Annotated in this window: 41 protein-coding genes, 1 other RNA gene and 4 pseudogenes (1 of these 46 running past the window's edge); 30 read left to right on the forward strand and 16 right to left on the reverse strand. The window is 63.6% G+C overall.

The window, feature by feature from the left end; genetic code table 11:
- The 6 genes from LL964_RS04660 to LL964_RS04685 all read left to right on the forward strand — a co-directional run.
- A protein-coding gene (locus tag LL964_RS04660; protein WP_104585939.1) for a DNA methyltransferase crosses the window boundary here: on the forward strand, nucleotides 1-2,194 show its 3' portion. The gene continues 308 nt to the left of window position 1, outside the view; the window shows 2,194 of its 2,502 coding nt (coding positions 309-2,502); its start codon lies off the left edge, out of view; its stop codon occupies nucleotides 2,192-2,194.
- On the forward strand, nucleotides 2,187-3,404 hold the full coding sequence (locus tag LL964_RS04665; protein WP_146092323.1) for a hypothetical protein: 1,218 nt from the start codon (nucleotides 2,187-2,189) through the stop codon (nucleotides 3,402-3,404). The genes LL964_RS04660 and LL964_RS04665 overlap by 8 nt, the downstream gene beginning before the upstream one ends.
- Nucleotides 3,401-3,862 (forward strand): hypothetical protein, encoded by a 462-nt coding sequence (locus LL964_RS04670; protein WP_146092322.1) that lies wholly within the window; start codon nucleotides 3,401-3,403, stop codon nucleotides 3,860-3,862. The genes LL964_RS04665 and LL964_RS04670 overlap by 4 nt, the downstream gene beginning before the upstream one ends.
- A 181-nt stretch (nucleotides 3,863-4,043) precedes the next feature.
- Entirely contained in the window at nucleotides 4,044-4,742 is a 699-nt protein-coding gene (locus LL964_RS04675; protein WP_104585937.1) for a transposase, read from the forward strand.
- Nucleotides 4,743-5,029: 287 nt separating this feature from the next.
- Nucleotides 5,030-5,509, forward strand: coding sequence for a hypothetical protein (locus LL964_RS04680; protein ID WP_228329381.1), 480 nt, complete (start codon nucleotides 5,030-5,032; stop codon nucleotides 5,507-5,509).
- Between the two features lie 9 nt (nucleotides 5,510-5,518).
- Nucleotides 5,519-6,457: an XVIPCD domain-containing protein gene (locus LL964_RS04685; protein ID WP_104585935.1), complete on the forward strand. Its 939-nt coding sequence runs from the start codon at nucleotides 5,519-5,521 to the stop codon at nucleotides 6,455-6,457.
- Nucleotides 6,458-7,829: 1,372 nt separating this feature from the next.
- Here LL964_RS04685 and LL964_RS04690 read toward each other — a convergent pair.
- Nucleotides 7,830-8,528, reverse strand: coding sequence for a hypothetical protein (locus LL964_RS04690; protein ID WP_104585931.1), 699 nt, complete (start codon nucleotides 8,526-8,528; stop codon nucleotides 7,830-7,832).
- Nucleotides 8,529-9,172: 644 nt separating this feature from the next.
- Between LL964_RS04690 and LL964_RS04695 the strand changes: the two genes are divergently transcribed.
- The 7 genes and pseudogenes from LL964_RS04695 to LL964_RS04715 all read left to right on the forward strand — a co-directional run bounded on the left by LL964_RS04695 (nucleotide 9,173) and on the right by LL964_RS04715 (nucleotide 14,104).
- On the forward strand, nucleotides 9,173-9,589 hold the full coding sequence (locus LL964_RS04695) for a SymE family type I addiction module toxin (protein ID WP_104585927.1): 417 nt from the start codon (nucleotides 9,173-9,175) through the stop codon (nucleotides 9,587-9,589).
- A pseudogene (locus LL964_RS20130) lies at nucleotides 9,586-9,768 on the forward strand (hypothetical protein); the annotation flags it as partial. The gene LL964_RS04695 and the pseudogene LL964_RS20130, both read left to right, overlap by 4 nt.
- Nucleotides 9,769-9,786: 18 nt before the next feature.
- Nucleotides 9,787-9,891, forward strand: a pseudogene (locus LL964_RS20135) (XVIPCD domain-containing protein); the annotation flags it as partial.
- A gap of 260 nt (nucleotides 9,892-10,151) precedes the next feature.
- Nucleotides 10,152-10,964, forward strand: a complete 813-nt coding sequence (locus tag LL964_RS04700; RefSeq protein ID WP_146092321.1) for a hypothetical protein — start codon at nucleotides 10,152-10,154, stop codon at nucleotides 10,962-10,964.
- Nucleotides 10,965-12,296: 1,332 nt separating this feature from the next.
- A pseudogene (locus LL964_RS20140) lies at nucleotides 12,297-12,689 on the forward strand (XVIPCD domain-containing protein); the annotation flags it as partial.
- 131 nt (nucleotides 12,690-12,820) lie between these two features.
- Entirely contained in the window at nucleotides 12,821-13,234 is a 414-nt protein-coding gene (locus LL964_RS04710; RefSeq protein ID WP_228329383.1) for a hypothetical protein, read from the forward strand.
- Between the two features lie 3 nt (nucleotides 13,235-13,237).
- Nucleotides 13,238-14,104, forward strand: a complete 867-nt coding sequence (locus LL964_RS04715; protein ID WP_104585913.1) for a DUF6973 domain-containing protein — start codon at nucleotides 13,238-13,240, stop codon at nucleotides 14,102-14,104.
- A 130-nt stretch (nucleotides 14,105-14,234) separates the two neighbouring features.
- Here the strand turns inward: LL964_RS04715 and LL964_RS04720 are convergent, their stop codons facing one another.
- Both LL964_RS04720 and LL964_RS04725 read right to left on the reverse strand, forming a co-directional pair.
- A complete protein-coding gene (locus tag LL964_RS04720; RefSeq protein ID WP_104585911.1) occupies nucleotides 14,235-16,364 on the reverse strand; it encodes an ankyrin repeat domain-containing protein in 2,130 nt (709 codons plus the stop codon).
- Between the two features lie 630 nt (nucleotides 16,365-16,994).
- Nucleotides 16,995-17,408 carry a GFA family protein gene (locus LL964_RS04725; RefSeq protein ID WP_104585909.1) on the reverse strand — a complete coding sequence of 138 codons (414 nt, stop codon included), beginning with the start codon at nucleotides 17,406-17,408 and terminating at the stop codon, nucleotides 16,995-16,997.
- 190 nt (nucleotides 17,409-17,598) lie between these two features.
- Here LL964_RS04725 and LL964_RS04730 point away from each other — a divergent pair, with 190 nt between their 5' ends.
- The gene (locus tag LL964_RS04730) at nucleotides 17,599-18,366 is read left to right on the forward strand and encodes a DJ-1/PfpI family protein (protein WP_167395220.1); all 768 of its coding nucleotides are present in this window, start codon (nucleotides 17,599-17,601) and stop codon (nucleotides 18,364-18,366) included.
- A 252-nt stretch (nucleotides 18,367-18,618) separates the two neighbouring features.
- Entirely contained in the window at nucleotides 18,619-19,539 is a 921-nt protein-coding gene (locus tag LL964_RS04735; protein WP_104585905.1) for a hypothetical protein, read from the forward strand.
- A gap of 263 nt (nucleotides 19,540-19,802) precedes the next feature.
- On the opposite strand, the gene LL964_RS04740 is transcribed toward LL964_RS04735, so the two are convergent.
- Nucleotides 19,803-21,299 carry a hypothetical protein gene (locus LL964_RS04740; RefSeq protein WP_104586467.1) on the reverse strand — a complete coding sequence of 499 codons (1,497 nt, stop codon included), beginning with the start codon at nucleotides 21,297-21,299 and terminating at the stop codon, nucleotides 19,803-19,805.
- A 349-nt stretch (nucleotides 21,300-21,648) separates the two neighbouring features.
- Between LL964_RS04740 and LL964_RS04745 the strand changes: the two genes are divergently transcribed.
- Nucleotides 21,649-21,963: a hypothetical protein gene (locus LL964_RS04745; protein WP_104586466.1), complete on the forward strand. Its 315-nt coding sequence runs from the start codon at nucleotides 21,649-21,651 to the stop codon at nucleotides 21,961-21,963.
- Between the two features lie 69 nt (nucleotides 21,964-22,032).
- Here the strand turns inward: LL964_RS04745 and LL964_RS04750 are convergent, their stop codons facing one another.
- Entirely contained in the window at nucleotides 22,033-23,004 is a 972-nt protein-coding gene (locus tag LL964_RS04750; protein ID WP_104585903.1) for a LysR family transcriptional regulator, read from the reverse strand.
- Nucleotides 23,005-23,212: 208 nt separating this feature from the next.
- Here LL964_RS04750 and LL964_RS04755 point away from each other — a divergent pair, with 208 nt between their 5' ends.
- Nucleotides 23,213-23,749: a 4-hydroxylaminobenzoate lyase gene (locus LL964_RS04755; protein WP_104585901.1), complete on the forward strand. Its 537-nt coding sequence runs from the start codon at nucleotides 23,213-23,215 to the stop codon at nucleotides 23,747-23,749.
- A 189-nt stretch (nucleotides 23,750-23,938) separates the two neighbouring features.
- Here the strand turns inward: LL964_RS04755 and LL964_RS04760 are convergent, their stop codons facing one another.
- Nucleotides 23,939-25,525, reverse strand: coding sequence for an SDR family NAD(P)-dependent oxidoreductase (locus tag LL964_RS04760; protein ID WP_104585899.1), 1,587 nt, complete (start codon nucleotides 25,523-25,525; stop codon nucleotides 23,939-23,941).
- Nucleotides 25,526-25,953: 428 nt separating this feature from the next.
- On the opposite strand from LL964_RS04760, the gene LL964_RS04765 reads away from it, so the two are divergent.
- The 3 genes from LL964_RS04765 to LL964_RS04775 all read left to right on the forward strand — a co-directional run bounded on the left by LL964_RS04765 (nucleotide 25,954) and on the right by LL964_RS04775 (nucleotide 28,376).
- Entirely contained in the window at nucleotides 25,954-26,745 is a 792-nt protein-coding gene (locus LL964_RS04765; RefSeq protein ID WP_104585897.1) for an SPFH domain-containing protein, read from the forward strand.
- Nucleotides 26,746-26,875: 130 nt separating this feature from the next.
- On the forward strand, nucleotides 26,876-27,862 hold the full coding sequence (locus LL964_RS04770) for a glutathione S-transferase family protein (RefSeq protein WP_104585895.1): 987 nt from the start codon (nucleotides 26,876-26,878) through the stop codon (nucleotides 27,860-27,862).
- A gap of 118 nt (nucleotides 27,863-27,980) precedes the next feature.
- A complete protein-coding gene (locus LL964_RS04775) occupies nucleotides 27,981-28,376 on the forward strand; it encodes a VOC family protein (RefSeq protein WP_104585893.1) in 396 nt (131 codons plus the stop codon).
- A 106-nt stretch (nucleotides 28,377-28,482) separates the two neighbouring features.
- Here the strand turns inward: LL964_RS04775 and LL964_RS04780 are convergent, their stop codons facing one another.
- From LL964_RS04780 to LL964_RS04795, 4 genes are all read right to left on the reverse strand, one after another.
- Nucleotides 28,483-28,944, reverse strand: coding sequence for a DUF4126 family protein (locus tag LL964_RS04780; protein ID WP_167395219.1), 462 nt, complete (start codon nucleotides 28,942-28,944; stop codon nucleotides 28,483-28,485).
- 282 nt (nucleotides 28,945-29,226) lie between these two features.
- Nucleotides 29,227-30,153 carry a CPBP family intramembrane glutamic endopeptidase gene (locus LL964_RS04785; RefSeq protein ID WP_104585890.1) on the reverse strand — a complete coding sequence of 309 codons (927 nt, stop codon included), beginning with the start codon at nucleotides 30,151-30,153 and terminating at the stop codon, nucleotides 29,227-29,229.
- 26 nt (nucleotides 30,154-30,179) lie between these two features.
- Nucleotides 30,180-30,668 carry a MarR family winged helix-turn-helix transcriptional regulator gene (locus tag LL964_RS04790; RefSeq protein WP_167395218.1) on the reverse strand — a complete coding sequence of 163 codons (489 nt, stop codon included), beginning with the start codon at nucleotides 30,666-30,668 and terminating at the stop codon, nucleotides 30,180-30,182.
- A 142-nt stretch (nucleotides 30,669-30,810) separates the two neighbouring features.
- The gene (locus LL964_RS04795; protein ID WP_104585888.1) at nucleotides 30,811-31,431 is read right to left on the reverse strand and encodes a YiiX/YebB-like N1pC/P60 family cysteine hydrolase; all 621 of its coding nucleotides are present in this window, start codon (nucleotides 31,429-31,431) and stop codon (nucleotides 30,811-30,813) included.
- Nucleotides 31,432-31,657: 226 nt separating this feature from the next.
- On the opposite strand from LL964_RS04795, the gene LL964_RS04800 reads away from it, so the two are divergent.
- Complete coding sequence (locus LL964_RS04800) at nucleotides 31,658-31,987, forward strand: DUF3817 domain-containing protein (RefSeq protein WP_167395217.1); 330 nt, start codon at nucleotides 31,658-31,660, stop codon at nucleotides 31,985-31,987.
- A 179-nt stretch (nucleotides 31,988-32,166) separates the two neighbouring features.
- Nucleotides 32,167-34,113, forward strand: a complete 1,947-nt coding sequence (locus tag LL964_RS04805) for an alpha/beta hydrolase family protein (RefSeq protein WP_104585886.1) — start codon at nucleotides 32,167-32,169, stop codon at nucleotides 34,111-34,113.
- A gap of 142 nt (nucleotides 34,114-34,255) precedes the next feature.
- Here the strand turns inward: LL964_RS04805 and LL964_RS04810 are convergent, their stop codons facing one another.
- Entirely contained in the window at nucleotides 34,256-36,580 is a 2,325-nt protein-coding gene (locus LL964_RS04810) for a S9 family peptidase (protein ID WP_104586464.1), read from the reverse strand.
- A gap of 228 nt (nucleotides 36,581-36,808) precedes the next feature.
- Entirely contained in the window at nucleotides 36,809-37,888 is a 1,080-nt protein-coding gene (locus tag LL964_RS04815) for a DUF1615 domain-containing protein (RefSeq protein WP_425478143.1), read from the reverse strand.
- Nucleotides 37,889-38,364: 476 nt separating this feature from the next.
- On the opposite strand from LL964_RS04815, the gene LL964_RS04820 reads away from it, so the two are divergent.
- Nucleotides 38,365-40,188 carry a GGDEF domain-containing protein gene (locus tag LL964_RS04820; protein ID WP_104586463.1) on the forward strand — a complete coding sequence of 608 codons (1,824 nt, stop codon included), beginning with the start codon at nucleotides 38,365-38,367 and terminating at the stop codon, nucleotides 40,186-40,188.
- Between the two features lie 133 nt (nucleotides 40,189-40,321).
- Here the strand turns inward: LL964_RS04820 and LL964_RS04825 are convergent, their stop codons facing one another.
- A complete protein-coding gene (locus LL964_RS04825) occupies nucleotides 40,322-41,212 on the reverse strand; it encodes a class I SAM-dependent methyltransferase (RefSeq protein ID WP_208621393.1) in 891 nt (296 codons plus the stop codon).
- 343 nt (nucleotides 41,213-41,555) lie between these two features.
- Here LL964_RS04825 and LL964_RS04830 point away from each other — a divergent pair, with 343 nt between their 5' ends.
- Both LL964_RS04830 and LL964_RS04835 read left to right on the forward strand, forming a co-directional pair.
- Nucleotides 41,556-42,431, forward strand: a complete 876-nt coding sequence (locus tag LL964_RS04830) for a DMT family transporter (RefSeq protein WP_167395216.1) — start codon at nucleotides 41,556-41,558, stop codon at nucleotides 42,429-42,431.
- A 251-nt stretch (nucleotides 42,432-42,682) separates the two neighbouring features.
- The gene (locus tag LL964_RS04835; RefSeq protein ID WP_104585883.1) at nucleotides 42,683-42,895 is read left to right on the forward strand and encodes a hypothetical protein; all 213 of its coding nucleotides are present in this window, start codon (nucleotides 42,683-42,685) and stop codon (nucleotides 42,893-42,895) included.
- A 124-nt stretch (nucleotides 42,896-43,019) separates the two neighbouring features.
- Here the strand turns inward: LL964_RS04835 and LL964_RS04840 are convergent, their stop codons facing one another.
- Entirely contained in the window at nucleotides 43,020-44,789 is a 1,770-nt protein-coding gene (locus LL964_RS04840) for an expansin EXLX1 family cellulose-binding protein (protein ID WP_104585882.1), read from the reverse strand.
- Nucleotides 44,790-45,312: 523 nt separating this feature from the next.
- Here LL964_RS04840 and cycA point away from each other — a divergent pair.
- Both cycA and LL964_RS04850 read left to right on the forward strand, forming a co-directional pair.
- Nucleotides 45,313-46,689 carry a D-serine/D-alanine/glycine transporter gene (cycA, locus tag LL964_RS04845; protein ID WP_104585879.1) on the forward strand — a complete coding sequence of 459 codons (1,377 nt, stop codon included), beginning with the start codon at nucleotides 45,313-45,315 and terminating at the stop codon, nucleotides 46,687-46,689.
- Between the two features lie 170 nt (nucleotides 46,690-46,859).
- Nucleotides 46,860-47,771, forward strand: a complete 912-nt coding sequence (locus tag LL964_RS04850) for a CorA family divalent cation transporter (RefSeq protein WP_104585877.1) — start codon at nucleotides 46,860-46,862, stop codon at nucleotides 47,769-47,771.
- A gap of 183 nt (nucleotides 47,772-47,954) precedes the next feature.
- Here the strand turns inward: LL964_RS04850 and LL964_RS04855 are convergent, their stop codons facing one another.
- The gene (locus LL964_RS04855) at nucleotides 47,955-48,650 is read right to left on the reverse strand and encodes an AIM24 family protein (protein ID WP_167395215.1); all 696 of its coding nucleotides are present in this window, start codon (nucleotides 48,648-48,650) and stop codon (nucleotides 47,955-47,957) included.
- A gap of 337 nt (nucleotides 48,651-48,987) precedes the next feature.
- Between LL964_RS04855 and LL964_RS04860 the strand changes: the two genes are divergently transcribed.
- Together LL964_RS04860 and LL964_RS04865 are read left to right on the forward strand one after the other, a co-directional pair.
- Nucleotides 48,988-49,878, forward strand: coding sequence for an arabinan endo-1,5-alpha-L-arabinosidase (locus tag LL964_RS04860; protein ID WP_104585874.1), 891 nt, complete (start codon nucleotides 48,988-48,990; stop codon nucleotides 49,876-49,878).
- Between the two features lie 61 nt (nucleotides 49,879-49,939).
- Nucleotides 49,940-50,015: non-coding RNA, sX9 sRNA (locus LL964_RS04865), on the forward strand.
- Nucleotides 50,016-50,105: 90 nt separating this feature from the next.
- Here the strand turns inward: LL964_RS04865 and treA are convergent.
- Nucleotides 50,106-51,773 carry an alpha,alpha-trehalase TreA gene (gene treA / locus LL964_RS04870; protein WP_104585873.1) on the reverse strand — a complete coding sequence of 556 codons (1,668 nt, stop codon included), beginning with the start codon at nucleotides 51,771-51,773 and terminating at the stop codon, nucleotides 50,106-50,108.
- Between the two features lie 588 nt (nucleotides 51,774-52,361).
- Between treA and LL964_RS04875 the strand changes: the two are divergent.
- A pseudogene (locus LL964_RS04875) lies at nucleotides 52,362-52,615 on the forward strand (hypothetical protein); the annotation flags it as partial.

The raw sequence follows: 52,615 nt of genomic DNA on the forward strand, positions 1-52,615 counted from the left end.
AATCATCGCTGCGGAGCAAATGGTGGCGCGTGTAGTTTCAGCTCGAATTCAAGGGGTGGATGGTCGGCTCATGATTCCAGATTTTCCACGTATTGACCATTGGTTTCAAAAAAATGTTCAGCGCGAGCTGTCATGGATATTCTCAGAGGTTAATAAAATCAAGAGTGACAATCTGAGGAATTTTCTCAGGAGCGTTGCCTCCAGTATTGTAACTTCAGTTTCCAATCAAGATTCCGAAACTAGGTATACAGCTGTCTGCAAATCTATCGAGGATGGGTTTGTTCTCCAGCGTTTTGAACGGAAGCTCAAAAAGTCGATAATGGTTGCCTCTGAATGGGCGTCCTTGGGTTTGCGGCCAGACCGAACACCCGATGTGATAAATTCTTCTATTGCTTCCCTTACAGATGCACAGGTGGCGGATAATTCAATTGACCTTATAGTTACTTCACCACCTTATCCAAATAGTTTTGATTATTATCTTTATCATAAGATGCGAATGGTTTGGCTTGGATTTAGTTTCTCCGATGCCCAGTCTGATGAAATTGGGTCAAGGTATGAGCACTCAAGTAAGCGAGCGCCGATTGACACCTTTGTTGCTCGTATGAAGCCGGTAATGGCTCAGCTTTCTCGTGTTCTCAAGCCATCGAAGTTGGCATACTTGTTTGTTGGAGATTCGGTCATTAACGGCTCCTTTGTAAATATGAGTGAGCTATATTCCGAGTTGGCAACGGAAGCAGGATTTAAATTCGTAGACGAGCGCTCGTATGGTTTAAATTTGGTTTCACGATCCTTCAAGGATACGCGAGACTCAGCCGGTTTTATTACTAAACAGAAGAAGATGCAGCGAGTGATTCTTCTCGAGTCAGTAAAATCTTCCCTAAGCAGAAATACGACGCGTCCAATGGCGACTCCTGCGCCGTCAGTTCCTGCGATCGAGCTTTCCAAAACTCCAAGAAATGGAGCCGTCGTGGCTCTTAGGACTGATGATTCAGATCGCCATGTGCACTCTCTGATTCCTTACCCGTCAAAGTTCATTCCGGAAATTCCTCGCTGGGCAATACAGGAGTATTCCAAGGCTGGTGACACTGTGCTGGATCCTTTCTCCGGATCCGGTACAACTGCTGTAGAGGCAATGCTGCTAAATCGCAATGCGGTATCGGTTGACATTTCGCCATGGGCATCCTTGCTAACCCGGGCGAAAACGACCATTTGTGATAAGAGTGATCTCCTCCGTGCATCAGAATATCTCCAGGCCGCGCTCAAGAACGGCAAGCTACCTGTTAAAAAATTCAATAGATTTGATCTTGACGAATTTTGGTTTAATCTAGATCATATTAACCATTTCTCTTCCATTAGGAGTCTGATTGAAAACGACGTTGATCCAGCGCTAAAAGATTTTTTCTTGGTGTCGCTAGCTTCGACGATAAGGGCTTTCAGCTATCAGGATCCTGCGCAAATTAAAGTCAAGCGAGATGCTAAAAAAGTTGCTGCGGGGACTATAAGTCCTGTGCAACTATTTCTTCGTCGACTTCCGCAGCATGTGGAACGCCTTGCGCGATTCAATGAGCTCTTATCTAGCCGCCCGTCCCACCGGTCCATAACTGAATCTGTCGGAGATTGGGCGAGTCGCGGGAATGGGGAGGAATACGACCTGGTCGTCACGTCCCCTCCCTATATCAATGCAATGAACTATGCAATGAGCTCGCGGTATGAGTTGATTCTCCTTGACTTGCTTGGAGGGGTGAAAATTAACGAGCACCAGAAGGGGTACTATGGTACCGAAAGAGTGTATGCAAAGGACTACAAAAAGGTGTGGTCCGTAGATGAAAGTTGGTCATCCTCCGCTGAATTGAATGAGATTATTAGGCGCGTCCATGCCGGGGAGCCAAAGAGGTCGTACATCGTCTATGACTTCTTTGTGAAGATGAGGTTTGCATTCCAGGGTATTTTGAATAATCTTCGCCCCGGTGGACACTTTGTGATAGTCACAGGGACCAATACGATTCGGCAAGTTCCGATCGACACGCATCGTCTTCTTACAGAGATCGCTGTGGACCTCGGTTGCGAACTTGTTAGCGAATTTCATTACGAAATTTTGCGTCAACGGCTAAAAATTACTCGTCATGTGACTGCTGCACTCATTCCGCATGATGGCGTTGCAATTCTGAAGTGGAATGGGAGGAATAATGGATAAGGTGAAAGTTAAACTGCTTCATCATAAAGAGGCTTCTTGGGCTCACTACTTCAAAAGGTATACCTCGATTGCGGCGCTTGAGACTGCAGGAATGATTGAGGTAGAGATAGCCAGTTTGCCTCAGCAAAATTCATCTCGTTCGTTTGCGTTCCTGCCAGAAAAGCTGCGTAGACTGCTGTTTTTCGCCAAGCCAGACTTGGTCGTTACGATTGATGATGGCCGTCGGCCAATTACACCAGTCTTTGCGCTTGACGTTACCGAGCATGTCGCAGCCAGAGATCACTGGATTCAGAGATTCCCTAATTTGGTTGGATGTGCCCAAGAAGGGGTACCGGGAGCGTTCGTGGCGCCACGGGATATGGCCGAGAGGGCGAACTTTAAAGGAAAAACGGATCCATTCTTCTTTTTTGCCTACGATCGCGTAATGGAAATTCACAGCACACCGATGTACATCGCGGAATGGCCATCTAAAAACGGCGCAGATCTTGATGGAGACCAATATTGGCCTGACTTGCCGCCCTCCACGGCAGCTGGTATGAAAAAGGTGTTCGAATTCTTCGATCTCGTACTTGATGCATCGATGAAGGGCGCCGATCTGCATGCTCTAAGTCGTGATCGACTTATAGTTGAGTTAAGGCAGGAGCTGAGGTCCAGCGCGTATGCGAAGGTTCCTCAAGTCAAGGATTTTAAGCGACTTTCAGAAAACATGCCCAATAACAAGTTGTTAACCGGAGTGGAGGTCACGGCGTGGCTCAAGGCCAAAGGCCTAGAATTGCCAAGCTCCGTGCCAGATAGGATTGCCAAGCGCTCTAGAAATCTCATTTTTACTCCCGTTCTGAAGGGGACGGCAGAGAAAAAGCGAGCTGCGTTACTTAGGCGAATTCAACTGAAAGGGGGGGATCCATACACTCAGCAGCCATTAGTGTTTGACTATCTGTTCTGCCGTCTGGGGCCGACAACAGTTGAGCGCGATGCAAATCTATTCATCGATTTGAGTGTCTTGAAATTCTCTGATTTTGCCTCTTATGTTTCAAGTACTTGGCAGGGATCGCCGCTTGGTAAAACTTCACTAGTCCAGATTGGCGATGACTTGCCAATCTATACCCTTCATTTACGGGAAGGTATATCGCAGGTGGTCAAGAATTTTGTTCGTTTGTACTCCTGGTCAGCAGATGTAATTATCTTCGAAGATGGAGTGATCTACTTTTGAGAGACGAAAGTGAGCTCGTTGCATTAGTGGCCGAAAAATTTAAATGCAATGGATGGATGGTTATTGTGGCTCGCCCATCTCAGAATCGTCTTTACTTTATTGAATCTTCCGGGCGGAGAAAAGCTCCAGACTTTGTTGCGTTCAAGTTTGGGCGGTTGTTCATAGCCGAAGCAAAGTGCCGATCTGCTGATCTATTTTCGATGGGGAAAGGGGCGATTTCTGATGTTTCATCACTGAGGGAGCTTGCTCTCGAAAGTGTCCGTCTTCCGTTCCTTGATAAGGTAGGTCTTCGTTTGAAGCATTTGGGAGCTTCCGGTATTGCTATTAAATCTGTTGAGCTTGGTTTGATCGCGGCATCTGAGCTGTCATCCGTACATGCAAATGCAAGTGCTGATTTTAATGTGATTGTGGCTAAGGATGAACACACGATTTGCGCTGACGCTCTGTTTATCTGGTAGTAGTAGTGAAGCCTAAAGGCTAGGCTAAAGGGGACGGAGGCCAAAAAAAGAAAAAAAGCAGAAAAAAGGGACGGAGGCAATTAAGCGAACCGGTCGTACAAGCCCGCGCGGCGATGTCTGATAGCGGGCCTGTGTCGCTGCCGCCAGGCTGAGATCTTCTTCTTGAGCAGGAGGCCCGGCCATGCCGCGTCAGCCGCGTCTGGAACTGCCCGGCGTTCCGATGCATGTTGTCCAGCGAGGCGTGAACCGGTGCGCGATCTTCTTGGACGATGAGGATCGGCACCACTATTGCCTGCTGTTACGCATGGCCTGCGAGCGCTTTGCTGTGCGGGTGCATGCATTTGTGCTGATGGACAACCATGTGCACCTACTGGTCTCGGCGGATAAGGCGGGCGCGGTGTCTTCGGCGATGCGGCTCAGCGGCCAATCGTATGTGCAGGCCTTCAACGTCAGGCACCGGCGCAGCGGAACACTGTGGCAGGGGCGGTTCAAGTCCTGCTTGGTGCAGACCGAACGATATGTGCTCACGGTACTGCGCTATATCGAACTCAATCCGGTGCGCGCCCGCATGGTGGCATTGCCAACCGAGTACCGCTGGTCAAGCGTGCACACGCATCTGGGGCGTGCGAAAAGCCAGCTCATCACGCCGCACGAGGTCTATCTGCATCTTGGCTGCGATGCAGCCGAGCGGGTGTCTGTCTACGCGCAGTGGCTGCATGCGGGCCTAGCCCAAGAGGACGAACAGTCGATCCGCCGTTATCTCATGCAGGAGCGCGCCTTGGGCGACCCGCGCTTCCAGGCGATGGTGGAGCGTGCATTGGGCAGGCCAACGAAGTGCTATCCGCGTGGCCGTCCTGCCGGGGTGACTCAGGTGGGTTAGTTGCCTTTGTCCATCAGGGAGCTCGCTGCAGCTAGGAGAGCTGTCAAAGACGGTGTATAAGCAAGCAGCGCCAGAGGTGGGCAGCTCGCTGGCCTTGCGTGAAGTGAAGGGCTATTACAGGTATGCATATGCAACGGTACGGACAACTACTGCTATGTGTTCTGGCGTGCTCAGGCATCCCGGTGCTGACAAGTTGTCAGCCACAGACAACCGGGACGCCCGACGTACCAACCCACATTGCGGCTAGTGGAGAAGTCCCCATCGTTCGACCACTGCAGTTGGCGACTATGGCCAGTCCCGTGGTAGTCGAATTCAACGTGGAGCCTCCTGGCAAGAGCGCGACTGGCACACTCTTCCTGGGTATCCGCGTTAGTGACGAAGATGCTCTGAAGTCAATTGAAGCTGCTCAAGCGCTCCGCAGATCTGACTTGCACGCTGAGCTTGTTCTGAAGCGGCTTGAACCAAACGGCGCAGTCAACATGCCATTGGCGCGTGTCGAATCGCAGGCAGGCGTCCCCGCCCGGACCATCGCTGTGAGTGCGGACGGGCGTGTTCCAGGCGTGTGGCTGGACGAGGTGGATGGCTCGTCACTTCAATCTGCGGGTATGGAATCCCCAGAGCGCCACTACACGCAACTTGCGTTCGCATGGGCGCAAGGAATTCAGCCTGGCAAGTATCAGCTGAGCATCAGGCTGCTTGGCCAGCCGCCGCAGTTGGCATCGATCGAATCCGAGTTGCTGGTCGCTTACCGGCACAAATCAAAGTAGGAACACCTCATGGACGATAAATACGCTGTCACTCTCTACGTTGCCGCTCCAGGGACACCGCTTCTTGACGGTGGAACATCAGCGGCAGGGCACATGTATTACACAGTCACGCACGGGAAGGAACAAACCAGCTTCGGGTTTGCGCCCATCGAGCACGGCGTGATGTCAGGACCTGGAAAGGTCTACAACGATGACGCCGATCAATACCAAAAGCCTTTCTATCAACGCACGATGGAGATCAGCAAGGATCAGTACGAAAAATTGATGGAGTTTGGTGCAAAGCCCGGCGAACACGGCTTCAATACGCAGTATCACGGCGCAATGAACAGTTGCATCGATTACACATGGGGCGCTGTCAATTACGCCGGTCTGCATCGTACCGACCTGAAGTTCATACAGGATAAGGACTTCGAGGGTGGCCTGAAACCGCTCAGCAACGTTGAGTACATCCGTAGTATCAAAGCCCCTGTTCCCGACAGCGAATTGAACACTGAGCAATACAACCCGATGCCGGAGCGGACACTCCTGCAGCGCGTGATCAGTGATGCGCAGTTGCCAAACAAGGATCGTGAGATGCTCAACACGATTCGGGAACAGGTTGCAGGCATCGATCAGCAACATGGCAGGGCCTACGATGCCACTAGCGAGAAGATTTCCGTTGGTTTGCTGGCAACCGCCAAGGAGAGCGGACTGAGTCGCGTAGACCACGTGGTTCTCGGAAATACTCCTAGTGATGGAGCAGGCCAGCGCCTATTTGTAGTGCAAGGCGAGTTGGATAACCCTGCTCATCTCAGAGCATCGATAAAGGCCGCAGAAGCAGCAAGAACACCTGTCGAGCAATCATTCGCAAAGGTCGAGCAAATCTCTAACACCCAACAAGAACGTGCGTTGGCAGCACAGCAGGAACCCGCACTTGAGCAAAGTCGGGCGCCGATGCAGATGGGTTGATCGCCGTTGGCTTGGCTGGGAACGGGAGCTGGTTGGTGAGGAAATGGATGGGTCAAGATGCTTAGCCGATAAGTGAGCTTGACGCCGGCGAATCAGCAGGTCCTTGCTTTGAGAATCAGGAGGAAGACGTCGTGGTTGCGCTGCTTCCATGAATAATTGCGAGTTGAGAGGCTGGACTATGGGGCGCGTTGTCAAGGCAGTGTTAGTTTTGGGGCTTTTGCTTGTGGCCGCGTCTACGGGTTGGGGTTCTTTATTCGCTACCAGCTGCTACAGTGACGGCTGCCTCGGTGTTCTGGTGCTGTGGGCGGCAGGGGTAATTTTCGCGCTGTTAATGGTGCTCGGGTTGATTACTCGCGGCTTGGTAATCCGTTGGAAAAGTGGCAAGTTCCCTCAACAAACATGGCAATTGTGTGGGATCGCATTGGCCTTATGGGGCGGGATCGTGGCTTTGGGATACTTCTTCGCCAACACGCGGTCCTAGGTCGGCAGGAGAATTACACATGACATGAGCGATCCCGCAGAAGCCTTTCTATCATCCGACCAAAACTAGTCGCAAATCACGGGGTCAGGTTAAACCTGACTCCGTTAGCGTCGGCTCAGCGGCCGATCCTATGTGCAGCCGTTCAATGCCAAACACCTACGCAGTGGAGCCATTCCAGGCGATGGTGGAATGTGTGTTGCGCAGACTAACGAAGTGCCACACGTCCGGCTCTGGCAGAAATCTTGAGGTGTTTGATTGCCTTTGTCCCCGTCAAGCTAAGCAGGCCGCCTCGGGCCATGGATATCCCGCTGATTAGGACGTCGAAATCTTCGACAAAAAAATACAGAGTGCGATCCAGGTTGCGATACAAAGGCGTAATTCTATTTTTAGCCATCGGCGTGCGCGCAATCGCGCGATAAAAAGAATGATCGTAAGCGCCGGCGGTAATGCAAGCGCGGTAAGGATAGTTACTAGTCCTAGCGAATCGAAGAGGTGTTCAGCATAGTCGTAGACATTGCAGACTAGTGAGCCACAATTGCCATATGCGAAGGGGATAAGCGACCTTAATATGGTCACCAGCCAGAATACTAGGCAGCCTAGCCAAGCGGTTCGGTACAGAATCCGTGTGGCGAGTTTCGTGCGCTCCCAGATTGTGCGGTGGCCGGCACGGGTATTAAGACTAATTTTTATTCTTACCTTATCTCAAATAGTTTTCTTATAATGTCTGGGTGAAGCGGCTCATCAAAGTTTCGATCGTTCTTGGTCGTTGTACTGTGTCGTTGTAAAGGTGAGATGAGTAGGGGCGCGTATCGGCATAGAATGCTGGCTTGTTACTGCAAGAAAAAATTCCTGCTTGGCGGCTATCTGCTTGTTGGGGCGTTATCTTGCCGATTAGCCCTCAGCCAACAATTGCTCGTACGACTGCACGCGTATACGTAAGCGAATGAGATGCCATGACATCGCAAAGGCAAACAGTAGCGTGAAGGCAAGCACGCCCTGGATAAGGGTGATCTTGCTCAATACCGTCCAGTCGCCCAAACGCCAGTCTTTCAACTGCAAATAGAGGGCAAGCAGGACAGGCATGAAGCCAAGCTTCTCCATGCCACCGGTGAACAGGCCCAGGCGGTCGTGCATGTTGGTGCGACGATCACGCATGAACGCCTCGCGTCGACGCCGTTGTTCCAGCGGAAACCTGCGAAGCGCCGCGACGATCGATTGATACTGATGGAACTCCCGCTCCATCAGCTCTGCGTGATCCGCATAGGGGCGGCGGAACCCCGGCCACTCGCGCTTGACGGTTAGCGCTGCCGAGACCACAAAGCCTGTCAACTCAGTGACAAGGCCGAAAACGGATAAATAAACGCCAGTTTTGCCATCTAGCAAAGTACCGGCCAAGATCCCGACGCCCGCACCGATCAAGCCAATCGCCAAGCTCCAGCGCTCGACTGGACCGGCACGGCTCTGCTCGGTCACCTGGGTGTAGTGAGCCATTGCTGCAGAGAGCGAGGGAAAGCTAGGGTCTGTGAGCGTGATTGCCTCTCCATCAACGGCGGCGCTGCTTTCCGTTGCTACTTCATCCACTGAAATCATCTATCTTTCCTCGGCGATCACGCGTCGAACCAACGTCTTTGACGATCAGTATTCCTCAGCCTTAGATGGTTTGCCAGCACGCTGCCAAAAGACGTCAAGCGTTCGCCTATGCCGCTATTGACACACGCACGTCGCGCTCGCAATCTAAGCCCAAGGAGCGTCGAAACTCCTCACACAGCGGTACCCACCTCCGTCAAACCGGTGGGTTTTTTGTGCCTGCATCCTGCAGGTGCAAGCCGACGCAATGCCTGCGTCGGGAGGGCGGCTAATAAAACACCCGCAAGGGGAATACGCCCGCCGGCTGTGTGCGGTTTCGAACCTCCCGACATCCCGTCGCCGTTGGCGGCGGTTCTTGGGTTGCTCCAGGAGGGCGTTGCCATGTCTACCGCACCATCCATGCCGGCATCTGTGTCGGTTGATCTGTTCCCAGCCTCCGCTCACCGCCTGCATTGGTATGTGCGTGAGGTGCTACCCCAGCTCGCCGCACGCGCAGCTGTTGAGCAGGCGAACGCCCATCCCGCGCATCCGCTGAGTCGCCAGCTCGCCGTGTTGCCGCACAGCTTGCGCCGCTGGGCCGCACGCAGTGCCGTGGCGTTGCAGCAGTGCGTTGCTGCACCCATCACCGGCCATCACCGGGAGGCGCCATGACACGCCGCCGCCCACCTAAGGCATCTGCCAGCGCACGGCCTACCCGCACGCGTACGCGCCCCGCACCGCCCAAACGGGTGCAGTGGGTTGTGGTGGAACCCGACCGCACCAAGCTGCCACCGTTGCTGCCGCCCGACCCTGACGCCTCCCCGCAAGGCCCCGGCACGCTACGCGCACCCCGCCGCGCCCGCCGCCCGCGCCACTGCACCGTCAGCTACACCCATTACCCCGGCGCCCACGACCACGCCGGCGACCAGCACGTGCCCCATGTCCGCCTCAGCGGCCTATGGCTGGAACAACTGGGCTTTGCCATCGGCACCAAGCTGCGTATCACCGCCAGCGAAGGGCAGCTGTTGATGGAGGTGTTGCCGCCGGTGGAGGTGCCGGCCAAGGCGCGCAGCGTGCGGCGATGATGCTGCGGCTGCCAGACCCCTTGCGATTGACCTCGGTGCCGGATGCCACTAGCGTCGCAGCCACACCAGCGCACAACGGACGCTTCATGATCGCGCGCCCCCTCTACGCGTTGCTCGCCACCCTCGCTCTGGGCGCATGCGCCCACACGGCAGCCACCCCAGCCCCGGCAACCGTCACGTAGACATCTGCCATGAGGGACGCCGTGCAGGCACCAGGGAGCCTGTCGTTGGATCGCCCGCAGGCAATCAACCAGACTCAGGCCCAGGCACGCGAACAGCAGCAGGCGCTGGGCAGTCGTTGATGGAGGTGTTGCCGCCGGTGGAGACGCCGGTAGCGCCAAGCAGGGCGCGGCGCTGGGCTTGGGGCCGACGGCCTGAGGCGGCACCAGGCTTGGGCAGAGGCGCGGGAAAACCCTTCACTTACGTGAGTTTGGTTCCCCAGCGTATTCCGTTGCTAGTCCATGAAGCGAAGAGATCCGCGGCCACTGTACTGGCCGGAACGTGCCCGAACTGGTTGCGTGATGTAACTTGTCCAGCCTCGACACATTGAAGGTGCACGGCCATGAAAGGCATTGGGAATAGTTGTTATGCACTAATCTTTGCGGGAGTTTTTTTGCTGCCTGGGTGCGGTAAAGCACAGCCGGAACCGGATAGCCAGCAAGCAGCGGCCACCGCTGTGACGCCTGCTTCTACTCCAATCACAGATGTCGATGCACCGCGACCTCCCCAGATTGTGATCGGTACCTATGTCACCGAAGGTGGATGGGGGCGCCTGATCATTGATGCACCCAAGGGCCAAGAACTTCCGAAGTTCTCCTTGGATACAGAGAATGTCGACAGCGGATGTACGCTTTCTGGTCAGTTGGATAAAAGCGGCCGCGCGGTTGTTTATGAAGGTGCAGAGCCAAGTCAATGCTCGCTTGCTCTAAAGATGGAGGCGAATGGTGTAGCCATCAGCACTTCGACCAAAGAGCAGTGCCAGGCCTATTGCGGAAGCAACGGCAGCTTCGAGGGAATCTATAAGCGTGTGTCTTCAAGCTGTGCCACCGATGCGATCGAGAAGGCGCGTCACGACTTCAAATCCTTCTACGATAAAAAGAAATATGTCGAAGCCAAGGGTGCGCTTGCGCCCATTTATCAACGCTGCGTTCCGACAATGAGTTTGGCCGATGAGGGCGCACTACGGAACGATTACGCGCTCACGCTCTATAAGTTGAAAGACAAGCCAGGTTGCCTGTCAGCTTTATCCAAATACAAGCAAGATGCTGCTCGTACGGATGACCAGATTTCCGAAGGGATGGTGCCAGCGGTCGTTGATGAGTATTTGACCGTCATCCACGCTGCCCGCACGAACATAGCGCTTTGCAGCCGTTAGTTGATTGATTTGTCAGCCAAGGAGAAGGACATGCCACAAGAAACAGGACAACCAGCGCAGCCGCAGTTGAGTGACAACGAACTCAAAACACTTGCTTATTTTGCGATCGGCGTCGCATCAGAGGGAAGCATGGCAGGCAAAAACGTTGCCTACCGGCTTTCATTTGCGGGGTCCATGAATGATGGTGTGATGACGCCCATCGGCAATAGTGGATTTTCAATCGGGACACTACAAACCGATCTCGGGCAACATCCAGATGTCGCAACCGGTCTAGTTGACGCCTATCAGGGATGGGCTAGGCAACAAACACCCGCCGTAGCTCTTTCAGAGCAGCAGCGCACGCAGACCATCCACGACTTACAGCGGGATGGTCATGCCATCAAGGCGGAGAATGGAAGAGCACTTGATGGAACGGTCAAATCAAACATTGATCGATTTCTTGCTTCTGACGCGGGAGTCGCTTTTGTACATGAGCACGACCGAACTCAGGTCGAGCAGCTGATGCGAACGGGCGATGGTGCAAAAGATTTGGGCAGCGCAGTGCAGCAGCTACGCAAGACGGATCTATATGCAGAGTCAGGTCTGAATGATCAAGCAAAGTTGGCAACGATGATCATGAAGCTCGAAAACCAGGCTGGACGTGGTCGCTACCCTGGCGTGCTAAAGGGTATCAACGACGGGACGTTACAGAGTGTCGACGACGTAAAGACGAGAATCGACGGCATGCTTCCCAACAAGATCGTCAAAGGTCACGAGCAGGCGGACTACATCGAAAGCGGTGTAGAGCATGCACTTAAGGGTACCGCAGTCTTCAACGCGTTGCGTGAGGCAAACCAAGCAAGCCCACTCTCTGCTGCGTACGGTAGCGTGGTGGCCGATCCACTCATCAATCCAACTGATGCACGCAATGGCCACGGCGCTACTGATGTATCTCATCACTACGGTGTGGTTAAAACCCTCTTCTTGCAGAACGGCGAAGCCCCAGCTTTTATCCAGTCAGTGGATCAAGGCGCAAGTCACGCATGGGGGCGCCCACAAGCTGAGGGAAAGAGCGGTCCAACCGCAGGTCTTTACTCTTCTGGCAACGATGTTGTTGTATGGAATCGTGACGGTCAGGGCCATGCAGTTGTTGGTGGTGTGTGGTCGGATGCTTTACGCGGTAGTCTGAACCGTGAGCAGCACCAGGATGGAACGACTGATATCAACCGCACGAATTCGGATGGCTCGCACGAACGCCTGCTCCATGTCGATCCGCATGCAATTCCATTGCGTGTACCAGGTGAGGTCGGGCATGAAGCCCAGCCTGTAGGGCCGACGCATGGCTCGCTCAGTCCATCGCAAGATCCCTTACATCGCCAGGCCGAAGATGCCGTGCGCCGCCTGGAGCAAGGCCTCGGCAGGGAGTACGACAACAACAGTGCCCGGCTGGCAGCAAGCAGCGCGTATCTAGCCAAGGAAAACGGGCTGTCGCGGATTGATCATGTCGTGCTGAGCGAGAACACCAAGTCCGTGCGACAGGGTGAGAACGTCTTCGTGGTGGAAGGCGCGTTGAACGACCCCGCCCACAAGATGGCGCATATGAAGACGAGCGAGGCGATAGCGCAGCCCGTCGAGCAATCCTTGGCGCAATTGCAGGCCTTGGGCGAAACGCAGCGCCAACAGCAATTCCAGCAGCAGGTGCAACAGCAAGAGCAGTCGATTGCGCCTCAACACCGTATGGTGTGAGGCCTAGTGCAATTTTGCTGGGACTGTTGAACGCTCCGTCAACCGCACGCTGTAGAGAGGTAGGCGAGGTGCGGTGCCGGCTGGTCGCTTCTGGTAAAACATCGCTTTACCGCTGGAAGGAGCCGCGCCGTATGTCATTCGCTATCTTCCGTTCTTACGTTTCAGCATCGGCCGCAGTGGTCGTTGCCACCTTTGCAGGATGCGCCATGACCGAGCCGCCAATCTCAAAAGAACAGTTCTCCGAGCATGTTGTGAAGCTGCTGGCCGGCAAGGACTCGGCTGTGGTCGAAGCCGGCAAGCTGACCGATTTCCCTTGGAAGACGCTGTGCTTCGAGCGCGATGACAGCCTGTTGCTGAAGTTCGATCGCGACGGAGAGACATCCGTGCTGCCGTTGCCCTATGAAGAGTTCTTCGTGGATGAGGCACATGTGAGCAATTCCCTGGAGGATAGCTGTGTCACGCCATCCGATCGCATCCTGATCAAAAAGAAGTATCCGGGCTATCAAGGGCCTATCGAGTTTCAAAAGGCAGCGCAGGGAGGCTAGGCCATGGTTGATGTCACTGATCCAAAGGGTGCCAAGCGTGAGATTGAGCAGGAAGCCTATCGGCACTACGAACAGCTGAGCGGCATCACCTTGGCAAAACGTCCCGATGGCAGTTTCCAATCGCAGGGGCACAACGATGAGCTCGATGCCTTTCGACATGCGTATACCAGCGGCCGCGTCACCCAGCTTGCGTTAGGTCAGCAGTGGATCGCACGCAGGTTCGGAGATGATGCCGAGATTGGGCCAGCCCATCCAAATGATCCCTACGAACATCGCATGGATCTATGGAACAACGAAGCCGGTCGCCGGCTCGGCGATCAGACCTCCGGGCAGGATGAGCTGGCGCGACAGGCCTACACTGCCCTGCGCCAGGGCGATCTGGCGACCGGTTTGAACGATCCGCGGCTGAGGCAGCTGTTTCCCGACGATCCACGCCTGGCGCGGCCCCAGGGAGATCCTCAGCGTGATCTTGTGACCAGCGGCGATGTTGACCGGATCAACAAGGATGTATCGCGCCTGCAGGACCAAGCGCATGACAGGTTCCCAGACACGCATCCGGACCGTGCGTATTTCAATACGTTGCGTGGGCAGCTGCCTGCATCGGTGTCCGATACCAAGGTGGCCGAGGTCATGATTGCCGCAAAGCAGGCGGGTGTGGAACGGGTTGACCAGCTCGCCGGCGCCGTTCTGCGTGACGACCAGATCTTCGTTTCTGGCAAGACGCCAGGATTTCGGGCACAGGTAGACGCGACCACGCCGGCACCTGATATGCGGCAGAGTGTTTACACCGCCGATCAGCACAACGCCGTCCAGGCCTACGACCAAGCGCAATCGCAGGCGACACAACAAGCACCTGCGCCTGGACGCTAGGCGGCCCAGTGGGAGGTTGGTGGTAGGTACTGCCGACGTGCTGCCTTCGACGGCTGAGTCATCAAGGGAAGGCCGGCGCGCGCATGCTGATGCGTGATGTCTGGCTCCGGTAATGGTCAGCGCATGACGCTCACCGCAATGCTGCCCGCACCGTCTGCAATGATGGTGCGAACAGGTCGGCGGCACGCTTTCCGTCGTTGTCCGGGATGGTCTTGTCGGCGCCCCTGGCCAGGACGAGCGCATAGTTGGGTGCGCTCTCATCATCGCTTTCCTGTTCGGCGGCGTAGTGCAACAGGGTGCGGCCCCTGGCGTCGCGCGCGTTGATGTCGATGCCAAGGCTCAGCAGGAAATCGAGAAACGCCACTTCCTTCGGGAATGTGTGGCGTGGTAACCAGTGACGGGAGGTGAGGTTGTGCAACAGCGTTTGCTGGCCTGGTTGCAAGGCCAGTGGGTCGAGTCCTTTGGCCATGATCAGGCGCACCAGATCCGGCTGGAAGCAATACGCCAGCGATGAGCGCCCGTCGGCTGACTTGCGGGTGGCGTCTGCGCCAAGTTCCAGTAAGGCGGTGATCGGGCTGTCGCCATCGAGCGTGTGGGAGAGCAGCGCCGACTGCAGCGGTGTGCAGTGCTGCGAGTCGTCGGGGTCCTGTGCGATGGCCCATGCGTTGATGTCGGCACCGCCGGCGACCAGTAGGCGCACCTTTTCGCCAGTGGTGGCAGTGTGTAGCGGGGTCGTGCCGTGGATATCGCGTGCGTTGGGATCGGCACCGTGTGCCAGCAGGACGCGTGCGGTGGCGGTGCCGCACCAGCCGAGCATGGTGATGCCGTTGTCCCAGGGTGCGTCGGGGTCGGCGCCGGCATCCAGCAACGCTTCCAGCATGTCCAGATAGTCCTGCCGGCTGATGTGGTTGCGTAGTTTGCTGTCGACCTCTTTCAGCGCCTCCTGGCTGGCCTGCTGCACCGCGCGCTTGGCGGCGAGATAGCGTTGGCGCATCTGCGCATCCTTGGCCTGCGCGATCATTGCATCCAGCGAGTCCAGGCTGCCCATGCTGAGGCTGTCGATCAGGTGCTGGCGGTATTGTTCGCGCGTCATCGCGGCGATTGGCCCGCGGGTGACCACCAGATCATGCAGCGGCCAGTAACGCTGATGCTCCCAGCCATTGACGCGCGCGCCGTGGGCGATCAGCCAGCGTACCGTGGCCAATGTGCTGTATTTGACCGCCGTGTTCAGTGGCAGCAGCCGCGTGTTGAGCGTGGCGCCTGCCTTGAGCAGGTGCGCGATCATGGCGGTGTTGTCATGCCGGGTGGCGTAGTGGATGGCGGTGGAGAATTCCTGATCGGCGGCGGTGTGTTCCATCAGCCACTCGCTGTCGGGGGTGCAGTCGGGCACGGCGCCGGCCAGCAATGCGGCAGCGACATCGTCGAGCGCATTGGCACGCGCTGCGTCCAGTAATGCGCGGTCGGCCGTGCTGCGCTCCACGATGGGCAGTGGTGGCGTATTTGATTCGTTCTGCGCCGGGTCGCGTTGCAGCCAGGCAAGCCATGCCTTGGCACCATCGCTGGTTGCGTCGAGATAGTAGGTGTCCTCATCCCTGAGTTTGCCGAAGCGCATCCACGATGCCCATTCGGTGCCGGCCAGGCCGAGCTCCGACATCTGGGTGATGAAGGTGAAGAAGTCCGGTGCCAGTGCCAGGCCGTGCAGCATTTGCAGTTCGTGCGAGAAATAGCGCACCGGCTGTCGGGCCGGGTCGGGATGCCTGGTATCGATGGTCAGCCAGTCGCCGTTGATGAGGTTGTAGAAGGCGAATTGGTTTTCCCACATTTCAGGTCGATTCGGCGCCTCTGACAGATCGCGCGAGGCCAGATCCTGTTTCCACTCCATGAAAATGGGCAGCGCCATCGTGTCGATGTGCGTCAGGCTCCACACCGCATCACGGTTGACGCTCATCGATGGCATGTCTTGCTGTTCCATCGCGCGCAGATGCGAGGGGACGTGCCAGCCAAAGGTCACCTCCGCCGACAACTCGCGCAGCACGCGGCGCAGTTGGGCGGGGACTGGCAGGCGGTGGCGGCCTTCGAGCGCGCGCAGTTGGCGTTCGGTCGCCGGCGGCGCGATCAGCAACGGCGTCACCTGCCAGCGGCGCTTGCGCGCGATGGCTTCCATCCAGCGCCATTTCGCCTGCCAGTGCGTCCAGCGTGTCTGCATCGTGGTGTCCTGTGTGGTGCAGGCGCCGAGCACGCCCGCTGTGGCCAGCGTCACGAGGCCGGCTTCAAGAAACTGACGGCGGGTGACCTTGTTCAGAAGCAGTTCCTTGCAGGAAGCACAGCCGGGAGGCTGCTTGCACTAAGCAGCATAGCGGGCCAGGCGTGGGTGCCTGCGGAAGGCCGATGGCGGGTGCCTGTATTGCTGATTCTGCATGCTGTTTCCTATAGGCGATAAGGTTCGCGGGCCGAGGTGGAGATGGATTCGCTCCCGCCAGCGTGGGAACGCGACGACACGTGCGGTGTTCTTCTTCAGATTCTCCAGTACGCTTTTCCCTGGTCCTCACGCGGCCAGCACGGCAGCCCAACAACAATCTGCGCCGCCCACAATGAGGAGACGGACGTGTCGTCGTTCGCAATTTATCTGATCGGTATGGTGGTGGTCATCAGCGGCTTGGCCTATGGCGCACCTGGCCGGGCTGAGCGCGCAATGGATCGCGGTGGGTGCGGTCGTCCTCTTGGGCATTGGCATCGTGACCGCCGTTTCCAGAACGCGTAGCAAGGACCCGCCTGCCAAGTCGGATGCCTGATGCAGGTAAGGATGGGTGCAGGCTCAGTGTGGCCGCATCGGCACCTCCAAGCATGCGAGCGGCCACACTCACGCGATAGTCGGCATCGGTGCAGTAATTCAAAACCACAGATCCCGCACACAGCGACCATCAGCGGGCAGATCTTCGAAGCTGTCCAGGCCGTCGAAGTGATCGATGTGCAGGTGGGCGACCGCGTGTGGATCTGCAAGCCGGAGATTGACCGCCATGCGGCGGCGGCCGTCCGCTTCCAGGTGCAGGCCGCGCCAGCAGAGGACGCTTGCGCAGGTTGGGCAGAAGTGGATTTCCAGGACGGGAGCGCGGTTGTCGGCACGCACATAGGTCTGAGTGGGGCCGTGCAGGGCAATGCGTCCGTGCTCGAAGTCGTAGGCCCATAGCGCTCCATAGCGGCGACACAGGGTGCAGTTGCAGGCGGTGATCGAGCCCGGATCGCCCGCCAGTTGCCACCCCGCACTGCCGCAGTGGCAGCGGCCGCTGAGTATGTCCGGGGTCATGGGGAACTCCTGTGTCGGTGCGCAGTGGCGGCAATCTAGCAGGTGGCGGTCGCGTCCAGGCAGGCGTCCTCACGCGGCACTGCGCAGCGGTGCATACAGTGGCTGCGCGCTGGTGACGGGATCTGCGCTGCACTGCGAACTCGTCCATGCGCGACGCCACCTGGCCTTTATGCACATCCGAGGAACTGTCATGTCCATCGAACTGGAGCAGACGTCTGCTGGCCGCGCACGCCGCATGGTGCTGCGCACTGCACTGCTGGGTGGTGCAGCCTTGCTCTCAGCTGGCGCGATGGCGAATGCGCGGCGCCCTGCGGGCGCGCAGCACGGCAAGGCGGCCGGAGATGGGGCGCAGCTGACCTTGGGCATGGTGGTGTTCGAGGGCTTCCAGCTGCTGGACGTGTTCGGGCCGTTGGACATGTTCGGCAATCTCCAGGGCAAGGTGAAGATCGTGATGCTCGGCGAACGCATGGGCGCGGTGGCCAGCAGTGCGGGGCCGGCGGTCGCGGTGGATCACACCCTGGATGCGGCGCCCACCATCGACATCCTGCTGGTGCCCGGCGGCATGGGCACGCGACGCGAAGTGGACAACGCTGCGCTCATCGCCGGCATCGCGCGCCTGGCACGCGCCGCGCCGCATGTGGGCAGCATCTGTACCGGTGCGGCTCTGCTTGCGCGCACCGGCTTGCTGGATGGGCGGCGTGCCACGACCAATAAACGCGCCTTCAACTGGGTGGCAGCGCAGGGCCCCAAGGTGCAGTGGGTGAGGCAGGCGCGCTGGGTGGAAGACGGACACATCTTCACTTCCTCCGGCGTGTCGGCGGGCACGGACATGGCACTTGCGTTGATCGCTAAGATCTTCGGTCGCGATGCTGCCAGTCAGGTCGCCGGTATTGCCGAGTATGTGTGGAACGAAGATTCCACCAACGATCCGTTCGTCGCTGCGATCGGCGCGGGTTGAGCGGCGGCGGCTGGACGCTACGCGAGACGCTGGACAACGCAGGACGCATCGTACCGCCCTACGTTGCGCGTGATCTGCCGCGATGCGCCGGGGTTTTTCGGTCTGGGCAACTGCCTTCAATCAGAGCGCATCGAGCGTTATCCTGCGCCTGCCGAGGCCGGCGCAAGCGACGCAGGCCCCTTCTTGTACAAGGCTGGAGTGCGCTGTCGCAATGCGGGCGATGGCGCGCTGGCCAACCGGCAGAGGTGATGATTGGACGCGACACAGCCTGGCGAAACACATGCGGCACCGGCCACACGGCTCTATGCGCTGCTGGCGCGTGAGGCGCGCACGGCCGTGATCTTTCGCCGCGGACCGACCAAGCAGGTACAGCTCATTGGCTGGGATCGCGCCACCGATACCTTCGAGCATGGGCAATGGTTCAAGGGCCGCATCTACGAGCGGCGGTGCGATCTGTCGCCGTCGGGGCGGCTGCTGGTGTATTTCGCGGCCAAGCACAAGGGCGACTTCGGCAGCTGGACGGCATTGTCGCGGCCGCCGTTCTTTACGGCGTTGGCACTGTGGCCCAAAGGCGATACGTGGGGCGGTGGCGGCGTCTTCGAGGACGAGCGGACGCTGCTGTTGAATCACCGCCCACAGGACGGCCGTGCGCCGTTTCCGCTGCCCACCGGGTTTCGGTTGCCGCACGAGATGAGGGTGCGGCCATTCGGGCAATACTCCGGCGGTGGCGAGGATGCGCCGATCGACGATGCGCTCCGGCAGCGCGATGGATGGCGCGTGCGCGATGCCGGTGAAGGCGAGAGCGGTGGGCTGCGCAGTGGCGTGCTCTATCGCTTCACGCGCCCGCGTGTGCTGGAGAAGCATGGCAAGGGCGGGCACGTGCTGCAGTCGCTGTTACAGGCAGTGGGGCGGCAGAACGACGCGTGGTATGCGTTGGATCACCGTGTGCTGGATCGTGAGGGTACCGTGCTGGCATCGCTACCGGGTACCGACTGGGCCGATTGGGATGGCGGCGATCTGGTGTTCGCGCGCGAGGGTTGTCTGTATCGCTTGCGCGAGAGCGCGCTTGCGCGCTATCCACAGGACGGCGAGCAGGTAGTGCGGCTGCTGCACGACTTCAACAGCGCACGCTTTGCGACCCTGCCACCGACGGCCGAGGCGCGTCGCTACTGAGGACGCCACATACGGCGCGCTAACGATGCGTGCCGTGAGTCGGCCGTTGAGGGCAGCTGTGGCAATCGAGGGAATACCGGCCATGGCGATCGTCGGGCAATTGCATTGCACATGCTGCGATCGTGCCCCTGGTGAGGGCTTCAAGGATGGCGCGGCTGTGGATCCTGCGCCCGTGTCGAGCGCCCCAAACGGTGGCTGCGCAGCGTGATCAGCCCGATACCGACACTGCATCGTCGCTACCGCGACGCGCTGTGGCATCACCATCAGGCGCTGTCGTTGGCGCGCAGGTGGGCGAGCAGCAGCGGGTGCAGCACCGCGGGCATCGGCATGCTGCGTGCGCCCTGTTCCCATTGCTGCAGGAACGGCGCCAACGCGTGGCGATGCCAGACACTTGGCCGCGGGCGTGCGGCCAGCCGTGCGCGCAACTGCTCCACCAACGCGTCCGCGTGCGTGGTATGGCCGCGTTCCAGATGAAAGAACACGAAGGCGAGCAGCAGGCTGTCGGGGCTGGCGAATACCACCGTGGGCGGCACCGCGCCGGTATCGTCGCCCGTTTCCAGCAACTGCAGCCAGGTGTCGGCAGGGCGTTCGAACCAGGGGCCGGCGAGCTGCGTGGCAATGCGGCCGAAGTAACTTGCGTCCAGCGTGGGGAGTGCGGCCGCCAGGCGATCCAGGCCGGCCTCGAGCGTGGCATCGCTGCTTGCCGGATTCACCACCCAGCCGCCGTAATTGCCGATGTCCGCACTGTGCAGGATGTCTTCGCCGAGAAACCGGGCTGCGCCATCCACGACATGCAGATCGTGCAGGTGGGTGGTTGCCGTACGCTGCTGCCAGGCCAGCAGGCGCGCATGCTGCAGGCCCACCTGCACCATCAGCTCGCCCAGGGAGGCGTCGTAGCTGGCCCACAGATGCTGGCGGTTGCCGTCGACATCGCGGATCCAGTGCCATTGCAGCGGCACCGCAACGGCGACGGGCGACCAGCCTGCGGCCCGCAGCGATGCGCCCAGATGTCGATCGATCAGCTGTGGAAGGACGGCGTAGACCCGGGCTTGCCGGTGCCGTGCCTTGTCGCGTGCGGCCCGCAGCGCTGCCGAGGTGCGCTTGGGTTGCAGAAAGAAGCGCAGGCCGATGGCGCGCTCGATGTCGTCCGCGGCACCGCCGTCGTCAAGGCGCGGCAAGGCCAGATCCTCGGGCGCATTGCGCCGGCGCTTGAGTCCCTGGCGCGCGGCCAGCGCACGGATGCCCTGCAATGCATCGGAAGCGAGCAGGCCATCGAGCGTGGCGGCGATGCCGTCGTTGGCGTCGAAGGTTTCGTCCAGCCAGCCGTTCACCAATAGGCCATAGCCGTCGACGAACAGCGACGCATCGCCCGACTGGTCGGCAAGCGTCAGCACCTGGTAGAACAGCTCGGCCAGCGGCATGTCGGTGCCGGGCTCGGTCAGCCGGTAGACCACGCGGGTGTCGCCTTCCCACGCCAGATAGGCGGGGCCGTGTGCATGATCGAGCCAACCTGGGGCCTCGGCGGACAGGGCATGGGCGCGTAGTGCGGTGTCGCCGACGTCTTCGGCACGTGTGCGCAGCAGCACGCCATGGCGCAGCAGCACGCTGTGCATGCGCAACCAGGTCAGGTTGGTGTCGTAACGCGCCTGCAGGCGTAGCAGCGCGTGGATGAGCGCTGCCTTGCGCGAACGCTCCACTGCGCTGGCATCGACCAGATGGATGCAGCGCTCGATCAGCTCTTCGATGGCGTGTTGCGACACGGCCGCGTCCTCTGCGTCGGTGGTGAATATCCCGAAGAAGGATGCCAGCAACCGACCTTACTGGTGTCAGCGGAATGTGGAGGGCGCCCCGGTGGTCGATGCGGCGACCTGGCAGGCCAGTCCCGGTGGGTGAAGACATCGGTCGCGCGCATGCGCGGATGCGCACAGGCAAGATGCGGGTGTTACCTCGCCGAGCCGGAAGGCCAACCACGCGGCGCGTGGCGTCGTGGTCGATCGGGTGATGCCGTCGTGAAGTGGCGATCGTCAAACTCTCTGGCCTTACTGAAACACCGGTACACGCGGGCGTGGATCACGGAATGGCGACATGGTCGTGCGGATCATCGCGGCCATGAGTACCGGAAATCCCATTACCGCACGCACCATTACCGCCGTGCCCGGCGAGGCCGATCGCAAGAGCCGCAAGGTGGTGGTGGAGTTGTCTGCCCAGCCGGATCCGCGCTGGCAGGCCTGTTTCCACTTCGTCCTGCAGGGCCGCGACGGGCTGTTCCTGCAGACCCGGCCGGTGTTCGACAGCGCCACGTTCGAAGGTGTGGTGGCGGCCGACCAGGTAGACGCGTTCTGGCAGGAATTGCCGGAGGTCATTGCCACCGCCAACGCGCTCACGCGTGCACAGGCGAACAAGGACGCCGGGCGCGCACGCTGAGGCGCCGCGCGCGCAGCGAGCACGCCTGCGCGGCAGGCGGCACGCGAGGCAGTCCAAGGCAGCGGCCAGCTAGGGTTGGTGCGCGTCCACCGTCGAGGCGAGCATGCCGCGGATCCACAGATGCAGCGGATCGTGATCGTTGCGTTGGTGCCAGACCGCGCTGGTCGCCACGCTGGTGGTCGGGTAAGGCAACGGGTACACCTGCAGCCGGGTATTTTCGATGCAGGCGTGGGTGAGGGACTGCGGCACGATGGCGATCATGTCGCTGCCGGGCAGCAGCGTGGGAATGGCCAGCGCGTGCGGCAGCGTGACGCATAGCCGCGGCCTTGCGCCGATGCCGGCCAGCGCGGCTTCCAATGCATGCCGGTCGAACATTTCCGAATGCCGTGCCAGCCCGCGTTCCAGGATGAAACCATCCACCGCACCTTCTTCGCGGCCGCCGACCGAGACCACCGCCAGCGGATAGGTGGCCAGGTCGTGCAGCGTGGGCTGACGACCCGCTGCGGGATGCTGCTCGTGCAGCAGCAGCGCTTCGCCCTGTGCGATCAGGTGCGTCAGCGTCATGCGCTCGGGCACCTGGGCGAAGATGCCGATCGCCAGATCGATACGCCCCAGATCGATCTGCTCGGCAAGATCCAGCCGCGTGGACGGCAGGATGGCGATGTCCAGATTCGGTGCTGCCTGCCGTAGCGCGCGCAGCAACGGCGCCATGAGCGTGGCGGTGAGGTAGTCGTTGGCCGCGAACACGAAGCGGCGCGTGGTGGTGGCGGGATCGAAGCGCTCGGCTCCCATGACCGCCTCCAGCCGGCGCAGGCAGTCGCGCAGTTCTGCGGCGACGGCGGTGGCGCGTGCGGTGGGCAGCATCCCCTTGCCGGTACGCACGAACATGTCGTCGCCCATCACCATGCGCAGACGCGACAGCGCATGGCTCACCGCCGACTGGCTCAGATGGAGACGGCGGCCCGCGGCGACCAGATTGCGGTCTTCGTAGATCGCATCGAAGACCTTCAGCAGATTGAGGTCCACCTGGCCGATGGGCACGCCTGACCTTCCGCAAAATGAATTTGCTGCATCTTAAACCTGAAAACAATCCAGTTCCTTGCGTCGTGCCAAACGCCCATGATCGGTTGCGTCAGAAACAGTACGCATCCGCACGCCGATAGCTGACGTGCGGCCCTGGGTCTGCGTTGGCCACCGCCGCGCAGGCTGGAACACGACGTCCGATGCGGATCGGATCGATGAGGACCCCATGCAAGACCATCGCGAGGCGCTGATCCAGCGCAGCATCGAGCTGTTGGACGCCATCAAGGAGCGCACGGCCGGTACCCAGGTCGAGCGCTGGTTGAACCGCACCTATGGCCCGGATTCGGCCTTGTTCCAGGCCCTGGCCGAGCTGGTGACGGGCGGCGTACGCGATGGATGGGCGGCCAACGAGGAACTCGACGGTGCGATCTACCGGCGCAGCCGGATCGCCGCGCCTTCCGAGCGCACGCATTACTTCAGCATCACCGCGGTCTACATGGACAGCGGCAGTGCGCAGAACACACCGGAACACACCTATCGCGGGCAGTACCACACCCATACCTACGGCGAATTCAACATGGTGGTTCCGCTCGACCCGGGCGCGGCGCTGATGGGCCCGAACGGATGGTGCGAGGCCGGATGGACGGCGCCCGGCCCGGGCTCGCATCACTACCCCGAAGCGCGGGGTGGACGCATCATCGCACTGTTCTACCTGCCGGCAGGGCGCATCGTCTACGGACCACCGCCGGAAGAGGACGCGTGATGAGCGCCGGATGCCGGAGTCACCCACCCAAGGCGCGAGCCGCTCGCACTGCCGCGGCTGCAGGCGCGGGGGTGGCCACCGAGACGACCCTCAAGGCCGTCTGGAATGCCGAGGCCGCCAGCGCCGGCCAGCACGCATGGCCCGCTGCGGCAGGCGTGCCGCGGCGCTACCGCGCCATTGCGCAGGCGCTTACCAGTCCGTGGGTGCGTAGTCCTTCAGGAATTGCCCCCACACGTGCTCGCCGGTATTGAAGCCATGGATGATCGGGTCGACGATGCGTGCGGCACCGTCGACGATGTCCAATGGCGGGTGGAAGCGTTCCTGCTGCACCTTGAGCGCGGCGATGTCGGCCGGATCTTCGTCGGTCACCCAGCCGGTGTCCACGCTGTTCATGTGGATGCCGTCGTTCTGGTAATCGGCCGCCGAGGTGCGCGTCATCATGTTCAACGCGGCCTTGGCCATGTTGGTGTGCGGATGCCGGGTGGTCTTGAAATTGCGGTAGAACTGGCCTTCCATCGCCGAGACGTTGACGATGTGCTTGTCGCGTTCGGGCGTGCGCAACATCAGCGGTTTCAGGCGCGCATTGATGATGAACGGTGCGACGGCGTTGACCAGTTGGGTCTCCAGCAGTTCCACCGAGGGCACCTCGTGCATCAGCAAACGCCACGAGTTACGGCCGCGTAGATCCACCTGCTGCAGGTCCTGATCGAGCCGGCCTTCGGGGAACAGATGCTCCTGCCCCACCAGCTCGTCGTCCAGCAACGCAATCTGCGATAGCTCGGCGGCGCGGGTCAGGCCATCGGCATCGACGAGGCCGCGGCCGTGCACTGCCGGCAGCGCCGTGGCAGAGGCGTCGCGCAGCAGCTCGGGCGTGCGCAGGCCTTCGTAGTGGCCCACCAGGTTGCGCACCGTTTCCGGCAGCTCATGCAGGGCAGTGGTTTCGCCCGCCATCATGTGCGCATAGAACTGCGGCGGGCGGCGCACGGTCTGGCAGGCATTGTTGATGATGAAGTCCAGCCGCTCGCGCGTCGCCAGCAGCTGGCTGCAGAACGCTTCCACGCTGGGGGTATGGCGCAGGTCCAGCCCGAACACCTGCAGGCGATGGCCCCATTGCGCGAAGTCCGGCTCCTGCGCATACCGCGCGGCGGAGTCGCGCGGGAAACGCGTGGTGACGATGAGCTCGGCGCCGGCACGCAGCAGCTTCAAGCCCGCCTGGTAACCGATCTTGACGCGGCCGCCGGTCAGCAATGCCACGCGCCCGCGCAGGTCGGCGGTTTCGGTGCGCTTGAAGAAATTCAGCTCGGCGCAGGCCGGGCACATCTGGTCGTAGAAATGATGCAGCTGGGTGAACTTCTGCTTGCACACATAGCAGTGGCGCAGCTCCGGCGAATGCGTCGGCTCCGGCGTGGCCGCGGCATTCTCGCCGTTGTGCGCATCGTGCAGGCCGGCTGCATGCGGCGGGAAATAGTTCGGGGTGCTGAACACCGGCTTGCGCCGCAGGGCGCGGATGCCGCGCTGTTCGAGCAGGGCTTCGGCCTTGCGCACCTTTTCCTGATTGCGCTCGCGTTCGCGCTGCTTGAGCAGCTGGCGGCGCGCCTTGGGCTCGGGGTGGTAGACCCTGGCGACCACCTGATGCAGGCGCACGCGGTCGGCCTCGGGCAGGGTGTCGAGCACGCTGCGATCGGCATCGATGGCTTCCAGCAGATCCAGCGCGGCGCGCAGGCGGTCGGTCAGCGGCAGGTCGGCGGCAGGCGGGGGCGAGGCGGTGGTGGTCAAGGCGGATCCAGGGAAGTGGCGATGGCGCGGTCGCTGCGAACGGCTGTGGGCGGTGCCTGTACCGGGGCAGGGCAGCTGCCTGGCCGGGATGGGACGCTGCTGCGGGATGCGCCGCGTTGCGGGCGGCCATTTTCGCCGATCGGTGGGGCACCGCGCCAATGCGGCGTGCGCTGCCTTCGCCACCGCTCCGGCGGACCGGAGGCGCTGGCGCAGTGCAGCGGGGCGTGGCGGCGGCAGGGAGTGCCGCCCGACGGTGCGCGGCCGGCGGCACGGCCATTGCTCCCTGGAAGGGGGGCGCTGGCGATCTTCCAACTGCCGCGCGCCCGGAGGGCGTGCGTACTGGCACGTTGCGGTGCCCGGCCGGATAATGCCGCTTCGACAGCGACACTTCGCCGGTGCCGGCATGCCGGTCACTCCAGGGGATACATATGAAAATCGCTGTACTGGCCACTGCGCTGGCCGGCCTGCTGTGCGCGTGTACGGTCGTTTCGCCCGATCCCGGGCAACAGGCCGTGCTGGTGGACAAACCCCTGCTGTTCGGCAAGGGTGGGATCCGTCTGGACGATGTGCGCGCCCCCGGCCGCACCTATGCATGGTTGACCACCTCGGCCACCTATGTGGACGTGACGCCGCAGACGGTGCAGGTGGCTTTCGACGATTTTTCCTCCAGCGACAACATCCTGTTGGATTTCTCCACGCAGATCCAATATCGCATCACCGCACCGGCGCTGCTGCTGTCCGGTTTCGGGCCGGACTGGTTCAAGAATAACGTCGCCAGCCAGTACGCCTCCATCGTGCGCGATCAGGTCAAGCGCTACGACATGACCCGGATGATGAGCGACCCGGACACCGCCAGAAGAATCGACGATTCGGTGACGCAGAACGTGCGTGCACTGGTCAAGGAGCAGCGGTTGCCGATCGAGATCCAGAACATCACGCTGGGCCGTGCGCGCCCCAATCCGGACGTGCTGCAGCAGATGAACCTGACGGCGGCGCAGCAGCAACGGGTCAAGACCCTGGTCGAGGCCACCACCGCCGAACGGCAGCGCGAGCAGGAGCAGGTGGCCAAGGCCGATGCCGATAATGCCTACCGTAATCGGATGGGGCTGACGCCGGAACAATACCTGGCCAGCCAGATCGCCGAACTCAATGCCGAGGCCTGCAAGAAGGCGCAGGCGTGCTACATGGTGCCGTCGGGAACCTCGGTCATCGCCCGCTAGCCTTCGCTGGACGTTGCCAGGCACGGCCATCGCGGCCTGCGGCAGGCCGCTCGTGGCCAGTGATCGCTCACACCTTCTGCAACGCCGCCGGGCTACGGTGGCCGTCTGTGCTGGGTTGCAAGGAACGATCATGGGCCTGCTGGTCGATGGCAAGTGGCAAGACCGCTGGTACGACACCGACAAGAGCGATGGGCGTTTCGAACGCTCGCAATCGCAGTTCCGCCATTGGGTGACGCGCGACGGCGCGGCCGGCCCGCATGGAGACGCCGGATTTCAGGCAGCGGCGGGGCGCTACCACCTGTACGTGTCGCTGGCATGCCCGTGGGCGCACCGCACGCTGATCTTCCGCCGGCTCAAGGGCCTGGAGAAGATCATCGATGTTTCCGTGGTGCATTGGCTGATGGGCAAGCAGGGCTGGACCTTCCAGCCCGGGCCTTGCGTGATCGCCGACCCGATCAACCACGCCAGGCATCTGTACGAGATCTATCTGGCCGCCGATGCGCAGTATTCCGGGCGTGTGACCGTGCCGGTGCTATGGGATCGCGAGCGCAAGACGGTGGTGAGCAACGAGTCGGCCGACATCATCCGCATGTTCAACAGCGCCTTCGACGCGGTGGGTGCGCAGCCGGGCGATTACTACCCGCAGGCCTTGCGCAGCGAGATCGATGCAGTCAATGCGCGTGTGTACGACACCGTCAACAACGGCGTGTACAAGGCCGGATTTGCGACCACCCAGCAGGCCTATGAAGAAGCGGTGGTGCCGCTGTTCGAGACGCTGGACTGGCTGGAAGCGCGCCTGGGCCGACAACGCTACCTGTGCGGCGAGGCCTTGACCGAAGCCGATTGGCGCCTGTTCACGACGCTGGTGCGCTTCGATGCGGTCTACGTGGGGCACTTCAAGTGCAATCTGCGGCGGATTGCCGACTACCCGCAACTGTCCGGGTTTCTGCGTGAGCTCTACCAGATGCCGGGCATCGCCGACACGGTGAATTTCCAGCACATCAAGGGCCACTACTACCAGAGCCACGACATGATCAATCCCACCGGCATCGTGCCGATGGGCCCGCAACTGGATCTGCTGGCTCCGCACGGGCGCGGCGCGCGCCAGGACGACTAGCCCGGCGCGCGCGGAGAATCGACACGGACGCGTTACGGGGCGTGACACGGGCGCGCGCACCTGGCCCGCCAGCTCGCTGATTGCCTATGCTGTCGGGCCGAAAACAGGAGAACACGCGATGCTGAATCACGTGATGGTGGGAAGTAACGATATCGCCCGTTCCAGGCAGTTCTACGACGCGGTCCTGGGCCAGGTATTGGGCGTGCCCGCGCCGCTGGTCAATACGGCCGGATCCGGCCATGTACGGCTGTTCTACCGCCACGCGGGCAGCACGTTCTGTGTGAGCCAGCCGATCGACGACGCGCCGGCCACCAGCGGCAACGGCACCACGGTGGGCTTCAGCTGCGCGTCGCCGCAACAGGTGCAGGCCTTCCACGACGCGGCGGTGGCCGCGGGCGGTACATCCATCGAAGATCCGCCCGGTCTGCGCGAAAGCAGCCTGGGCTCCGCCTGGCTGGCGTATGTGCGCGACCCCGACGGCAACAAGCTGTGCGCCATTCATAGGCCTGCCTGAGGTCTTCGACGCCTGCCTGCGGGCTAGCAGCGTGCGATGGTGCTTTGCGCTGCCGATAAGACTGCGCAGCCGGCGATGCCGGTGGGCGCCTGTGCTCGCGCCGCAGTTATTCGTCTGCGGCGCTGCGGACGATCAACGCGGCAGCGCCCACCGCCATCGCATCTTCGACGGCGCCGGTGCGGGTCTGCCCGTACCGTTCGATCGCGCGCATGCGCAGATTGAAGGTGAGATACGCGGCGCCGACGGCGGCGGCTGCACCCAGCACGGCGGCGATGCCGCGCTGCTGGCGAGGGGCCAACGCCGCGCCGGCGATCATGCCGGTGGCCACGCGCGCCACCATGCCGGGCAGCACGATGCGGTCGGGTGCGCTCTTCATCTTGTCGCCTGCGATCTCGCCGCTGGCCAGCGCCAGCATGCCGGCCGACGCCAGCGGGTTGGCGAGCAGGCTGGGCGCGCCGTTGTCGCGGGGAAGCTTGCCGTTGCGCGCTGCATTGGTCACCGCGGCAAGCGGCGTCATCGAGCGCATGCCGGCCACCGCGCCCATCAGGATGGAATGAATCAGAGCCATAAGCACCTCGGTACGTGCCGCGCGACCACAGGCGGGATGCGCTGCGTGCCGGCACGATGTGTCGATGCAGGCAGCCTAGAAGGTGGCATGTGTGGGTGCTGGCAAGACGCCAGAGGCGGACGTGGCGGCGATGTGCCGGGTCGGCGCGTGGCTACAGGGCAGCGCGCAGGCCCGTGGAGCCTGCGCGGTGAAGCCTGGGATCGCAGCGTCACCGAGGTGCAGCTGCGCGATGTGGTCGCGTGCGCCCCTGCGGACGCGACCGTTTGGCGGAATGCAGACAGGTCAGCGTGTGGCGAACCTGCCCGCACGCCACGCCATCCACACGATGCTCAGCCCGACCACCAGGCACACCAGCGCCGCAGGTAACGAGGCCTCCGGGCCGAACACACCGCCGGTGAGCATCTCGGGCATGGCCGGGTTCGGCACGCTGCGCGCGATGGCCGCACCCGAGGTGATGCCCGAGACGGCGGCGCCGAACAGATAGCCCTGCGTGAAGTTCCAGGCGATATGCGCCCCGATCGACACCCAGATGCGGCCGGTGAGCGCATAGAACGCGCCGAGCATGACGCCGGCTTCCAGGGCGATGCAGATCGCCGCCAGGACCGTGGCATTCGGATTGCCCAGATGGCTCAGGCCGAAGATCGCCGAGGACACCGCAAAGGCGGCCCAGGGGCCGAAGGCGCGCCATAGCAGGCGCAGGATCGCCGCACGCATCATGAGCTCTTCCACGATGCCGGCCTGCAACGCCTGGCGCAGCGGAGTCCAGGCCGATGCAGGCCCGGTGGGCTGGATGTCGTAGAGACCGAACAGCGCCATGATGCCCATGACGGCAGAGAACATCGCCGCACCGGCCAACAGGCCGATCACCAGTTGCGGCAGCATGGGACGCAGCGCGATCTCCGACGGCGTGCGTCGTTCGCCCAGCCGCACCGCCAGCGTATAGATGCCCAAGGCCACCAGCGCGCCGAAGGCGCTGACCGCGAACTGCACGGGTTCGTCGGTCTTCGGCCAGAAGCTGCCGAGCAGGCGGGTGACGATGCCGGTGGGCACAGCGACCAGGAAGAACAGCAGGGTTGCCCAGGCGCAGGCGCGCAGCCAGCGCAGGCGGCCCGGGCGCAGGACGCCGCGCTCGCCCAGTTCGATGGACTGCGATGCGTGCGTGGCCGCAGACGCTGCAACAGGAGAGGGGGATTGCGTCATTGCGTGCATGTGCGACTCCTTGTGGATGCGGCGGGTCAGGGGGTGGGGACGTGAGGGGCAGCGGCGACCGCCGCCTCGGCGATACGGGTGGCGAACGGTCGCCGGTTCAACGCGGCGATGGCCTCGGCCAGCACCGCAGACAGCGGGACCGACAGTTCCGCATCCAGTTGCGCAGCCGCCGCATTGGTCGCGGCCCATTGGCGCTGCAGGGCGGGAATCATCCGCTTCGCTTTGGGGGTGAGTGCCACGATGCGTTCGCGTGCATCCGTGCCGGCCTTCAGCACCACCAGACGCTGCCCGACCATCTGGGCGACGGTCTGGCTGGCGGCGGAATGGGTGATGCCGATCTCCTGTGCCAGCACCTTGATCGAGGCCGGGCCAAGCCGCATGAGCACGCGCAACACCGGGGTATAACGCGGCCGCCAGGCAAGCCCGGAGCTGGCGTAGACCGCTTCGAGATCGCCGTCCAGCAATTCGATCAGGTGCCGGACCAGGGTGCCGAGTGTGGGCGAGGCTGGGTTCATGGCTGAAATGTATAAGCGCTGTTGCATTTGCGCCATGTGCCGGAAGTCGGGGGTGGCCTTGCAGAACGAATAGGCCGTTGCGTCAGGGTCAGCGCGGATCTGGCTGGGTCGCCATGTGTTGCCTGCCCGCCCAGGGGATGCGTCAGTTCAATGGCCCGAGCGGCGCAAGCACGGGCGCGCGCGCCATGTCGTTGGGATTGCTGCCGGGCACGTCCTGCGGCACCTGCATGCCCCTGCTACGGTAGAAGTCCGTCCAGTACGGCGAGATCGTGCCGGTCTGCGGATTCCTGAAGTTCATCGGTTGCAGCGCGAAGACCCGGTGCGCGCGGAACGCCCGCTCGATGAAATCCGAGCAGTAGTAACTGTCGTCGCTGGGCACGTAGGTCGCGTTGTATGGCTTGCCGAGCATGCGGCGCGCCTGGGCGATGGCATCGGCAATGGTAGGGCGGTGTTGGTGCACCAGCCGGTAGACCAGGATCTTGCGCTGCCGGGCGATGGCTTCTTCGACGAACTCGCGCAGTGGCTGTTCGCGCGAACCTTTTTCATCGGCATGCAGTACCACCTGCGTGGCGCCGGCATGTGCGAGCAAGCCGACGTGGTCGAAGCTGGGCGCACCCTGCTGGGCGGTAGCGTCATCGATCGCGCCGCTCAGGCCGGTCTGTCCGGCGGTGACGAACAGCAGATCGCCGTCCTGCAGGCGCAGCGCCAGCGCCGTGCCGGGCAGCGATGCGAGAAGCAACAGGATCAGCGCAGCGAGACGCATGGTGCAGGTCCGGCAATGGGAAGGGCGGCATTATCGCCCGGAAAACCTGCCGTCTCCCGGGACGTGCCGGCGCTGCGTGACAGCACGTGCAGCCATCGCCATCGCGGCGATCGCGCAGCGTGGAGCCAGTCCGGCCCGGCGGCAGCGGCTGTAGAATGGGGCTGCCAGCGGGCGTCGCCGCCGCCATCGCGTCGCGGCAATCCTTGCGTTTCCACTGGAGTGTTGCATGCGTTCCGCTGTTGCGTTGTCGCCGATGGGGCGCCTGTTCGCGCTGGCCGCCCTCATCGAGGGAATCACCTGGGCCGGGCTGTTGCTCGGCATGTTTCTCAAGTACGGCACCCAGACCACCGAGCAGGTGGTGTGGCTGTTCGGGCGCCTGCACGGCGCGGCGTTCCTGTTCTACGTGGTGGTCAGCGTGCTGGCGGCACGGCGGCTGCGCTGGCCCTGGTGGGCCTGGGTCCTGAGTCTGCTGGCGGCGGTGCCGCCGCTGGTCACCTTGCCGCTGGAGCTGTGGTTCCGGCGCATCGGTCTGCTGGGCCAGCGGCGCGCCGGCTGAGGCCGCGTACCGGCTGACACGGACACGCAGCGGCTGCGGTGGCGCGCTCGCGGCGGCTGCCGGACGCGCGTGGCGTACCGCGGCAGCGGCCGGCGCCGGACATGGACGCGGCGGCGCGGGCTTGTCATGATGGCGAGCTCAAGGGCAGATCGCGGGGGGCGATCATGCGTCGCTGGACGATGGGTGTGGGTGTGCTGTTCGCGTTCGCCGTGTGGATGCCGGCATTGGCGCAGGAATCGGTGGAGCTGACGCCGTATCTCAAGCGGGATCGGTTCGAACGGATCAAGATTTCGCCGACGGGCGAATACTTCGCGCTGACGATGCCGCTGGAGGACCGCACGGTGCTGGGCATCGTGCGCCGCGAGGGCACGGTGGCCACGGCCAAGGTCACCGGCGGTGCCAACAGCGTGGTCGACGATTTCTGGTGGGCCAGCGACGAGCGCATGGTGGTGTCGATGGCGCAACGGCTGGGCTCGCGCGACCAGCCGGTGGCGATCGGCCAGCTGCATGCCATCGATGCCGATGGCAAGAATGCCCGGCTGCTGGCCAGCCCCTATGGCACCAATCCCGACATGAACGGCGTGCAGCTGAAGATGGATCTGGACCCGGCCACCTTCGTGCTGGACACCTTGCGTGAGGACCCGCGCAATATCCTGGTGTCCACGGTTCCGTTCGTCGGCGACCCGAACATCCGTATCGACAAGCTGGACATCCAGACCGGCCGACGCGCGACCGTGGCGACCTCGCCGGTGCGACGGGCGAACTTCGTGACCGACCAGCAGGGCCGTATTCGCTTCGCCCGTGGCCTGGAGGTGAGCAACGACAGCAAGCTGTATTACCGCGACGACGATGCGGCGCCGTGGCGCCTGATCAACGATTCGGCCAGCAGCCGGCACCGCGAGTTTCCGCTGGGCTTTTCCGCCGATGGTGCGGTGGCCTATCTGCAGGTGGAGCAGGCCACCGGTCCCGATGTGCTGGTGGCCTGGGATCCTGCAACCGGCAAGACCACGCCGTTGCTGCGCGACGACAGCGTCGATCCGTACCGCATCCTGCGCGACCTGGATGGCATCACCCCGATCGGCGCGTCCTACATGAGCGATCGGGTGCGCAACCGGTTCTTCGACGAGAAAGCCCCGACTGCCCGGTTGTACCGCAGCCTGGAGAAGGCGTTCGACGGCAGCGCGGTCTATATCACCTCTGCCACCAGCGACCGCCGCCTGGCATTGGTCCAGGTGTGGAGCGATCGCAACAACGGCGACTATTTCCTGTTCGACACGGTGAGCAAGAAGGCCGACCGCGTGTTCGGCCGCCGCGACTGGTTTTCGCCCGATGCGGTTCCGGCGAGCAGGCAGGTGAGCTTCAAGGCGCGCGACGGGCTGGAGTTGCACGGCTATCTGACCCAGCCCTTGCATGCAGAAGCCGGCAAGCCGCTGCCGTTGATCGTGATGCCGCATGGCGGGCCATTCGAAATCTTCGACGAGTGGGCCTTCGATGACGACGCCCAACTGTTGGCGGCCGCAGGCTATGCGGTGTTGCGCATCAACTACCGCGGCTCGGGCAACTACGGTCGTGCATTCACCCAGGCCGGTGCGAAGGAGTGGGGCGGGCGCATGCAGGACGATGTCACCGATGCCACGCGCTGGGCCATTGCACAGGGCGTGGCCGATGCATCGCGCATCTGCATCTACGGCGCCAGCTATGGCGGGTATGCGGCGCTGATGGGCGTCGCCAGGGAGCCGGCGCTGTACCGCTGCGCGGCCGGGTATGTGGGTGTCTACGACCTGCAGACAATGGCGCGCGACGACGGACGCCGTGCGCGCTGGGCCAGCAACTGGACGGTGGACTGGCTGGGCGCGCGCGACACCCTGGCGGCGCGCTCGCCGGTGAACCTGGCCCGCCAGATCAAGGTGCCGGTGTTCCTGGCGGCGGGCGGCAAGGACGAGCGCGCGCCGATCGAACACACCAAGGGCATGGAGCGTGCCTTGAAGGGCGCCGGCGTGCCGGTGGAGTCGCTGTACTTTCCCAACGAAGGCCATGGTTTCTACACCGAGGCGCATCGCCGGGAGTACTACACGCGCTTGCTGGCATTCCTGAGCAAGCAACTGGGCGGCGCCACGGCGAAATGAGCGTGCATCCGGCTGCGCGCGTTGATGCGCGAGCCGGAATCGCGCGCGAGCGCGTGGCGATCGCCGCGCGCATGCGCTCAAGTACCGCGGCGCCAGAACCCGCAGCGCGGCGGTGCCGACGCTGCGGGTCTGGCCGGTGTGCTCACCTGTCGGGCATCGGCTTCATCGCGTACTGCGCAGGCGGGGTTGCGCCGAGCAGGTGCTGCACGAAGTAATCCCAGCGGCGACGGGTGACGTAGGGTGTGATCTCGCCATAACCATGCTTGGCATTGGGCAGCATCAGCATGTCGAAGTCCTTGTTGGCCTTGATCAAGGCATCGGCTACCAGCAGGGTGAGATACGGCGGCACGTTGTCGTCCAGCGTGCCGTGCACCAGCATCAGCCGGCCCTTGAGCTTGCTGGCATGGTTGGCATTGGCCTGGTCGTCGTAGTTGGAACTGCCGTCCTTGGCGACGATGTGCTCGCCGTGATACTTCTCGGCCCAGTCGTCCTCGTAGCCGCGGTTGTCGTGGTTGCCGCTTTCCGACCAGGCCACCTTGAACACATCGGGGTAGCGCAGCATCGCCGCCGTGGACGCGTTGCCACCGCCGGAATGGCCCCAGATGCCGACCCGGCTGGTATCGAACCACGGGTAACGTTGGCCGAGTTCCTTCACCGCAGCCACCTGGTCGGGCAGCGTGTTGTCGCCCATGTTGGCGTACCAGGTGTCGTGGAAGGTCTTGGAACGCCACGGCGTGCCCATGCCATCGATGGCGATGACGATGAAGCCCAGTTCGGCCAGCGACTGATTGTCGCCATGGCCGGCGAAGAAACTGCGCCCGCGCACCGAGCCAGTCTGCGGGCCGGGATAGACGTAGTCGATGACCGGGTACTTGCGTGCGGGGTCGAAGTTGGACGGCTTGAACATCAATCCGTACAGCGTGGTCTTGCCATCGCGTGCGGTGACCGTGATCGGCTCCGGCGGCACCCAGCCGGCCGCCTTGAGGCGGCTGATGTCGGCGGTGGCCATCGTGCTCACGGTGCGTCCGTCAGCGGCATCGCGCAGCAGCGTGACCGGGGGCGTGACCGAGGTGGAATACGTATCGACGAAGCGGGCGCCATCGGGCGACAACGCCACGCTGTGATCGGCCGCTTCCGGGGTCAGCAGCACCGGCGCGCCACCGTCCAGGCTCACTTTCCATAGCTGCTGGTAGTACGGGTCCACGCCGGCCGAGCGGCCGACCGCCATGAACCACGCGGTGCGGCTGGCCGGATCCACGCGCAGCAGCTCGGTGACATTGCCTTCGCCGCTGGTGATGGCGTGCTTGGGTTTGCCGGTGGCCAGGTCGTAGAGATACAGCTGGCCCCAGTCGCTGCGCTCGGAGAACCACACCGCCTCGTTGCTGCCGGGCAGATAGGCCCAGTTGGCGGCGACCTGGCCGCTTTCGTAGTAGGTCTTCGCGGTTTCTTCGAAGGCGGTACGCACCTGGCCGGTGGCGACATCGGCGATGCGCAGCCAGGTCTGCTTGTGGAAGCGCGAGGTGGACGCGAAGGCCAGCGTCTTGCCGTCCGGCGCCCACTTCACGTCGTCCCACAGGCCAGGCGAACAACTCACGTCGTCGCACAGCGTGGAGCGGTGCTGATCCGGCGGCATTTTCAGGCGCAGCACGCTGCGGGTGGGCACGTCGACGATGACGCGTTCGATCATGGTCACGTCCTTGTCGCCGGCCAGCGGGTATTTCCAGGATTGCAGTTCCGGATGCCCGAGCTTGGTGCTGACCAGATACATGTCGCCGGTCTTGCGCTGGTCCTGCTGGAAGGTGGCGATCTTTTGCGAGTCCGGCGACCAGGCGACGATGGCGTTGTCGCTGCGCTGCCAGCCGGCGTTATCGGTGGCGTAGCCGAAGTTTTCCACGCCATCGCGGGTGAGCTGGGTTTCGCTGCCGCTGGCCAGATCGCGCAGCCACAGGTTCCAGTCGCGAATGAACACTTCTCGACGCTTGTCCGGCGACAGCACGCCCGGTTCCGGCTTGTCTTTCGCATAGAGCTTGCTGCAGCGTGCCCGCGTATCGCAGACCACCGCTGTGCCGCGCACGCTGAGCCGATAGCGGCCATCGGCCGTGCGTTTGACCGCCGGTGCGAAGGTATCGGCCTTGAGCGGTTTGTCGCCGGTCTTCAACAGCGTATTGAGCGAACGAACCAGCGCAGACTGGTTGAAGAGCGGCGCGGTCTTGCCGGTGGCGGTGTCCAGCTGCAGCAGGCGGTCGCCGGTGGCGTCGTGATCGACATAGAGCACATGGGTGGCGTCCAGCCAGTCGATGCGCGTGGCGGCATGATCGACCAGGGGCTGCGCGAGGTAGCTGACCAGGCGTTCGGCACGCGCGTAGTCGGCTTCGCCGACGCTGGGCGTTTGCGCGCCGGCGACGCACGGCGAGGCGATCAGGACGATGGCGGCGAACAGCTGCCGCATCGGCGACGGGTTGGGCATGGTGGACTCTCCGGCACGAAGGGCGCGCAGCCGCAGGCCGCGCGAACCCCCGATCCTACCTGCCGGTGCCATGGCCCACCTGCGCCGAAAGTCGTGTGTGCGGACATGTCATCGCAGGTCCGCCGCGCGGCCCGCTGTGTGTTGCGGGGCGGGGCGGCGCGATTGCGCGGATGCCCTGGCCCGGCCGGCATACGCGCTGCGTCGCGGTCCCATCGCCGCTGCCGGCGGCTACCTGCCCATGCAGCGCTTCCAGCGCGCCTCCACCCGCTGCGCGAACCATGCCGTGGTGAGGGTGCGGGTGATCTTGGGACTTTCCAGGGTGATGCCCGGTAGTACCGCGCGCGGCAGCGCCTGCCCGGTGTCGCGCTGGGCCAGTGCGAACACCTGCCGGTACAGCGCAGTGTCTTCGAAGTCCAGCGTGGTGCCGGCCTCCAGGGCGCGGCGGATCTGGCGGTCGCTCAGTGCCAGCTGGCTGCCCAGGGCACGCGCGGCGCGCTCGGTGGCACCAGGTGCGTCCAGGCCGGCGCCGGGAACCAGCAGGTCGCCATCCAGGGCCAGTGCGATGCCGCTGGCCTTGCTCAGTGCGGCCTGGAAGGCCGCATTGCGGCTGGCATACCAACCGGCGTTGAAGTCGGCAAAGCGGTACAGCAGGGCGTCGTAGCTGGTCGGGTAGCCCAGCAGATGGGCGGTGCCGAACCACAGTCCGCCGCGTCGGCTGAACACTTCATGGCGGATCGAGCCGTCGATCGGATACGGGTAACCGCCTGCATGCTGTTCGGCGAACGCGATGCTGACCTGCATCGGTCCGGCGGTGTGCACGGGGTTGAGGCCATCGAACAGACGCGCACCCAGCGGCACACTGCCGGTGAAGTCTTCGAAGATGCGGCTCAGGTCCTGTTCGGTCCGCGCGGCGGCGATGCGGTCGGCGTAGCTGCGGCCGTCCGGCGAGGCGATGCGCAGCGCCGCATCCACCATGAAGGCCGGGATGTGATGCGCACCGGCCCGGCGATCGATCTCCGCACGCGAGATCCTGCCCAGGTTGGGTACGACGGGGTTGGCCTGGTAGGTCGATTCCTGTTCGGTCACCGCCAGCACGGCGCAGATATGCTCGGCGCTGGTCTCCAGCCCTTGCGACGACAACGCCACATACACAGCGTCTGCCCAGCCGTTGCGGTCCGCCAGTGTGGCCGGCAGGCGTCGTGCGATATCGGCCTTGACCGCTTCTGGCGAGCGTTGCGGCACGCGCGGGGCCTGGGTGGCGCAGGCGCAGAGCAGGGCGGTGGCGGTCAGGGCGAGCAGGCGCGGGATCACGGCGTTTCCAGGTCGGTTGAGCGGCAGTTCGACGAGATGCAGTCTACGCTGGCGCCGGTGCGGGCTTGCGTGTCGTGGTCCGGCGCCCACCGCGCGTGGCGCCTGGGCCGCGCAGCAGCCCACGGCAGACACGCTTGGCCATTCAAGGCTGGCGCGCCCAGGCCGATAACGGTCACGACCCCGTGCGCGATGCCGACGCGCGCTGTCGCGGTCGACGCTCATCGTTGCAATCGCTCGTCATCGGGCGCCCGTTGTCGAGGCCGCAGCCGTCAGGCTGCGCGCCTTGCCGCAATCACCGCTGTCCGAACCTGAGGAGTGCCCGAGATGCGCCAGCAAACCGCCAGCTTCCGTCGGCGCGCCTTGGTCGGTGCGACGCGGATGCGTCTGCGGTCTGCGTGGTTGCCCAGGTGAGCAGGCTCGCGCACGGCCGCTGGCGCCTGCTCGCCGGCGTGGCCTTGCTGTTGTCCGGTGCGATGGCCTGGGCACAGCCACAACCCTGGAAGCGCATCGAACTGGCCGCGCTCGATGATCCGGTCGCTGCGCTGGAGCTGGCCCGGCAGGTGCAGCACCAGGGCCATCGCGATGGCGACCGCGATGCGCAGTTCTGGGCACTGTTGGCACAGGCGCGTGTGCTGATCTCGCTGGAAGACAATGCCGCCCGGCAGGCCGTGCTGATCCGTGCGCGGGGCTTGCTGAAGCAGCTGCACGGCAACACGGCGCAGGCGCAGCTGTGGCTGGACATCGTGCAGGCACTCAGCGACGTACGCGAAAACCCCAACCTGGCCATGGTGGCGCGACTGGATGCCCTGCGTCGCCAGGCACGTGCGATGGGGCGCAGCGATCTGTTGTGCGAGATCGAGACGGTGGACATGTGGAGCATGTTGGCCTCCGGCAGCAGCGATGAAGCCTGGAACGCGGCGCAGGCCAGCTACCAATGTGCCGTGCGCGAGCAGGTGCTGGCGCTGGAACTGGATGCGCTGACCCAACTGGGTGCGCTGGCCAGCCGCGTTTCCGGGCGCGTGGCCGATGTCAACGATGCGCAGGACTACCTGCAGCGCGCGCTGACGCGCCTGCACGACCAGCCGGCGCGCTTCCAGCGCAGCCTGATCGAATACGAATACGGCACCTCGCTGGCGCAGCAGCAGCCGGCAGTCGCATTGCTGCACTTCCGGCGGGCGCTGGCGCTCAGCCGCGAGCTGGGCGACCAGGCCGGTATTGCGGCAGCATCGACCAGCGCCAGCGAGGCGCTGATCAAGACCGGCGATGCGAAGGCCGCGTTGGCGATGGCGCGCGAGGCATTGCCGCAGATGCAGGCGCAGGGCAACGTGGGGCGGGTGGCGGCATGCCACGCGGTGTTGCTGCAGGCGCTGACGGTCTTGAAGGCAGAAGGTCTGGGCGAGGCGATCGCGGCCGCGCGCGAGGCAGACGACCCGAACATCACCACGACCGGGCGCGTGGAACTGCTCGATGCGATTGCGCGGGCACTGGCCGCCGAAGGGCGGCATGCCGAGGCCTATCAGGAACTGCAACGCGCCAACGCGCTCCGTGCGCAGAGCCTGAGCTATCAGCGCGATACGGTGATGCTGCGCTTGCAGGCGCGCTACGAGGACGCGCGGCGCGACGTGGAAACCGCCGAACTCCGCCGCCGTAGCGAGACCGCGCAGCTGGCGCTGCAGGCGCGCGCGGCCGGGCAGCGCACCTTGTGGATCGCCTTATGCGCGGCCTGCCTGTTGTTGATCGCGGCGTTGGTGGTGCTGGCATTCGGTGCGCGCCACCGTCGTCAGCTGTCGCGGCTGGCCATGCGCGACGAGCTCACCGGCCTGCCCAATCGCCGCGCCATCCGCGCCGAAGCGCAGCAGCAGATCGACCACGCCCTGCGCACGCGCGCGCCGTGCATGCTGGCCTTGATCGACATGGACCACTTCAAGCAGATCAACGATGTGTACGGCCATGCCAGCGGAGATGCCGTGCTCAAGGCCCTGGCGAGCGCGTCCGCGGTGGCCCTGCGATCGCAGGACCGGCTGGGGCGGCTGGGCGGCGAGGAATTCCTGCTGGTGCTGCCAGGCTGCAGCGTGGAGGAGATTCCGGCAGTGTTCGCGCGCCTGCGCACTGCGCTTGCTGCGATCGAGATTCCGGGGCTGCCGGCAGGCCAGCCGGTGCGGTTCTCGATGGGGGCCGTGAACGTGAGGACGGCAATGGTGGACGGCGCGATCGAATTGGATCTGCTGCTGGGTCAGGCCGATCTGGCCTTGTATGCGGCCAAGACGGCCGGGCGCGATCAATGGGCGGTGCGCTGAGCGGAGCGACGCGACGCAACGGGAGCGGCACTGCTGCATGGTGCTGCGGCGCGATCGCCAGGTGAGCGCATGCGATGCAGAGCGGGGGCATTAGTGCAGATCCGCCCAGCGGCACTGCTCCCGGATCCGTGCGTTACCGCCGTACCGGCAGGGTTGCGAACACGCCATCGAGCGCGAGTTGGGTGCGGAAGCCGGCCTTGCCAAGGCGCTTGCTCACCTCGTTGGGCACGTCGCGCCCGCTGGTGAGTCGGTTGGGCGCCCCGGTGTAATGGAACAGCCGCCCGCCACTGCGCAGCACGCGCGCCAGATGGTCGTAGAAGCTCTGCGAGTACAGCTCGCCGGCGATACCGAAGCGCGGCGGATCGTGCAGGATGGCATCGAACGCGTCGTCGGCAAGCGTGGCGATCCGCTGCGATATGTCGTCATGCTGCAGTTGCAGGCGCCCGCCGGCGTCTGCTGCATCGGGATCCGGCGACCATGGATTGAGCGTACGCAACCACAGGACCTCGGCATTCTTCTCGAACGAGCGCACCTGCGCCACGCCGGCCTCCAGGCAACACGCCGCGAAATAGCCCAGGCCGCCGCAGGTATCCAGCACGGTCTTGCCGCGCGGCTCCACCAACGCCACCTTGCGCCGCGCATCCTCGAACGGCGACAGCTGTGCCGACGGCAGCATCTTGATGCCATCGATCTCGAACGTGGGTGCGCCCCATGCGGTGGGCACCAGCTTGATCAATGCGCCGCTGTAGCGCGCGATCGGCGCGAAATCCTCGCCGTCCCAGAAATACAGCGTGCGGTCCTTGAGCTTGCCGGGATACGGATAGCCACGACCGCACCACTGCCAGGTCTGTGCATCGAGCTGCGCGCTACCGGTGCTGCGGCCCAGATCCAGCGAACCGGTCCAGGCGGTCAGGCCGGCATTGCGCGCGGTCAGCAATGCCCGGGCATCGGAAAGGGTGAGCAGCGGTCCGGAATAATGGGGCACGGAAATGGGGCCATGGGCGCACGCGTGCGGCGCCGTCACAGTAAAGAGTTCGGCATCGTAACCGACCCACCGCTGCAGGACATCCGCCGACGCGGGCCAGGCGCCTGCCTGCTTGGGCTGGATGCGAGTGGCCGCATGCGTTCGCGCATCGACGTGGCGATGCTGCGCGCCAGATCGGCGTATTGCAGCAAACTGCGGTCGTGGCTGGGTGCGCAACGCTGGCGCCGGACGATGGCGCGCCCAGACGCTGTTTTCGCAGTGGCATGGCGAACAAGCCGCTGCCAGCGGCCGCGACGATTCCGCAGCCACGCCTCGCCCCGCATACTGCAGGCCCCGCATCCATGCGTTCGCTCGGATCGGCGTCAACCATGGAGTGCCGGCAATGTTGAAGGGTGTGCTGTTGGGATTCGCCTGTTACGCGGCGTATGCGATCAGCGATGCGTTCGTGAAGCTGCTCGAAGGCAGCCTGCCTGTCTACGAGGTGCTGTTCCTGGGGGCGTTGCTGATGCTGGCGGCGGTGCCGTTCCTGAAGAAGCCCGACGACCGGCTGCGCGAGCTGGTCGTCGCCAGGCAGCCGGCGCTGTGGCTGCTGCGCGCGTTGACCGGTGCGATCGGCAATCTGACCTCGGTGATCGCTTTCACCACCTTGCCGATGGCCGAGGCGTTCGCGCTGATCTTTCTGATGCCGATCTTCGTCACCGTGCTGTCGGTGGTCTTTCTCAAGGAAGAGGTGCGCTGGCGCCGCTGGAGTGCGGTGATCGTCGGCTTCATCGGCGTGCTGATCGTGCTGCGGCCCGGCTTCCGGCATCTCACCCATGGGCATGTGGCGGCGATCGTGTGTGGCCTGGTCGGTGCCATCTCGGTGATAGCCCTGCGCATGGCCGGGCACGGCGAAAAGCGTCTCACGCTCTACGGCGCCGGCGTCATCGGCCCGCTGGTGATGGGCGGCATTCTGATGCTGCCCAGCTTCGTATGGCCCTCGCTGCTGCAGTGGGGGCTGCTGGCCGGCTACGGCCTGCTCGCCGGCCTGGCCGCCATCTGCATGATGTACGCCACCCGGCTGGCGCCGGTCAGTGTGGTGGCACCCACGCAATACAGCCAGATGCTGTGGGCGATCGGCTTCGGCTACCTGTTGTTCCACGACCGCCTGGACTGGCCGATGGGCGTGGGAATCGCGTTGATCCTTGGGGCGGGGCTGTTCACCCTGATTCGCGAGGAGCAGGTGTCGCGCTGGTGGCGGCGGACCAAGATTGTTTGAGGGCTGGGATTGGGGATTCGGGATTTGGGATTGGTAGCAGCACGCGACATCAGCGGCGACGCGCCTGACACCGTTACCAATCCCGAATCCCCAATCCCGGCCTCTGCGGGCCGCAGCAGACGTGGCCCGAAAAGAGCAGTGATGGCGGTCGACGTCAACGGCATGTCAGCACGATCCCGCCCGGAATCACGGTGCGGTAGCGCTGCGACGCGCACCGTGGATGCCTCATTCGAGTCGATCGGAGTCACCGCATGCAGCTCAATCCACGTACTGCGCGTCCCATGACCACCGCCACTGCCGGGCTGTCGGCACACGGCACGCCCGATCCGGATACCAACGAAGACCCGATCCCGCTGGAAGAGCAGGCCCCGCAGCAAGGCGGTTTGCGTGAGGAGGTCGGCGATCTGGAAGACGACGATCACGCATTGCCCGGCCGCGTCGGCGGCGGGCTTGCCGGCGGTTGATGCGGGTGGGCAAGAGCGGCTGACCGGGCGACGGAGCAGCCGCTGGGGACGTACGGACCGCAACGAGAATCTCTCAGCATCGTTTGAATATTGCCAAGCCGGTAGATTCAGCGCGATGCCCTCGTCAAGGGAACTGCACATGTCCCGGTTCGAAGTACACCGGCTTGTTGCCGTTTTCGGGCAGCGCAGGAATCGTATCCAGGATGGCCTTGCCGCGGATATCGGTGATACGAATGGACAACGGCTGATTGCCGAGCTGTTCGCCCAGGAAATGGTTGTAGTCCATTTTCTGCAGACTCTTCCATGCCGTGCCTTGCTTCACTTCGAACTTGACCACCGGGTAGGCATGGTTGCGCACCTGGATCGCTGCCCACCAGCGCGAGCTGCCTTCCTTGATGCGGTATTGCACATTGCCGCTCACCGGCGCGCGCACCACCTTCCAGCTGATCGGAATCCGCCCGTCCACCTTGTTGCCGATCGCTTCGAATGCATTGGGCGACAGATCCAGCCCGCCGGAAGCGCCTTCCGGGTAGAGATCGGTCACGTAGACGGTGGTCTTGCCCTTGGGGCCGGTCACTTCCAGATACGCGCCGGCCAGTGCCGCTTTCACCCCACCGAAGTTCAACTGGGTGGGATTGAGCGCGGTGATGAAGGCCGTGCTGGGAATCGGATCCAGCAGCAGCGCGCCCCCGGAGTAGCCCGAGCCGGTATATGTCGCGGTGCCGGTGAACGTGCTGTTCCAGGTCGCCGCCTTGCCTGCGGCAGGCGTTGCCGCCGCCGCAGCCACCGTCGCTGCAGGCGCGATGCCCCAGGCCTGTTGCACGACCCGCAGCTTGTCTGCACGCGGGCTGCCGTCCTGCGCGAGCAAGCCCCCGTTATTGGCATTGCCCCGCTCCCAGCTGCCGAGGAACGCGCTGCGCAGTCCGGATCCGGCCAGGTAGCCGCTCAGTGCACTCTGCCAGGCGGGGTCGCGCGGATCGCCATCGCCCAGACCACCGCCGATGCTGACCGGGATCACTGCGTGGCTGGCCGCGAACTGGCCGAAATCGCGCTGCCACGTCGCGGGCAGGGTCTGCGCGAAGTCCGGTGCTGCGAAGGCATCGGCGGCATCGCGGTCCGGCCCTGCCAGCTTGGGCATCAGGACCAGCTGCCGGGCCGGAATGCGCAGCGGCGTGCAGGCGATCGGTTGCAGATTGCTGCCGGCGGCCTTGCGTGCCCGGTCGCTGCACACCGCGTTGCTGCCCACGCCTTCCACGCCCACCACCCAGCCTGGCGCCTGCGCCAGCACGGTGTCGGCCGCACGCGCCGCCACGCGGCTCCAGTCCGCTTCGGCGGCGATCCCTGCCCAGGTCGCATTGCGATAGCCGCTGCTGCCCAGATCGATGCCGATCACACCGGCATTACCGCGATAGCGGCGCGCGAGGCTGGCCAGGCCCTGCGTCCATGCCTGGTCCTGCGGCCTCGTCTGCAGCCGCGGTGCGTCGTCGTTGCAGCCGCCATCGGCGAATGCGAGCATCACCTGCATGCCGCGTTGGGTTGCGCTGCGCACGACCGCATCGACCACTTGCAGGGAATTCAGACCGCGTAGCGTCGGATCGCCGGCCACCTCCGCCGCGACCACTGGCCTGCCCTGCAGTGCGGCCGTGCACAGCGGTAGCCGCACGGCATTGATCCGGGCGGCCTGCATCCGGTCCAGCAGCTGCGCAAGCGTGCTGTCCTGCAGGCCAGTCGCCGCCAGACCGAGCCGATCGAAACCTGGCCAGGTCACTCCGCGGATCTGCAGCGTTCGCCCCTGCGCATCGATGAGCCGGCCGTGAGCATCGACCTGCACGGCCATGCTGGTTGCCGGGGTCAGTGCCACGAGTGCGAGCAGTAAGTGGGTGCGTAATTGCATGTACGTCTCCAACCTGATTGGCGGCAGGGCAGCAGACCAGCATCGGGCGCTTGCGGTCCGTGCGCAAAGTCAAGGAAGCGAGCCGATGTGTAAGGACGCGATCGGAAAAGTGGCTGCACTGGAATACAGGTCGCGGTTTGCCCGGGATGCGGCATCCGGGCATCCGGGTGCGCAAGTGCCTTGCCGCGAACGACAGGCCGCACCACTTGCGAGCTGCGGCTATGCGTTGCGCCGCTGGCGTTCGAAGTGGCGGTCGAAGTGGCGGTCGCCGATCCTGTTCTGTCGCGGCGCACGGTGCAGACCCCGGCAGCGCGTGAGGGTGCGGTCGTGCCGGCCTGGCCGCAGCCAACGCAGGTCTGCATCGTCGTGATCGGCCGTATGGGTCGGTACGCACCATGACGGGGCATCGCCGCGGTCGCTGGGCCGTCTCCGGCCCTGCGTGCCGCTGGCGGTGCAAACCTCTGGTGCCAGGCGGCGCGATCTCGTATTTTTGACGGCTTGTTCACTTGCCGGTGCCGTGCCCATGTCCGATCCATCCGCGCCCGACCATCTGCAACGCAGCCTGTCCAATCGCCACCTGCAGTTGATCGCGATCGGTGGCGCGATCGGCACCGGATTGTTCATGGGCTCGGGCAAGACGATCAGTCTGGCCGGGCCGTCGATCCTGTTCGTGTACCTGATCATCGGCGTGATGCTGTTCTTCGTGATGCGCGCCATGGGCGAGCTGCTGCTGTCCAACCTGGAGTACAAGTCGTTCATCGACTTCTCCACCGATCTGCTCGGGCCCTGGGCCGGATTCTTCTGCGGCTGGACCTATTGGTTCTGCTGGATCATCACCGCCATCGCCGATGTGATCGCCATTGCCGCCTACGCGCAGTTCTGGTTTCCCGGCCTGGCGCCGTGGATTCCGGCGATCGCGTGCGTGCTGTTGCTGCTGGCATTGAATCTGGTGACGGTGAAACTGTTCGGCGAGATGGAGTTCTGGTTTGCGCTGATCAAGATCCTCGCCATCTGCGCGCTGATCATCACCGGCGCGGGGCTGGTGGCGTGGGGCTTCCGTTCGCCGTCGGGCAATGTCGCCTCGCTGGCGAATCTGTGGAACGACGGCGGCATGTTTCCGATGGGGATCGGCGGGTTCTTTGCCGGCTTCCAGATCGCGGTGTTCGCCTTCGTCGGTATCGAGCTGGTGGGGACCACCGCAGCCGAAACCGCCGACCCGCGGCGCAACCTGCCCAAGGCGATCAACTCGATTCCGGTGCGGATTTTGATCTTCTATGTGCTGGCGCTGATCGCGATCATGGCGGTGACGCCGTGGCGGCAGGTGGTGGCCGACAAGAGCCCGTTCGTGGAGCTGTTCGTGCTGGCCGGCGTGCCGGCGGCGGCCAGCCTGATCAATTTCGTGGTGCTGACCTCGGCCACCTCATCGGCCAACAGCGGCATCTTTTCCACCAGCCGCATGCTCTACGGCCTGGCCGAAGAACGGCATGCGCCCAAGGCGTTTTCCAAGCTCTCGCGTGCGGCGGTGCCGGCGCGCGGCCTGCTGTTCTCCTGCCTGTGCCTGCTGCTGGGTGCGATGCTGGTGTACCTGATCCCGAATCTGGTGACCGCGTTCACTCTGGTCACCACCCTGTCGGCGGTGCTCTTCATGTTCGTGTGGTCGCTGATCCTGTGCGCCTACATCGCCTACCGCCGCAAGCGCCCGGAGCAGCACGCCGCGTCGCAGTTCAAGATGCCCGGTGGCGTGTTGATGTGCTACGTGTGCCTGGCGTTCTTCGCCTTCGTTCTGGTGTTGCTGACCTTGCAGGCCGATACGCGGCAGGCCCTGCTGGCCAGCCCGGTGTGGTTCCTGATCCTGGCGATCGGCTATGTCGTCAAGCGTGCCCAGACGCGCACAGGGTAAGTGCCGCAGCGTTCGCTGTATTGCAAGGGCCCGCACTGCGGGGCCTTTGCGTTTTTGGCTGCACAACACCGCGATAAAGGCCACTGCCAGCTGAGCGTGTTGGCGCGCGGCGTTGACGCGGCTCTAGCCGGGCACGATGCTCGCGGCCATCCATCGCCACGGCCTTCCGCATGATCACGATCCACCCGATCGCCGCCACCGACCGCACGCAGGGGTGCTGGGTGGACCTGTGCCAGCCCACGGCGCAGGAACTTGCCGACGCCGCCGCGCAGGTGGGTTTCGCGCTGCCGGATCGTGCGGCGATCGGCGAGATCGAGTTCAGCAGCCGGGTGCGGCGACAGGGCGAGGTGTTGTTTCTCAATGTGCCGCGCTTCCAGGACGACGATGGCCCCACCGCGCCGCTGGGCTTCGCGCTGTCGCCGACCATGCTGGTGACCCTGCGCGAGCAGCGCATCGGATCGCTGGAGGCGCTGGCAGCGGAGCTGGATCACGTGCCATGCCACGGCGCCGACGATCTGCTGCTGCGCATGTTCGATCGTCTGGTCGGGCGCCTGGCAGACCGGCTCGAAGCTCTGGAGGTTGCCGTCACCGAGACCACCCGGGAGGTGTTCGACAACCCGCACAAGACGCGCGATCTGGAGCGCATGCTGCATCAGGTCGGTGGCATGGGCCGGCAGTTGGGTGGGCTGCATAACGCAGGGCAGGGGATGCTGCGGTTGGTGACCTATCTGGACAGCACCACGCCGGAATGGTTCGGCACCGATGCGGCCAGGCGGATCGGGCTGCTGCACAAGGACCTGACCACCTTGAGCGAGTTCCATCAGCACATGGACGACCGTATCGAGTTCCTGCTCGATAGCGTGCTGGGCATGATCAACATCGATCAGAACAACGTGATGAAGGTGATGGCGGTGGCCTCGGTGGTCGGCATCCCACCCACCGTGCTGGTCGGCATCTGGGGCATGAATTTCGCTTACATGCCCGAACTGAAATGGCACGATGCTTACTTCTGGGCGCTGGGCATCATCGCGCTGAGTGTGGTGCTGCCACTGGCGTGGTTCCGCAAACGTGGGTGGGTGTGAAAGCGGGAAACCCGTAGGAGCAACCCGGGGCGCGCTGTGGCGTTGCCGGGAAGACCCTCGCGCCCAGGGACGCTCCTACGGAGGTGCTGCGCTGCGCGGCGATCTCTGTGCACTGGCGACTGTCCAGGTGCGTGGCGTGCAATCAGGCGGTGCGCACTGTCGATTGCTGCCGGACAGCCTGGATCAGCCCTTGGCCTGGAAGCTGATCTCCTCGTACGGCTGCACCACCACCCAGCCTTCGCCGGCAAAGCGCATCTGCAGGCTTTCGCCCGATCCTCGCCCGAGCAGCGTACCGATCGAGACGTCGGTGACCAGCTCCGGTGTCAGCGTTCCCGACCAGGCGACGGTGGCATTGGGGTCGGTGAATATCGGGCCGCTGGCAGCGCTGACCGGCAGCGTCAGCGGCTGGTAATGCGAGGTGATCGCCACGATGCCGTGGCCGCTCAGGCGCACATTGAACAGGCCGCCGGACAGCATGCCGGCCACTTTGCGCATCATGGTGATCTTGTGCTCGATGCCGGATTCGAATGCCAGCACGTCGTTGCCGTTGACGAAGATCGATTCGCCATTCAGGCGCAGCAAGGTGATCAGTTTGCCGACATCGGCCAGGTACACGCGGCCCTGGCCTTCGGCCTTCATCAGCTGCATGCCTTCGCCGCTGACCGCCTTCTTCAGCAGATTGCCCAGGCCCTGTTCCAGCAGGCCTTCGCGGGTGAACTTGACGTTGCCGGTGCGCGCGACCATGGCGCCTGCCTTGGACCACACCATGCCGTTGAGGCGCACTTCCAGCAGATGCGGGTTTTCCAGCTCGAAGGGATCGGGGCTGAGGTCCTTTTCCTTGGAGTGGGCGAGAAATTCGTCGAGCGTGCGTACGGCCATGCGTCCGTCCTGGAGGTGGGTGAGTCCGCATGATACGCGGCGACCGTGGTGCCCTCCGCGCCGAATGCCGCCGCGCGCCCCTGCGCGCCGCAGACATCACGCGTCGGCAAGCGGCAGGTCGCCTGCGTTCGGCTTGCCTGTGCTTCTGCGAGCCGCGTCGGGTTCAGGCAGGCGCTGCCGGGCTAGATTGCGCCAGCAGGGGATTATTCACGGGAAGGAGCGGGCGATGCAGGGGAATGAGAGCGGTGAAACGACGTGCGCGCGTGCTGCGCGAGGACTGCGTGGCGTTGTTGCTGCAGTCGCGTTAGCGGCAAGCGTAGCGATAGGGGCAGGCAGCATGTCGGTGCAGGCCGCCACCGGCCCGGGCGTGGTGACCGGCGACACCGTCGTGCACGATCCTTCGATGCTCAAGCTCGGCGATGGGCGCTACTACATCTACTCCACGGTCGGCGTGGTCACCAGCACCGATCGCACCAGATTCAACAACGCAGGGGCGATCTTCGGCAGCGTGCCTGGCTGGGTGAAGAGCTATAACCCGAAAAACGAGGTATGGGCGCCGGACGTGTCGCTGCGTGGCAGCAAGTACCTCATGTACTACACCGCATCGTCGTTCTCTTCCAACAAATCGGCCATTGGTCTGGCCAGCAGCAGCACCGGCAAGCCCGGCTCGTGGAAGGATCAAGGCATCGTCTACACCTCCAAAAGCAGCGACGACTACAACGCCATCGACGGGAATCTGGTGGTGGACGGCAGCGGTAAATGGTGGCTCGCGTTCGGCTCGTTCTGGTCGGGCATCAAGCTGATTCAACTCGATCCGGGGACCGGTAAACAGCTGGCCAGCAACACCTTCCGCTACAGCCTGGCCAGCCGGCCCTCGCCCGGCGCGGTGGAGGCGCCCTTCATCCAGCAGGCGAACGGCTGGTACTACCTGTTCGTGTCCTTCGATGCCTGCTGCAAGGGCGCCAGCAGCACCTACAGGATCGCGGTGGGGCGTGCGCGCTCGGTGACCGGGCCGTATCTGGATCGGGCCGGTGTGGACATGCGCAACGGTGGCGGTACGGTGATCCATGCCGGGCAGGGCAGCATGCATGGGCCTGGCGGGCAATCGGTGTTTCGCGATGGCGACGGCGACATCCTGGTCTATCACTACTACGACGACCGCGGCGACGCGCGACTGGGCATCAACCGGTTGGGCTACGACAACAAGGGCTGGCCGGTGGTGCAGTAAGAGCGGCTAACAGAACGACTGCGCAGCCGCCAGGCGGGCGCGGCCGGTGCTCGGAATTGGCATGTAGCACTCGTACACTCCGGTTCCTGCGCGCCGTCCACACCCACCTGACGGCCGCTCGCTACGCTCTGTTAGCCGCTCTAGGCAGGCACAGGCCCCGCACGCCGCCGTGCGACAACCCCGACAGACGCGCTGCCGCCGCATCCGCTGCGGCAGCGCGTGATCTCTCAGCGCGCCGCCGGCTCGGGCTTGCGCGTGCGCCTGACGGGTGCGGTGTCCTTGCCCTGGTACAGGTTCAACAGCATCAGGGTGACGCCGTTGGTCCAGCCGAAGCCGTCCTGCAAGGCGTATTCGCCGCCGCCGCCGCCGGCCGCGTCGGCCTCCAGGCCGTATTTCTCCACCAGCTTGTGCTCGCGTGCGAACAGCGCCTGTACCTGGCTGAGGAAGCGCTCGCCGATCGTGCGCGCCAATGCGGTTTCGCCATAGCGTCGCAGTCCGTCTACCGCGACCCATTGCAGCGGCGCCCAGCCGTTGGGTTCATCCCATTGCTGGCCGGTCCTGGCAGCGGTGGTGGCCAGCCCGCCGGGGCGCAGCAGGCGGGCGCGCACGGTCGCGGCAGTGCGCTTGGCATGCGCATCCGATGCCAACCCGGCGAACAGCGGGTATAGCGCGGCTGCGGTGACCTGGTCGCTCAGCGTGCGCGTCTGCCAATCGTAATCGGCGTAGTAGCCGGCCGCGTTCCAGAGATGCGCGTCGATGGCCTGCTTGCGTCGCTGCGCCAGCGCAGCGTAATCCAGCGCGCACTCGGCACCGGGTTGCGCACAGGCCTGGGCCAGGGTGCGTTCCAGGTGGTAGAGCAGGCTGTTGAGGTCGATGGGAAGGATGGCGGTGGTGCGGATGGTATGCAGGTTCTGGCCGTCGGCCAGCCAGCGGCTGGTATAGTCCCAACCGCTTTCCGCGCCGGCGCGCAGGTCGCGATACACCTCGGCGGCGGGGCGGCCGTGCGCTTGGGCAGCGGTACGGGTGTCGTGCAGCCAGGCTTCCGGGCGCGGCGTGTCGCGCTCGTCCCAATAGCGATTGAGGACGCTGCCATCTGCCAGCCGTACCACGTGGCGCGCTGCCTGGCCCGGCTTGAGCCCGTCGCTGCCCTGCATCCAGTACGCGTATTCCTTCTGCAGCTGCGGCAGATAGCGCTGGTAGACCGCCTCGCCTTCCACGCCGGCCTGCAGCTCCACCATGTAGGAGAAGAACGGCGGCTGCGAGCGGCTGAGGTAGTAGGTGCGGTTGCCGTTGGGAATGTGCCCGTAGGTGTCGATCAGGTAGGCGAAGTTGTCCAGCATCTGGCGGCTGAGCGTGGTCTCGCCGCTCTTCACCAGACCCAGCATGGTGAAGTAGGAATCCCAGTAATACACCTCGCGGAAACGCCCGCCGGGCACCACGTAGGGGTGCGGCAGCGCCAGCAGGCTGCTGTGCGGCGGCACCTGGGTCTGGCTGCGCACCAGCTTGGGCCAGAGCAGGTCGATGTGCTCGCGCAGGCCGGTGTCCTGGCGAATCGCGTCGGTCTGCACCGGCGGCGATTCCTCGAAGTTGGCGTCCACGAAGCGGCGCAGGTCGAAGCCGGGGTGGTCGTGCTGCGCCAGATAGTCGGCGTTGATCAGCGCCGGATCGCGCAATGGCAGGAAATCGACGAAGTGCTTCTGGTCGTCGAACAGTTCCCCGCGCTGCACCGCCTGGAACAGCTCGGGGTAGGCCAGATCGGGCGTCGGCGGCGTGGATGCGGGAACGTTGACCACCGGAGTGTCCAGCGGCGCGGCGGTCAGCGTGCACGGCGCGACGAACATGCTCAGCGACAGGCCAAGCAGCGACGTACAGCACGGGGGCGCGGCAGAACTCATGGCATCTCCGGAACGGGCAGTGACGTGTGGCATGGTAAACGACCAATGTGGCGGGCAGGACCGCACCGGGTGCCCGAACGGCGGCGACCGACGCAACGCGATTCATCAAGGTGACGCGGCGCGCCGTCATGACGTGCGCCGATTCAGGCCTATCGGCGCGGCGGCAATCGGCTTGAGTGCCGCGTCGTTGCACCCGATTCGCTGTAACGCGATGCAAGATGCGCGCCAGAGGCCGCGCGTTCGACCCGCCGGAGCAGCGGCACAGGCGTCGTCTGCCGAGGATCGTGCGGCCTGAAAGAACGCGCGCCGGATGCCACCGCCCGAGGGCGATATCGGCTTCGCATGCGTGCAGGTTGGCGTGCGCATCCATCCTCTGTGTGTTGTCTGGCGGCTTATCGCATCCGCATCACGCATGCGGGGCTCCGTCGCGCTCAGTGCGTGCATAACGTGAATGGCGGCTGGCGCGCGCTGGCGGCACAACGAATTTCAAACGCATGCCCACGCCATGCCCGCTAGATTTGCGCGCTCTGCATCGACATCCCGGATGCAGTGCCCGTCTTCTCCACATCTTTATCGGTCGGCACCATCGTGACTACCCGCAGCAAGGAAGGGCTCGTCCCGCATGTCGCCGCCGCCGCATGCACGGGCGCGATCCTGTTCTTCTTCGCCTGCCTGCTGTTGTACATGCCGCCACCGCGCCAGGCCACGCAACAGCAGGACGACCTGCAGGTGTATCTCGTGCCGCGCGCGCCGCTGCGCGAGCCGGTTCCGGTCGCGCCATCGCGCGATGCCAGGGCGCAGCCGCGGGCGGCCGCCGCCGCAGCGACGGCACGTCGCGCGCC

This window comes from Xanthomonas melonis (assembly GCF_020783655.1).
Lineage (GTDB): Bacteria > Pseudomonadota > Gammaproteobacteria > Xanthomonadales > Xanthomonadaceae > Xanthomonas > Xanthomonas melonis.

What these genes read in the sequence shown, in the direction of transcription:
- LL964_RS04680 (WP_228329381.1), top strand. Translation starts at nt 5,030, where the DNA reads ATGGCCAGTCCCGTGGTAGTCGAATTCAACGTGGAGCCTCCTGGCAAG.
- LL964_RS04830 (WP_167395216.1), top strand. Translation starts at nt 41,556, where the DNA reads ATGTTGAAGGGTGTGCTGTTGGGATTCGCCTGTTACGCGGCGTATGCG.
- LL964_RS04800 (WP_167395217.1), top strand. Translation starts at nt 31,658, where the DNA reads ATGCGTTCCGCTGTTGCGTTGTCGCCGATGGGGCGCCTGTTCGCGCTG.
- LL964_RS04820 (WP_104586463.1), top strand. Translation starts at nt 38,365, where the DNA reads ATGGCCTGGGCACAGCCACAACCCTGGAAGCGCATCGAACTGGCCGCG.
- LL964_RS04810 (WP_104586464.1), bottom strand. Translation starts at nt 36,580, where the DNA reads ATGCCCAACCCGTCGCCGATGCGGCAGCTGTTCGCCGCCATCGTCCTG.
- cycA (WP_104585879.1), top strand. Translation starts at nt 45,313, where the DNA reads ATGTCCGATCCATCCGCGCCCGACCATCTGCAACGCAGCCTGTCCAAT.
- LL964_RS04770 (WP_104585895.1), top strand. Translation starts at nt 26,876, where the DNA reads ATGGGCCTGCTGGTCGATGGCAAGTGGCAAGACCGCTGGTACGACACC.
- LL964_RS04805 (WP_104585886.1), top strand. Translation starts at nt 32,167, where the DNA reads ATGGGTGTGGGTGTGCTGTTCGCGTTCGCCGTGTGGATGCCGGCATTG.
- LL964_RS04795 (WP_104585888.1), bottom strand. Translation starts at nt 31,431, where the DNA reads ATGCGTCTCGCTGCGCTGATCCTGTTGCTTCTCGCATCGCTGCCCGGC.
- LL964_RS04690 (WP_104585931.1), bottom strand. Translation starts at nt 8,528, where the DNA reads ATGATTTCAGTGGATGAAGTAGCAACGGAAAGCAGCGCCGCCGTTGAT.
- LL964_RS04755 (WP_104585901.1), top strand. Translation starts at nt 23,213, where the DNA reads ATGCAAGACCATCGCGAGGCGCTGATCCAGCGCAGCATCGAGCTGTTG.
- LL964_RS04675 (WP_104585937.1), top strand. Translation starts at nt 4,044, where the DNA reads ATGCCGCGTCAGCCGCGTCTGGAACTGCCCGGCGTTCCGATGCATGTT.
- LL964_RS04765 (WP_104585897.1), top strand. Translation starts at nt 25,954, where the DNA reads ATGAAAATCGCTGTACTGGCCACTGCGCTGGCCGGCCTGCTGTGCGCG.
- LL964_RS04850 (WP_104585877.1), top strand. Translation starts at nt 46,860, where the DNA reads ATGATCACGATCCACCCGATCGCCGCCACCGACCGCACGCAGGGGTGC.
- LL964_RS04700 (WP_146092321.1), top strand. Translation starts at nt 10,152, where the DNA reads ATGAAAGGCATTGGGAATAGTTGTTATGCACTAATCTTTGCGGGAGTT.
- LL964_RS04745 (WP_104586466.1), top strand. Translation starts at nt 21,649, where the DNA reads ATGAGTACCGGAAATCCCATTACCGCACGCACCATTACCGCCGTGCCC.
- treA (WP_104585873.1), bottom strand. Translation starts at nt 51,773, where the DNA reads ATGAGTTCTGCCGCGCCCCCGTGCTGTACGTCGCTGCTTGGCCTGTCG.
- LL964_RS04790 (WP_167395218.1), bottom strand. Translation starts at nt 30,668, where the DNA reads ATGAACCCAGCCTCGCCCACACTCGGCACCCTGGTCCGGCACCTGATC.
- LL964_RS04725 (WP_104585909.1), bottom strand. Translation starts at nt 17,408, where the DNA reads ATGACCCCGGACATACTCAGCGGCCGCTGCCACTGCGGCAGTGCGGGG.
- LL964_RS04710 (WP_228329383.1), top strand. Translation starts at nt 12,821, where the DNA reads ATGTCATTCGCTATCTTCCGTTCTTACGTTTCAGCATCGGCCGCAGTG.
- LL964_RS04685 (WP_104585935.1), top strand. Translation starts at nt 5,519, where the DNA reads ATGGACGATAAATACGCTGTCACTCTCTACGTTGCCGCTCCAGGGACA.
- LL964_RS04665 (WP_146092323.1), top strand. Translation starts at nt 2,187, where the DNA reads ATGGATAAGGTGAAAGTTAAACTGCTTCATCATAAAGAGGCTTCTTGG.
- LL964_RS04785 (WP_104585890.1), bottom strand. Translation starts at nt 30,153, where the DNA reads ATGCACGCAATGACGCAATCCCCCTCTCCTGTTGCAGCGTCTGCGGCC.
- LL964_RS04855 (WP_167395215.1), bottom strand. Translation starts at nt 48,650, where the DNA reads ATGGCCGTACGCACGCTCGACGAATTTCTCGCCCACTCCAAGGAAAAG.
- LL964_RS04835 (WP_104585883.1), top strand. Translation starts at nt 42,683, where the DNA reads ATGCAGCTCAATCCACGTACTGCGCGTCCCATGACCACCGCCACTGCC.
- LL964_RS04840 (WP_104585882.1), bottom strand. Translation starts at nt 44,789, where the DNA reads ATGCAATTACGCACCCACTTACTGCTCGCACTCGTGGCACTGACCCCG.
- LL964_RS04860 (WP_104585874.1), top strand. Translation starts at nt 48,988, where the DNA reads ATGTCGGTGCAGGCCGCCACCGGCCCGGGCGTGGTGACCGGCGACACC.
- LL964_RS04730 (WP_167395220.1), top strand. Translation starts at nt 17,599, where the DNA reads ATGTCCATCGAACTGGAGCAGACGTCTGCTGGCCGCGCACGCCGCATG.
- LL964_RS04695 (WP_104585927.1), top strand. Translation starts at nt 9,173, where the DNA reads ATGACACGCCGCCGCCCACCTAAGGCATCTGCCAGCGCACGGCCTACC.
- LL964_RS04780 (WP_167395219.1), bottom strand. Translation starts at nt 28,944, where the DNA reads ATGGCTCTGATTCATTCCATCCTGATGGGCGCGGTGGCCGGCATGCGC.
- LL964_RS04775 (WP_104585893.1), top strand. Translation starts at nt 27,981, where the DNA reads ATGCTGAATCACGTGATGGTGGGAAGTAACGATATCGCCCGTTCCAGG.
- LL964_RS04715 (WP_104585913.1), top strand. Translation starts at nt 13,238, where the DNA reads ATGGTTGATGTCACTGATCCAAAGGGTGCCAAGCGTGAGATTGAGCAG.